This window comes from Paraburkholderia sp. RAU6.4a (assembly GCF_050435625.1).
Taxonomy (GTDB): domain Bacteria; phylum Pseudomonadota; class Gammaproteobacteria; order Burkholderiales; family Burkholderiaceae; genus Paraburkholderia; species Paraburkholderia tuberum.
The window spans coordinates 1,326,040-1,382,527 of record NZ_JBNDKQ010000003.1; the positions used below are offsets into that span (position 1 = coordinate 1,326,040).

General features: G+C 61.6%; 57 protein-coding genes and 6 pseudogenes (2 of these 63 running past the window's edge). 39 read left to right on the top strand and 24 right to left on the bottom strand.

The window, feature by feature from the left end:
* The 3 genes in view from OKW40_RS30700 to OKW40_RS30710 are tightly spaced (each overlapping or abutting the next) and all read right to left on the bottom strand, a layout consistent with a single transcriptional unit that may run on beyond the window.
* A protein-coding gene (locus OKW40_RS30700) for a sensor domain-containing diguanylate cyclase (RefSeq protein ID WP_184057708.1) crosses the window boundary here: on the bottom strand, window positions 1-457 show its start. 494 nt of this gene lie to the left of the window's left edge; the window shows 457 of its 951 coding nt (coding positions 1-457); the start codon lies at window positions 455-457; its stop codon lies off the left edge, out of view.
* Window positions 454-1,077: a chemotaxis protein CheC gene (locus OKW40_RS30705; RefSeq protein ID WP_184031036.1), complete on the bottom strand. Its 624-nt coding sequence runs from the start codon at window positions 1,075-1,077 to the stop codon at window positions 454-456. The genes OKW40_RS30700 and OKW40_RS30705 overlap by 4 nt, the downstream gene beginning before the upstream one ends.
* The gene (locus tag OKW40_RS30710; RefSeq protein ID WP_090808122.1) at window positions 1,070-1,435 is read right to left on the bottom strand and encodes a response regulator; all 366 of its coding nucleotides are present in this window, start codon (window positions 1,433-1,435) and stop codon (window positions 1,070-1,072) included. Before OKW40_RS30710 ends, OKW40_RS30705 begins: the two co-directional genes overlap by 8 nt.
* A 606-nt stretch (window positions 1,436-2,041) precedes the next feature.
* Between OKW40_RS30710 and OKW40_RS30715 the strand changes: the two genes are divergently transcribed.
* Together OKW40_RS30715 and OKW40_RS30720 are read left to right on the top strand one after the other, a co-directional pair.
* Entirely contained in the window at window positions 2,042-4,336 is a 2,295-nt protein-coding gene (locus OKW40_RS30715; protein WP_429493178.1) for a response regulator, read from the top strand.
* A 235-nt stretch (window positions 4,337-4,571) separates the two neighbouring features.
* A complete protein-coding gene (locus tag OKW40_RS30720) occupies window positions 4,572-5,741 on the top strand; it encodes a hypothetical protein (protein ID WP_429493179.1) in 1,170 nt (389 codons plus the stop codon).
* Between the two features lie 104 nt (window positions 5,742-5,845).
* On the opposite strand, the gene OKW40_RS30725 is transcribed toward OKW40_RS30720, so the two are convergent.
* A complete protein-coding gene (locus OKW40_RS30725) occupies window positions 5,846-6,400 on the bottom strand; it encodes an NADPH-dependent FMN reductase (RefSeq protein WP_090808128.1) in 555 nt (184 codons plus the stop codon).
* Window positions 6,401-6,691: 291 nt separating this feature from the next.
* On the opposite strand from OKW40_RS30725, the gene OKW40_RS30730 reads away from it, so the two are divergent.
* Window positions 6,692-6,907, top strand: a complete 216-nt coding sequence (locus OKW40_RS30730; RefSeq protein ID WP_013092833.1) for a hypothetical protein — start codon at window positions 6,692-6,694, stop codon at window positions 6,905-6,907.
* 153 nt (window positions 6,908-7,060) lie between these two features.
* On the opposite strand, the gene OKW40_RS30735 is transcribed toward OKW40_RS30730, so the two are convergent.
* Entirely contained in the window at window positions 7,061-7,195 is a 135-nt protein-coding gene (locus tag OKW40_RS30735) for a hypothetical protein (RefSeq protein WP_018424013.1), read from the bottom strand.
* A gap of 463 nt (window positions 7,196-7,658) precedes the next feature.
* Between OKW40_RS30735 and OKW40_RS30740 the strand changes: the two genes are divergently transcribed.
* On the top strand, window positions 7,659-8,267 hold the full coding sequence (locus OKW40_RS30740; RefSeq protein WP_184057700.1) for an RNA polymerase factor sigma-70: 609 nt from the start codon (window positions 7,659-7,661) through the stop codon (window positions 8,265-8,267).
* A complete protein-coding gene (locus OKW40_RS30745) occupies window positions 8,248-8,460 on the top strand; it encodes a zf-HC2 domain-containing protein (RefSeq protein WP_429333146.1) in 213 nt (70 codons plus the stop codon). The genes OKW40_RS30740 and OKW40_RS30745 overlap by 20 nt, the downstream gene beginning before the upstream one ends.
* 24 nt (window positions 8,461-8,484) lie before the next feature.
* Here OKW40_RS30745 and OKW40_RS30750 read toward each other — a convergent pair whose 3' ends face one another.
* Window positions 8,485-8,796, bottom strand: coding sequence for a DUF1272 domain-containing protein (locus OKW40_RS30750; RefSeq protein ID WP_429493970.1), 312 nt, complete (start codon window positions 8,794-8,796; stop codon window positions 8,485-8,487).
* Between the two features lie 111 nt (window positions 8,797-8,907).
* Window positions 8,908-10,284, bottom strand: coding sequence for a gluconate:H+ symporter (locus OKW40_RS30755; protein WP_429493180.1), 1,377 nt, complete (start codon window positions 10,282-10,284; stop codon window positions 8,908-8,910).
* Window positions 10,285-10,532: 248 nt separating this feature from the next.
* On the opposite strand from OKW40_RS30755, the gene OKW40_RS30760 reads away from it, so the two are divergent.
* From OKW40_RS30760 to OKW40_RS30780, 5 genes are read left to right on the top strand one after another with little or no spacing between them, the layout of a single operon-like run.
* Window positions 10,533-10,730 (top strand): hypothetical protein, encoded by a 198-nt coding sequence (locus OKW40_RS30760; protein ID WP_429493181.1) that lies wholly within the window; start codon window positions 10,533-10,535, stop codon window positions 10,728-10,730.
* 56 nt (window positions 10,731-10,786) lie between these two features.
* Window positions 10,787-11,356, top strand: a complete 570-nt coding sequence (locus tag OKW40_RS30765) for a transposase (protein WP_429491690.1) — start codon at window positions 10,787-10,789, stop codon at window positions 11,354-11,356.
* On the top strand, window positions 11,332-11,688 hold the full coding sequence (gene tnpB / locus OKW40_RS30770; protein WP_090812353.1) for an IS66 family insertion sequence element accessory protein TnpB: 357 nt from the start codon (window positions 11,332-11,334) through the stop codon (window positions 11,686-11,688). Before OKW40_RS30765 ends, tnpB begins: the two co-directional genes overlap by 25 nt.
* A 30-nt stretch (window positions 11,689-11,718) precedes the next feature.
* Entirely contained in the window at window positions 11,719-13,299 is a 1,581-nt protein-coding gene (gene tnpC, locus OKW40_RS30775) for an IS66 family transposase (RefSeq protein WP_429488555.1), read from the top strand.
* A complete protein-coding gene (locus tag OKW40_RS30780; protein ID WP_429493971.1) occupies window positions 13,212-14,189 on the top strand; it encodes a sulfonate ABC transporter substrate-binding protein in 978 nt (325 codons plus the stop codon). The genes tnpC and OKW40_RS30780 overlap by 88 nt, the downstream gene beginning before the upstream one ends.
* 54 nt (window positions 14,190-14,243) lie before the next feature.
* On the opposite strand, the gene arsC is transcribed toward OKW40_RS30780, so the two are convergent.
* Window positions 14,244-14,603: an arsenate reductase (glutaredoxin) gene (gene arsC, locus OKW40_RS30785; RefSeq protein WP_429291925.1), complete on the bottom strand. Its 360-nt coding sequence runs from the start codon at window positions 14,601-14,603 to the stop codon at window positions 14,244-14,246.
* Between the two features lie 718 nt (window positions 14,604-15,321).
* Between arsC and parA the strand changes: the two genes are divergently transcribed.
* Together parA and OKW40_RS30795 are read left to right on the top strand one after the other, a co-directional pair.
* A complete protein-coding gene (gene parA, locus OKW40_RS30790) occupies window positions 15,322-15,984 on the top strand; it encodes a ParA family partition ATPase (protein WP_013092840.1) in 663 nt (220 codons plus the stop codon).
* Window positions 15,985-16,008: 24 nt separating this feature from the next.
* Window positions 16,009-17,064 carry a ParB/RepB/Spo0J family partition protein gene (locus OKW40_RS30795; protein ID WP_429352759.1) on the top strand — a complete coding sequence of 352 codons (1,056 nt, stop codon included), beginning with the start codon at window positions 16,009-16,011 and terminating at the stop codon, window positions 17,062-17,064.
* Between the two features lie 58 nt (window positions 17,065-17,122).
* Here OKW40_RS30795 and OKW40_RS30800 read toward each other — a convergent pair whose 3' ends face one another.
* Entirely contained in the window at window positions 17,123-18,472 is a 1,350-nt protein-coding gene (locus tag OKW40_RS30800; RefSeq protein WP_184057688.1) for a replication initiation protein, read from the bottom strand.
* Window positions 18,473-18,716: 244 nt separating this feature from the next.
* Window positions 18,717-19,088, bottom strand: a complete 372-nt coding sequence (locus tag OKW40_RS30805) for a hypothetical protein (protein ID WP_429352758.1) — start codon at window positions 19,086-19,088, stop codon at window positions 18,717-18,719.
* Window positions 19,089-20,497: 1,409 nt separating this feature from the next.
* On the opposite strand from OKW40_RS30805, the gene OKW40_RS30810 reads away from it, so the two are divergent.
* Entirely contained in the window at window positions 20,498-21,727 is a 1,230-nt protein-coding gene (locus OKW40_RS30810) for a DNA-binding protein (protein ID WP_429333140.1), read from the top strand.
* Between the two features lie 70 nt (window positions 21,728-21,797).
* Here OKW40_RS30810 and OKW40_RS30815 read toward each other — a convergent pair whose 3' ends face one another.
* The 3 genes from OKW40_RS30815 to OKW40_RS30825 form a co-directional block, all read right to left on the bottom strand.
* Window positions 21,798-22,880, bottom strand: a complete 1,083-nt coding sequence (locus OKW40_RS30815; protein ID WP_184031072.1) for a tyrosine-type recombinase/integrase — start codon at window positions 22,878-22,880, stop codon at window positions 21,798-21,800.
* A gap of 115 nt (window positions 22,881-22,995) precedes the next feature.
* Window positions 22,996-23,394, bottom strand: coding sequence for a DUF2471 family protein (locus tag OKW40_RS30820; protein ID WP_184073414.1), 399 nt, complete (start codon window positions 23,392-23,394; stop codon window positions 22,996-22,998).
* A 67-nt stretch (window positions 23,395-23,461) separates the two neighbouring features.
* Window positions 23,462-24,109 (bottom strand): helix-turn-helix domain-containing protein, encoded by a 648-nt coding sequence (locus tag OKW40_RS30825; protein ID WP_184057682.1) that lies wholly within the window; start codon window positions 24,107-24,109, stop codon window positions 23,462-23,464.
* Between the two features lie 137 nt (window positions 24,110-24,246).
* On the opposite strand from OKW40_RS30825, the gene OKW40_RS30830 reads away from it, so the two are divergent.
* The gene (locus tag OKW40_RS30830) at window positions 24,247-25,452 is read left to right on the top strand and encodes a glycine C-acetyltransferase (RefSeq protein ID WP_429493182.1); all 1,206 of its coding nucleotides are present in this window, start codon (window positions 24,247-24,249) and stop codon (window positions 25,450-25,452) included.
* 28 nt (window positions 25,453-25,480) lie between these two features.
* Window positions 25,481-26,512 carry an L-threonine 3-dehydrogenase gene (gene tdh, locus OKW40_RS30835; RefSeq protein WP_429333135.1) on the top strand — a complete coding sequence of 344 codons (1,032 nt, stop codon included), beginning with the start codon at window positions 25,481-25,483 and terminating at the stop codon, window positions 26,510-26,512.
* Between the two features lie 41 nt (window positions 26,513-26,553).
* Here tdh and OKW40_RS30840 read toward each other — a convergent pair whose 3' ends face one another.
* Entirely contained in the window at window positions 26,554-27,204 is a 651-nt protein-coding gene (locus OKW40_RS30840; RefSeq protein ID WP_429493183.1) for a YceI family protein, read from the bottom strand.
* Between the two features lie 123 nt (window positions 27,205-27,327).
* Between OKW40_RS30840 and OKW40_RS30845 the strand changes: the two genes are divergently transcribed.
* The 3 genes from OKW40_RS30845 (at window position 27,328) to OKW40_RS30855 (ending at window position 29,254) form a co-directional block, all read left to right on the top strand.
* The gene (locus tag OKW40_RS30845; protein ID WP_429352752.1) at window positions 27,328-27,993 is read left to right on the top strand and encodes a TetR/AcrR family transcriptional regulator; all 666 of its coding nucleotides are present in this window, start codon (window positions 27,328-27,330) and stop codon (window positions 27,991-27,993) included.
* 13 nt (window positions 27,994-28,006) lie between these two features.
* On the top strand, window positions 28,007-28,486 hold the full coding sequence (locus OKW40_RS30850; RefSeq protein ID WP_184057675.1) for a DUF1348 family protein: 480 nt from the start codon (window positions 28,007-28,009) through the stop codon (window positions 28,484-28,486).
* 249 nt (window positions 28,487-28,735) lie between these two features.
* The gene (locus tag OKW40_RS30855) at window positions 28,736-29,254 is read left to right on the top strand and encodes a hypothetical protein (RefSeq protein WP_090808157.1); all 519 of its coding nucleotides are present in this window, start codon (window positions 28,736-28,738) and stop codon (window positions 29,252-29,254) included.
* A gap of 517 nt (window positions 29,255-29,771) precedes the next feature.
* Here the strand turns inward: OKW40_RS30855 and OKW40_RS30860 are convergent.
* Both OKW40_RS30860 and OKW40_RS30865 read right to left on the bottom strand, forming a co-directional pair.
* Window positions 29,772-29,915: a hypothetical protein gene (locus OKW40_RS30860; RefSeq protein ID WP_429352751.1), complete on the bottom strand. Its 144-nt coding sequence runs from the start codon at window positions 29,913-29,915 to the stop codon at window positions 29,772-29,774.
* 171 nt (window positions 29,916-30,086) lie between these two features.
* On the bottom strand, window positions 30,087-30,830 hold the full coding sequence (locus OKW40_RS30865; RefSeq protein ID WP_429493184.1) for a type IV toxin-antitoxin system AbiEi family antitoxin domain-containing protein: 744 nt from the start codon (window positions 30,828-30,830) through the stop codon (window positions 30,087-30,089).
* Window positions 30,831-31,024: 194 nt separating this feature from the next.
* Here OKW40_RS30865 and OKW40_RS30870 point away from each other — a divergent pair, with 194 nt between their 5' ends.
* A complete protein-coding gene (locus OKW40_RS30870) occupies window positions 31,025-32,275 on the top strand; it encodes an IS256 family transposase (protein ID WP_429491694.1) in 1,251 nt (416 codons plus the stop codon).
* A 296-nt stretch (window positions 32,276-32,571) separates the two neighbouring features.
* A pseudogene (locus tag OKW40_RS30875) lies at window positions 32,572-32,787 on the top strand (GFA family protein); the annotation flags it as partial.
* A gap of 186 nt (window positions 32,788-32,973) precedes the next feature.
* On the opposite strand, the gene OKW40_RS30880 reads toward OKW40_RS30875, so the two are convergent.
* Entirely contained in the window at window positions 32,974-33,369 is a 396-nt protein-coding gene (locus OKW40_RS30880) for a winged helix-turn-helix transcriptional regulator (RefSeq protein WP_429354171.1), read from the bottom strand.
* 85 nt (window positions 33,370-33,454) lie between these two features.
* Here OKW40_RS30880 and OKW40_RS30885 point away from each other — a divergent pair, with 85 nt between their 5' ends.
* Window positions 33,455-34,189, top strand: coding sequence for an SDR family NAD(P)-dependent oxidoreductase (locus tag OKW40_RS30885; protein WP_429493185.1), 735 nt, complete (start codon window positions 33,455-33,457; stop codon window positions 34,187-34,189).
* A gap of 72 nt (window positions 34,190-34,261) precedes the next feature.
* Window positions 34,262-34,860, top strand: a pseudogene (locus OKW40_RS30890) (NADPH-dependent F420 reductase).
* A gap of 13 nt (window positions 34,861-34,873) precedes the next feature.
* Here OKW40_RS30890 and OKW40_RS30895 read toward each other — a convergent pair.
* Window positions 34,874-35,326: a winged helix-turn-helix transcriptional regulator gene (locus OKW40_RS30895; protein ID WP_429352748.1), complete on the bottom strand. Its 453-nt coding sequence runs from the start codon at window positions 35,324-35,326 to the stop codon at window positions 34,874-34,876.
* 196 nt (window positions 35,327-35,522) lie between these two features.
* Here OKW40_RS30895 and OKW40_RS30900 point away from each other — a divergent pair, with 196 nt between their 5' ends.
* Complete coding sequence (locus tag OKW40_RS30900) at window positions 35,523-36,143, top strand: NADPH-dependent F420 reductase (protein ID WP_429352747.1); 621 nt, start codon at window positions 35,523-35,525, stop codon at window positions 36,141-36,143.
* 359 nt (window positions 36,144-36,502) lie between these two features.
* On the opposite strand, the gene OKW40_RS30905 is transcribed toward OKW40_RS30900, so the two are convergent.
* From OKW40_RS30905 to OKW40_RS30925, 5 genes and pseudogenes are all read right to left on the bottom strand, one after another.
* On the bottom strand, window positions 36,503-37,477 hold the full coding sequence (locus OKW40_RS30905) for an IS5 family transposase (protein WP_429493186.1): 975 nt from the start codon (window positions 37,475-37,477) through the stop codon (window positions 36,503-36,505).
* 112 nt (window positions 37,478-37,589) lie between these two features.
* Window positions 37,590-37,754 (bottom strand): annotated as a pseudogene (locus OKW40_RS30910) (IS256 family transposase); the annotation flags it as partial.
* Window positions 37,724-38,101: a non-heme iron oxygenase ferredoxin subunit gene (locus OKW40_RS30915; protein ID WP_429493187.1), complete on the bottom strand. Its 378-nt coding sequence runs from the start codon at window positions 38,099-38,101 to the stop codon at window positions 37,724-37,726. The pseudogene OKW40_RS30910 and the gene OKW40_RS30915, both read right to left, overlap by 31 nt.
* 37 nt (window positions 38,102-38,138) lie before the next feature.
* The gene (locus OKW40_RS30920) at window positions 38,139-39,125 is read right to left on the bottom strand and encodes a 2Fe-2S iron-sulfur cluster-binding protein (protein WP_429493188.1); all 987 of its coding nucleotides are present in this window, start codon (window positions 39,123-39,125) and stop codon (window positions 38,139-38,141) included.
* Between the two features lie 187 nt (window positions 39,126-39,312).
* Window positions 39,313-40,215: a LysR family transcriptional regulator gene (locus tag OKW40_RS30925; protein ID WP_429352743.1), complete on the bottom strand. Its 903-nt coding sequence runs from the start codon at window positions 40,213-40,215 to the stop codon at window positions 39,313-39,315.
* 108 nt (window positions 40,216-40,323) lie between these two features.
* Here OKW40_RS30925 and gtdA point away from each other — a divergent pair, with 108 nt between their 5' ends.
* The 13 genes and pseudogenes from gtdA to OKW40_RS30990 all read left to right on the top strand — a co-directional run bounded on the left by gtdA (window position 40,324) and on the right by OKW40_RS30990 (window position 53,497).
* Window positions 40,324-41,370, top strand: coding sequence for a gentisate 1,2-dioxygenase (gene gtdA / locus OKW40_RS30930; RefSeq protein ID WP_429352742.1), 1,047 nt, complete (start codon window positions 40,324-40,326; stop codon window positions 41,368-41,370).
* Window positions 41,371-41,393: 23 nt separating this feature from the next.
* Window positions 41,394-42,656, top strand: coding sequence for an aromatic ring-hydroxylating dioxygenase subunit alpha (locus tag OKW40_RS30935; RefSeq protein ID WP_429493189.1), 1,263 nt, complete (start codon window positions 41,394-41,396; stop codon window positions 42,654-42,656).
* Window positions 42,653-43,129: an aromatic-ring-hydroxylating dioxygenase subunit beta gene (locus OKW40_RS30940; RefSeq protein ID WP_429493190.1), complete on the top strand. Its 477-nt coding sequence runs from the start codon at window positions 42,653-42,655 to the stop codon at window positions 43,127-43,129. Before OKW40_RS30935 ends, OKW40_RS30940 begins: the two co-directional genes overlap by 4 nt.
* A 53-nt stretch (window positions 43,130-43,182) precedes the next feature.
* Window positions 43,183-44,244: a maleylacetate reductase gene (locus OKW40_RS30945; RefSeq protein ID WP_187616537.1), complete on the top strand. Its 1,062-nt coding sequence runs from the start codon at window positions 43,183-43,185 to the stop codon at window positions 44,242-44,244.
* 165 nt (window positions 44,245-44,409) lie between these two features.
* Window positions 44,410-45,266, top strand: a pseudogene (locus tag OKW40_RS30950) (IS5 family transposase).
* Window positions 45,267-45,429: 163 nt separating this feature from the next.
* Entirely contained in the window at window positions 45,430-46,791 is a 1,362-nt protein-coding gene (locus OKW40_RS30955) for an MFS transporter (RefSeq protein ID WP_429493191.1), read from the top strand.
* A gap of 776 nt (window positions 46,792-47,567) precedes the next feature.
* A pseudogene (locus tag OKW40_RS30960) lies at window positions 47,568-47,837 on the top strand (carboxylesterase family protein); the annotation flags it as partial.
* 23 nt (window positions 47,838-47,860) lie between these two features.
* Entirely contained in the window at window positions 47,861-47,989 is a 129-nt protein-coding gene (locus OKW40_RS30965; RefSeq protein WP_262413824.1) for a hypothetical protein, read from the top strand.
* A gap of 240 nt (window positions 47,990-48,229) precedes the next feature.
* Window positions 48,230-48,928, top strand: a complete 699-nt coding sequence (locus tag OKW40_RS30970; RefSeq protein WP_187616539.1) for a fumarylacetoacetate hydrolase family protein — start codon at window positions 48,230-48,232, stop codon at window positions 48,926-48,928.
* Window positions 48,929-49,130: 202 nt separating this feature from the next.
* The gene (locus OKW40_RS30975; protein WP_187616540.1) at window positions 49,131-49,442 is read left to right on the top strand and encodes a non-heme iron oxygenase ferredoxin subunit; all 312 of its coding nucleotides are present in this window, start codon (window positions 49,131-49,133) and stop codon (window positions 49,440-49,442) included.
* Window positions 49,443-49,504: 62 nt separating this feature from the next.
* Window positions 49,505-50,143 carry a maleylacetoacetate isomerase gene (maiA, locus tag OKW40_RS30980; RefSeq protein ID WP_429493192.1) on the top strand — a complete coding sequence of 213 codons (639 nt, stop codon included), beginning with the start codon at window positions 49,505-49,507 and terminating at the stop codon, window positions 50,141-50,143.
* A 224-nt stretch (window positions 50,144-50,367) separates the two neighbouring features.
* Window positions 50,368-51,507, top strand: a complete 1,140-nt coding sequence (locus OKW40_RS30985) for a porin (RefSeq protein WP_429352738.1) — start codon at window positions 50,368-50,370, stop codon at window positions 51,505-51,507.
* A gap of 805 nt (window positions 51,508-52,312) precedes the next feature.
* On the top strand, window positions 52,313-53,497 hold the full coding sequence (locus OKW40_RS30990) for a methyl-accepting chemotaxis protein (protein WP_316251676.1): 1,185 nt from the start codon (window positions 52,313-52,315) through the stop codon (window positions 53,495-53,497).
* Between the two features lie 438 nt (window positions 53,498-53,935).
* Here the strand turns inward: OKW40_RS30990 and OKW40_RS30995 are convergent, their stop codons facing one another.
* Entirely contained in the window at window positions 53,936-54,913 is a 978-nt protein-coding gene (locus OKW40_RS30995; RefSeq protein ID WP_429493193.1) for a LysR family transcriptional regulator, read from the bottom strand.
* Between the two features lie 158 nt (window positions 54,914-55,071).
* On the opposite strand from OKW40_RS30995, the gene OKW40_RS31000 reads away from it, so the two are divergent.
* The 3 genes and pseudogenes from OKW40_RS31000 to OKW40_RS31010 form a co-directional block, all read left to right on the top strand.
* The gene (locus tag OKW40_RS31000) at window positions 55,072-55,713 is read left to right on the top strand and encodes a dienelactone hydrolase family protein (RefSeq protein WP_429352734.1); all 642 of its coding nucleotides are present in this window, start codon (window positions 55,072-55,074) and stop codon (window positions 55,711-55,713) included.
* A 34-nt stretch (window positions 55,714-55,747) separates the two neighbouring features.
* Window positions 55,748-56,326 (top strand): cupin domain-containing protein, encoded by a 579-nt coding sequence (locus OKW40_RS31005; protein ID WP_187616546.1) that lies wholly within the window; start codon window positions 55,748-55,750, stop codon window positions 56,324-56,326.
* A 92-nt stretch (window positions 56,327-56,418) separates the two neighbouring features.
* A pseudogene (locus OKW40_RS31010) lies at window positions 56,419-56,488 on the top strand (transposase); its annotated part runs 571 nt beyond the window's last position; the annotation flags it as partial.

The following is a 56,488-nucleotide window of genomic DNA, read 5'->3' on the forward strand; positions in this document are numbered from 1 at the left end:
CGCGATTCGCGTACTCCTGCAGCTTCGCAACTGCCTCCTCGCGTTCGCGCTGCACGATGCTCACGTGCGTCACGTCGGAGATCGTCACGCACACGGCCACCACCTCACGACCGCGCATCAGCGGCATGAACGTGCAGTCCTGCTGCATGAAGTCGACCCCACCGGTGATCGGCCGGTCGTGATCGAACTTGAACAGATACGGGCGCTGCTCCCACGAGCTGAACGCAAAGCTGCCGAGCTGAAACACGCTCTCGATCTTGCGCGACAGCCACACGCGCGGCAGCTCCGGAAAGTTCTGGTAGATCGAGTGGCCGACCACCTGCTCCGCCGACAGGCCGCTATGGTCCTGCATGAAGCGATTCCACATCAGCACCTTCAGTTCACGGTCGAGCACGAAGATGCCAAAACCGACCCGCTCGACCACGAGGTCGCTCAACGATTCCACGGAGACGTTCATATACTGGACAGCAGCGCATCGAGCGCTTCGTTCATGTGACGGATTGATTCTTCGGCCATCAGCATCACCAGATGCGCGCGAAAACTCTGATGTTCGAGCGCGAAATTCACTTCGACGAGCAGCGCCACCTGCCATTGCAGCACGCCGGGCTGGAACACTTCGTCGAGCGTCAGCGTGTCGCCGAGCATGCCCGGCGCAGAAAACACCGGCGTGCGGCCGAGCTGGTCGAGTATCGACGACACGCACGCGCCGGACAGCAGGTTCGCGACGTCGAGCATCAGTTCGCGCTCGCCGACCTCCTCGTAGCTCGAACGCGCGTACGGGTCGCGGACGAGCGAACACAGCTGCGCGATGCTGTCGCTGCGACAGATCACCAGCACCTCGCCCTTGATGTCCGAGCGAAAGCCCTGACGCACCGCGCTGACTGTGTCGTCGATATGGGTCATCTCGCGCAGCGTGCGCGCCGCGTCGCTCACCGCGACCATCCGCACGCGCGGCACCGACAGTTCGATGAACGAATCGAGCAGGCCCGCGAGCCGCGTCGCGGCCCGGCCCATCGCGAGATTGGCGATTTCCTGTAGCGCGTCGCGCTGGTCTTCGGTGAAGGCGGGCTCAGACATACAAGCCGTACTCCTTGAGGATGGGCAGGACCGCCTCCGGCGTCACCGGCTTGGCGATGAACGCGATCGCGCCGAGCTCGCGCACGCGCTGCTGGGCGAGCGGCTGCACGTCGGCGGAAACGACGATCACGAAGGTGTTGAGGTCCTCGTGCTGCAACGCTTCGAGGACCTGGTAGCCGGTCATGTCCGGCATCGTCAGGTCGAGGAACATCACCGATGCCTTGCCCTCGCGATATAGCGTGAGCGCCTCGTGCCCGTTCGTCGCGTAGGACACGTCGACTGCCCAGTCGGGCGGCAGTGCCTTCGTGAGCAACTTGCGGGCGAGCAGCGAATCGTCGGCGATCACAATGGGGAGCATGGCAACGGCGGGTCGGGCGGTTTGGGCGGGTCGGATAAAGGAATCGGCTGGTTCGTCTGCGCGCTTTCCGCGCCTGGTTGTGTGCGTATTTCGTTCGTCGCGACAGCGGAGGGTGGCACACCTTCGCGTGATGCCGACCGATGCGCGACCAGGTACAGTGGCGCCTGTCGAATTGCAATTGCCTTTGGCGAGAGGGGGTGCGAATGCAGCAGGACGCGTTTGGCGAACCTTGACGATCCGGCGCACGGAGGTGGCAACGGCCCTTTTTATCGTGACGAGGATTGTCGAAGTAAAGTCGCGCAAAAGCAACTCGCCAGCATCGCTGACGGTAACGATCTGTTTCTCTGCTAGGCGAATTTCAGAAATAGATCTATCGTCGGGGCGGACATTCTTTTATCTTTATCCTTTTGTGTACGTTTGCGCTTCCCGATTCGTCGCTGTTTTAAAGCCGCTCTTAAAGAACGGCCGGCACGGCGGACGCCCATCTCCAACGCGTTGCGGCAAATTATTCCGTGCTGCGTCTATGCTTGTTCTGAAGGCGGCATGGTGCCGGCAACGGCCCGATACGGGGCTGCCACATCCGAACGACTTTTCGCGTCAACGACAATGACATCAGACCGGGTCGACTCCGCCCGCGCGGGCCGTCTTTCGCGTCGTCCTGCCCGCGAGCAGGACGACGCGTCGTTTCCCACCGTGCCGGAACAGAATTTCCAGGTGCGTCGCATCACGCTGATCGCGCTGCTGGTCGCGGCGATCGTGCTGCCGTTCGTCTACGTCGCGGCGATGGCATTCGCCGATCTGCGCTCGCGCGAGGCCGACGCCACCGATCTGGCGCTGCGCACGGTGCGGGTCGCCGAAGAACACGCGTTGAAGGTGTTCGACATGAACGAGACGCTGAACTCGCGCATCGTCGAACTGACCGACGGCCTCGACGACGACGGCATTCGCGCGCGCGAACACACGATTCACGACAAGTTGCGCACGATGGGCGGCGGCTATCCGCAGGTAGCCTCGGTGTCGATCTTCGGCCAGCAGGGCGCGCTGCTCGTGAGCAGCCGCCTGTATCCGTCGCCGGAAAATTCGGTCGGCCAGCGCGACGATTTCGTCGGCATCCGCGACGGCAACGTGCTGGAACGCGTGTCGAAAGTGATGACGGGACATGTGAGCGGCGAGCAGGTGTTCAACATGGGCGTCGAGCGCCAGGCGCCCAATGGCTCGTTCGCGGGCGTCGTGTCGATCGCGCTGCGGCCCAGCTATTTCGACGCGTTCTATCGCGAGTTGCTCGGCAGCAGCGACGCTACGCCGATCATCATGAGCCTCGTGCGCACCGACGGCGCGGTGCTCGCGCATTACCCGCGCGGCCCACGCGAGCCGACCGCGCTCGCGTCCGATTCGCCGTTCGCCGAAGCGGTCAGGCAGGGGCAGCGCTCCGGCGTCGTGCGGATGCGCTCGAGCTTCGCCGGCGGCAACCTGATCGTCGCCTTCCGGCACGTCGGCTCGTATCCGGTCTACGTGCTGTGCGGCTATCGCACGTCGGCGATCTGGGCCGCCTGGTACAAGCACCTGAGCGTGCTGGTCCTGTCGATGTTCACGCCGTCGATCGCGCTGTGGTGCGTGATCTGGCTGTCGCTGCGCCGCCTCGGCGCCGAAGAGGAAGCGTGGCAGCGTTGGCAGGCCGAGGCATCGATGCGCCGCTCGATCGAATCCGCGTACCGCCAGTCGCGCAAGATGGAAGCGCTCGGCAGGCTGGTCGGCAGCGTCGCGCACGACTTCAACAACCTGCTGATGATCCTGTCGGCCAACGTGCAGATCGTGCGACGGCGCGGCGTCGGCGGACTGGAGCGCGAACTGTCGGCGATGGAGCGCGCGCTGAAGAGCGGCCAGTCGCTGACGCGGCAGCTGCTCGGCGTCGCGCGCAAGCAGCCGCTGCGCACCGAGACGCTGTCGCTCGAACGCTGGCTGCCGTCGTGCCGCGAACTGCTGCGCGCGTCGCTCGGCGCGAAGGTGTCGCTCGTGATCAATAGTGGCGTCGATACCTGGCCGGTGCGCGTCGACGTCGCCGAGCTCGAGCTCGCGCTGATCAACGTCGCCGTCAATGCGCGCGATGCGATGGCCAACGGCGGACGCTTCACGGTGCGCGCGAGCAATGTCGTGTTCCGTCACGAGGACGGCTTTCCGCTGACCGGCGAGTTCGTGCAACTGTCGCTCGAAGACACCGGCGGCGGCATGGCGCCCGACGTGCTCGCGCGCGCGTTCGAGCCGCTTTTCACGACCAAGCCCAAAGGCATGGGCACGGGACTCGGGTTGCCGCAGGTCTTCGCGTTCTGCGAGGGCTCGGGCGGGCTCGCGGCAATCGACAGCGCGATCGGCGCGGGCACCTCGGTGCGGCTCTATCTGCCGCGCGCGTCGACCGAGCCGCACACGGCCGGGCCTGCAGAAGCGCTAGCGACCGAAAGCGGCGTGCCGCAGGGTCTGCGTGTGCTGCTCGTCGAGGACAACGAAGAAGTCGCCGCCGGCACCGAGGCGCTGCTGCAGATGATGGGTCATCAGGTCACCTGCGTGTTCAACGCCGACACGGGGCTGCGTGTACTCGACGACGCCCGCGCGAAGCGCGCGAGCACCGGCGAGCCGCTGCCGTTCGATCTGGTGCTGTCGGACATCCACATGCCCGGCAAGATGAACGGCATCGATCTGGCCGAAGCGGTGCTCAGCTTCGACCCGCAGCTGCCGGTCATCCTCGTCACCGGCTACGCGGAAGAGCTCGACCGCGCGCGGCACGCGAACGTGCGCGTGCTGTCCAAGCCGTTCGATATCGGACTGCTGGAGCAACTGCTCGAAACGATCCAGCACGACGCCGTGCAAACGAGCAACGATGCCGCCACGCATCCGGCCGATACCTGATGTCGACGTCATGCCGGCGTCATTTACCGGGCCTTGTAAAAAGCGCGGCGCTTACATGCCGCGCTTTTTTCATCGTGAGCCCGCGTCATGCGTAGCACGCCGGGCAGCGCGGCTGGGCATGGGACGCGGCGGCGCCGCGCGGCGGTGCGGGGCATGAAGGTTGCTTGCCTGCACACGGCAAGGGGACGACGCCGCGAGCGTCGCCCTTTCCAGCAGAACATGTCGGGAGACAACCATGCAACATACCGTGATTGGTTTATTCGACACTTACATGCAGGCCGAAACCGCCCGCGACACGCTCGTGCAAACCGGCTTTGCGCGCGAGAAGATCGAGTTGCAGGCGAACGCCGAACCTTCGGTTGGCTCGGCCACCAGCGACGTCGCCAACGCGGGCGTGCTCGCGAATATCGAGCGCTTTCTCGCCAGCCTGTTCTCGACCGGGCCGCGCCCATCGGACACCGCGCGTTATGCCGAGGCGATGCGGCGCGGCGCGGTGCTCGTGTGCGTCCACGCGGCAAGCGAGTCGCATGCGGAGTTGGCGCGCAATACGCTCGTGCGGCTCGGCGCGACGGATATCGGCGACCGCCCGCCCGAGGCGGACACGCCGGCCGCCACCGACCGCGACCACTCGATACTCGATGAGCTGGGCATCGGCGCGGTGATGCCGGGAACGCCGCGCACGTCGAGCGTAACGACCGAGGCAGGTGCGACGCCCGGGATGCGCGACACCACTGCGACACCGGGAGCGGCGGGCGTGAGTTCGAGCAGCGGCGCAGCGGGTGCGGCGGCCATGACCGAATCGACCGGAATCGCCGGCGCGACGGGCGCCACTTCGGCGACCGGTACGACCGCACCCGACACCATGCCCCCTCCCGCCACCCCGCGCCCTGATCCGCTGACCGCCATGCCGCCGGCGGACATCGGCGCCGCCGCCAAGCCGTTCGCGCCGCCGCCGATCAGCGAACGGCCGATGAGCGATCCGGTCAATGAACCCATCGTCGATCCGCTCGCCGGCGATGCGGGACGCCGCGCGATCGCCGCCGGCTCGGTACCGGGTTCGGGCGCGGTGATGCAGCCGTCCGACATCGTCCCCGAAGGCGGGCAGCCGGGCACCGGTCCCGGCGCGCAGATGCCGAACGAATATCTGGAGTACGAAGAAGATTTCCGCGCGCACTACGACGAGCAGTACGCCGCCGCGAACGCGCGCTATGAAGACTATGTGCCGGCCTATCGCTACGGCGCGGAGATCGCTCGCGACGCGCGATTCCGCAATCGTCCGTGGGATGAGATCGAGCCCGAAGCACGCCGCCATTGGGAAACCACGTCGCCGGACAACACGTGGGAGCGCTTCAAGCTCGCGGTGCGTCACGGCTGGGAGCGGGTGACCGGCCATCACCACGTGTAGGTGATGCGCCGAGCGACACGAGCGCGGCCGCCTTACGCGGCGCGCGCTGTGTTCGCGTTGCTTCGGCGGATGGTCGGGACGCGGTCAGCGGCGCTGAGGCTCGGCTACACCGCCCCGTGCCGCTTGATCCACGTAACGTAGCGGTCCATGAACGTCTGCAGGAACTTGCGCGTGCCGTCGTTGACGATCTCGCCCTTTTCGTTGATCACCGCTGGATCGTGCTTGATGAACACCTCGGGCTGCCCCATCGCCGCGACGTCGAGATAGGCGAGCACGTTGCGCAGATGCTGCTGAGCGAGCGCGCTACCGGTCGCACCGACCGAGGTGCCGATCACCGCGGCGGGCTTGTTGGCCCACGAGTTGGTGCCCCACGGCCGCGAGCCCCAGTCGAGCGCGTTTTTCAGCACGCCCGGTATCGAGCGGTTGTATTCGGGCGTCACGAACAGCAGACCGTCCGCGGCTTGCACGCGCTCCTTGAGCTTCTTGCCGGCTTCGGGATAGTCGGCGTCGTAGTCCTGGGAGTACAGCGGCAAGGAGCCGATATCGATGTATTCGAAGGTGAAATCGGCTGGAGCGAGGGAAATCACCGCCTGAGCCAGCTGACGATTGAACGAATCCCGCCGCAGGCTGCCGACGACCACTGCAATGTGATAGGCCATGTTCGCTTCCTCAGGTAAGGCGCTCGACGCGCAGAGAGTACGAACTGTCCATCATAGGCAAAAGCCGCGCGAAACGCCCAGGCCCTGGCGGATGTGGCCAGCTCATAGCGGATCGGGAAGGATTCTTGCGGCACCTGACGGTGGATAACCTCGCGGCTCGAAAAGTTATCCACAGATTCGCTGAATAACCTTGTGGATAAGTGGAACTTTTGCCTTGCCAATCAAGCATGCCTTCGGGCCAGGGCGATCTGAGGCAAATGGGACATCATCGACATTCTGGAGGACCGGATCATGAGTCTCGACTACGCAGGAAAATCCCACGACGAAGCGGTCGCCGCGCGCAAGAAAGCGCGGCAGCGCGCGCAGGAGCCGGCGGGCGGCGAGATGGCCGTCGACGGCGTCGAAGCCGATGCCACGCATAGCTGCGGCGAGTTGTCGGAACAAGGCAAACAGGTGTGGCGCACGGGCGCCGGACTCGATGGCGGAGGGAAGGCGCCGAGCCGCTAGGACTCGCGGGTTGTCCGTCGGCCGTGGCTAGAAGGGGCCGCTTGACGCCGCCGTCTCCCCATGCAGGCCGAACGCTGAATACTGGAATATGAAAGGGCGCCGTTGCCGGCGCCCTTTTCTCATGCTTCCTTGCTGCGTATTTCGACGTGCCGATCAGTTGCCAAAAAATACGTTGCAGTACGACGCCGGGCCGTTGCAGGTCGAAGCCGGGGCGTCGGCGTGAGCGACACCCGAAGCCGCTGCGAACAGCGCGGCCGAAGCGATCAGGGCGGAGAAAATGCGTTTCATGGTGTGCGTCCTCGTTTGTGTGTGGGTTGCGCGATCTGATGCGATCGATGGCGTGAAGAATAGCGAGCGGGCCCGCGTCCACAAACAGCGAAGATGAGAAGACATTATTTTATAAATTGAAATAATCGCTATTGTGCGATTGCGTTGAATTGGTGGTCGGCCGCGACGCGTCGATCGGCCAGTATGGCGATCCAACAGTCTTCGCGCGCAGACTCGAAATATCATTTCTTGCAACAATTAATTTCCGGTGTCATAAGCGGCCGCGCCGCGCGACGAATCTCCTCGGGCATCGATGGCCAAGGGGCATATGTTCAATACCGATTCGCTAGGGCAGGAACGTGAGGGAGAATGGCGCACGCATCCGCAAACCGTGCGAGGACGACCATCCACTCATGAATCACGACGTTTCAGGACGACACGCGCAGCGCAGCGCGCGGCCGACAGCGCAGCGACGGAGCATGCCGTGACGCAGCCAGGCGCTCCCTCGCTGGACGATCCCATCTATCTCGCGCAATTGCGGCGTGACCTCGTGCGCTTCGCCCGTCTGCAATTGCGCGACGCCGCGGCCGCCGAGGACGCCGTGCAGGAAGCGCTGACCGCCGCGTGGACTCAGGCCACGCGTTTTGCCGCGCAGTCGGAGCACAAGACCTGGGTGTTCGGCATCCTGCGCCATAAGCTCGTCGACACGCTGCGCGCGCGCCAGCGCACGGTCAATCTGTCGGCGCTCGAAGCCGAACTCGACGGCGAGGCGCTGCTTGATCGCGAGCTCTTCAAGGACAACGGCCACTGGTCCCGCGAGACCAAACCGCGTCCGTGGCCGACACCCGAAACTGCATTGCGCCAGCAGCAATTCTGGACGCTGTTCGAGATGTGCCTCGAGCATTTGCCCGAGCACATCGGACGCGTGTTCATGATGCGGGAGTTTCTCGACCTCGACATCGCGGCGATCTGCGCGGAACTGCAGATCACCGCGAATCATTGCAGCGTGCTGATCTATCGCGCGCGGCTGCGGCTGCGCACGTGCCTGAGCGAAAAAGGCCTATCCAGCGAGGATGCGAATGGGGAAATGTAAGGACATCACGCGGCTGCTATCCGATGCGCTCGACCGCTCCCTGTCGACTGGCGAATGGCTCGCGATCCGCCTGCATCTGCCGACCTGCAGCGGGTGCCGGAACTATCGCAAACAGATCCGCCTGCTGCGGGTCGCCGCGCATGTGGCGAGCGGAGCGGCGAACGTGGACGGAGCGGTGAGCGGCGACGAGTGATTTGCCGCTTTGCCACACCGCAGTTCAGCGCTCGCCGATCGGCACGTCGCGATAGCGTTCGAAAAAGCGGGCATGCGATGCTTCATCGATGCCGACAGGACGCGCATCGGCACTCGCCGGATGTTTGGCGAGTTGCGCGCGGGTGCGAATCGGCCGATGCGCGAAATTGCCGCCGCAATTCGGACGCACGTTGCGCAGCCTCGTCAGCGCGCAGACCTCGCAGAACGTGCATTCGTAGGTGCAGATCATTGCGTCGGGCGCGTTCGGCGGAAGTGACTTGCCGCAGTCTTCGCAGGTTGGTCGCAATTGGAGCGTGACGGCGGCCCTGTTGTTGATGACGCGAGGCGCGGCTCGCTGCCTGGCGTCGCGTGAGGTTCTGCGCGCGTGTTCCGCTGTGCGCGCGTCAATACGCTGCCCAAATGGGTGAGGCTGTCGCGCGCGCCGTGCTCACGTCAACGCGCTCCACAGCACGAGCGTCAACGCAAGACCGACGACCGATACGATCGTCTGCAAAACCGACCACACCAGTACAGTCTGTTTAAGCTGGAGTCCGAAATATTCGCGGACCATCCAGAAGCCGGCGTCGTTCACATGGCAGAAGAACACCGAGCCGGCGCCGATCGCGAGCGCCATCAGCGAATTGTGCGTCGCGCCGAGGCCCGCGACGACCGGCGCGACGATGCCGGCCGTCGTCGTCGTGGCGACCGTCGCCGAGCCGGTGGCCTGACGCAGCGCGACGGCGATCAACCAGGCGAGCAAGATCAGCGGCATATGCGCCCCGACCGCGATCTTGCCGATCGTCGCGCTGATGCCCGCTGCGACGAGCGCCTGCTTCAGGCCGCCGCCCGCGCCGATCGTCAGCAACAGCGCGGCGATCGGCGGCAGGCTTTTGCGCAGAATGCCCCCGACGCGCTCGCGCGCCATGCCGCGCGACCAGCCGAGCGCGACCACCGCGAACAGCACGGTGAGGCCCAGCGCGATCAGCGGCTCGCCAAGAAAATTCAGTGTCTCGAAGAGCAACGTTTCGGGCTCGAGCAGCAGCTTCGCGACCGTGCGGCCGAGCATCAGAATGACGGGCAGCAGGATCGTGATCAGAGAGATTGCGAAGCCCGGCGGCTCGAAGCCGTTCTGCTCGGCGGTGAACAGCTTGCCCATTTCTTCAGGCTCGACGACGTGCATGCGTTTCGACAGCCAGATGCCATACAGCGGACCGGCGAGGACCACCGCGGGAAGCGCCACGATCAGGCCGAGGCCCAACGTCAAACCGAGATCGGCGTGCAACGCGCTCACCGCGATCAGCGGACCCGGATGCGGCGGCAGCAGCGCATGCAGCGTCGTCATACCGGCGAGCGCGGGAATCGCGATGCGCAGAATCGGCTGCTGCGCGCGACGCGCCATGACGAAGATGATCGGCACCATCATCACGAGGCCGACTTCGAAGAACAGCGGCAGGCCGATGAGCAGCGCGACGACGGCCATCATCCACGGCAGCGTGCGCGGGGTCGAGTGCGCGAGGATCGTGGACACGAGCCGGTCGGCGGCGCCCGATTCGGCCATCAACGCACCGAGCATCGCGCCCAGCGCAATGATGATGCCGACGTCGCCGAGCAATGCGCCGGCGCCTTTACTGAACGCGCTCGCGACTGCTTCGAGTGGCAGGCCGGCCGTGAAGCCCGCCGCGAAGGTGCCGACCAGGATCGACAGGAACGGCGCGAGCTTGAGCACGCTGATGAAGATGATGATCAGTGCTAGTCCAAGCGCGCACGACAGGATCAGTTGGGTGTCGTGGGCGGCCCACGGTATCAGTGTTGTCGTTACAGGCACGGCGGCTTTTTTTCCTCTCTTCGTTTGCAGTCGATCGATGCAGCCGCGAGCTGATGGTCGCGGGCGCTTGTTTTGCCGGTCGATTGTAGCGGGAGGGGATAGGTTGGGCTTTGGGCAATGCTTCGCGACTGCCGCATGATTTGCTTATGCGAATTTATCGGTTCGTCCCGGCTCGCAGACGAATTATCGTCGGAGCCAATCGGACCATCTTTTGGCGTCCGTTAAATTCTTTTTCGACGAGTATTCTCATGTCCCGTGATCCGCTGCTGACGCGCCGTACGTTTCTGGCCGGCGTAGGCGCGACGCTGGCCGCCGCCGCGTTGCCGGTCTTCTCCACCTCCGCATTTGCCGCCGATGAACATGCAAAAGAACTTCGCATCGGATATCAGAAAGCCGCAAGCACCCTGGTATTGCTGAAGGGTAAGCGATCCATTTTCGGCGTCTAGCCGCTGGGGACAGGAGCGAGGAGCATAGGTGTCCACCTATTCGGAGGTGGACACCTATGGCTGACAAAGATCCAGAGTTAAGAGTAGTTCGACGCAGCAGCGACGGTCGCCGTCGTTACGACGATAAAGGCAAGCGTGCGCTCGTTGAGGAAGCGCTGCGTTCTGGCGTGTCGGTTGCCCGCCTGGCGCAGGAGCACGGGATCAACGCCAACCTGCTACGCAAGTGGATCACGAAGTACCTGCTGGAGCGCGAGAAAGGCATCTCGCCGGCATCGCAGGATGATGCTACCGGCGAACAGGAACGTCCACATGCCCCGGAGGAAATCGTACTGGAGGGCGCGCTCGCGGTGATTGATGGCGCGCCCATTGACATCCCGGGTTCGCGCAAACGCTCCCCACCTGTCGCCTCGCCCACGGCATTCGTGCCTGTCGTTGCAGCACCACCAGCACGGCCAACCGCACCGCCGTCACCGTCACCGTCACCATCGCCATCGCTGACGCTCGCACTGCATGTGCGACTGTCCAACGGCGTCGAGTTTGATCTCGGCGAGGCGAGCATCGACGAACTGACCACCGTGGTCCAGATGCTGGGGAGGATGCCGTGTTCCGGTTCGACGAAGGCCTGAAGGTCTACCTGCATCGGGAACCCGTCGACTTCCGGTATGGCATGAACAGCCTGTCGATTCTCGTGGAGCAGGCCATGCATTTGAACCCGATGGATTCCTCGCTCTATGTGTTTACCAACCGGAGATGCGATCGCATCAAGATCCTGGGCTGGCAAGGCAACGGTTTCTGGCTCATGCTCAAGAGACTCGAGGCAAACGATCGCTTCGTGTGGCCTGACAGCGCGAACCGGGTCGCGACACTGAGCGTCGAGCAGCTGCACTGGCTTATCGAGGGCATCGACATTGCCGCAGTCCAGCGACATCCCAGTCGAGATTACGCACGCGTGAGCTGAACACGTCACCGGCGTGCCGGTCTAAGCGGTATGCCGATCAACGTGATCATCGACGCCGACGAACTCAAGGCACTGCTCGCGATGCGAGAGGCCTATGGTTCGCTTCAGCGCGATCATGAGGAGGTTCGCAGCGCACTGCGCCTCGTGACAGCTGAGCGCGATCTCGCCGAGGAACGACTGCGCGCTTACCGTCGCGAACTGTTTGGCGCGAAAAGCGAAGCGCGCGCCTCGGACCAGTTCGGCCTGTTCAACGAAGCCGAAGCGCTCGGCGCGAACGCCACTCCCGCGCAGGAAGATACCCCCGGAACCGAGGTCGCGGCCCACAAGCGCAAGAAGCGCGGCCACCGCAAGCCTCTCGATCCCAATCTGCCGCGTGATGTCGTGCGACACGAACTCCCTGAGGCAGAGCGCTTCTGCGATCACGACGGACACGCGCTCGTCGAGATCGGCGTCGAGATCAGTGAGCAGCTCAATGTCATTCCCGAGCAGTTGCGAGTCACCCAGCATCAGCGTATCAAGTACGCCTGCCCATGTTGCGATCTCGGCATCAAGGTTACGCCGGCACCGCCCCGTATCATCCCGCGTGGGCTGCTGAGTGAATCGGCGCTCGCGTGGATCGCCACCGGCAAGTACCAGTTCGGCATGCCGCTCTATCGCCTGGCCGGTCTGCTGCGTCGCTTCGGCGGCGACATCTCGTCGAACACGATTGCCGCGAGCATGGTCCGCGTCGGTCTTGCGACGCAACCCGTCATCAACCTGATGCGCGATGCGCTGCTCGATGCCGAACTGATCTACGGCGACGAGACGACGTTCCAGGTCCTGAAGGAGCAAGGGCGAAAGCCGCAAACGAAAAGCTATCTGTGGGCGCAGATGACCGGTTCGGGCATCCCCATCCGTTGCTTCACCTATACGCCTGGTCGTGGCGCCAGGCTGGCTGACAGGCTGTTTGCCGGTGTCCGTAAAGGTGCCGCCCTGATGACCGATGGATACGAACCCTACAACGGCATCGCTGAACAGTACCAGCTCGTGCACCTCGGATGCTGGACGCACGCAAGACGGTACTTTGTGAAGGCGGAAGACAATGTCCCCAAAGCAGCGCGCCCGCCCGATCTGCTCGCGACACGCTTCATCAGCCTGATCGGAAAACTGTTCGCGGCCGAAGCGCGAAGCCAGACGTGGACGGCTGGGCGACGACAGCGATTGCGGCGACGATACAGCGCGTGCGTACTCGATGTTATCGAAAAGCTGATGCTTGAGCACTCGCCTGGCGTCGTCCCCAACAGTCTGCTCGGCAAGGCGCTGACCTATCTGCACGGGCAGTGGCCGAAGCTGATCCGTTACGTTGAAGACGGCAACTGGCCCATATCGAACAACCCTTGCGAAAATTCCATTCGCCCGTTCTGCCTGGGACGCCGCGGCTGGTTGTTTGCTGACACCGTCGATGGCGCAAACGCGAGCGCCAATCTCTACTCACTGGTCGAAACCTGCAAGGCGAACAGCATTGATCCGTATCGCTATCTCACCTGGCTGTTACAGCGTCTCCCGCTGGCACAGACCGTCGACGACTACGACGCGCTCTTGCCCTGGAAGATGCCCATCGATCTCCGCTGACTGAGCCCTGTACCACATCTCATGAGAACCGCGCCCTTACTCTGAGGGGTGTCGTCAATGGATCGCGTACGCTGAAGGCGCACGGCACGCTCGAAAAGCGGCTTGCGCCACTTGGCATCACGGTCAAATGGACCGAGTTTCCGGCTGGGCCGCAATTGCTGGAAGGGCTGAACGTCGGCGCGATCGATTTCGGCTATGTGGGCGAAGCGCCGCCCGTGTTCGCGCAGGCCGCGGGCGCCAATTTCGTCTACACGGCGTATGAAATTCCGACGCCGCACGCCGAAGGCATCCTCGTGCATCCGGACGCGCCAATCAAAACCTTGGCCGATTTGAAGGGAAAGAAGATTGCGCTGAACAAGGGCTCGGATGTGCACTGGTTTCTCGTCGCCGCGTTGCAGAAGAACGGCGTGAAGTTCAGCGAGATCCAACCCGTGTATCTGCCGCCCGCCGATGCACGCGCGGCCTTCGAGCGCGGTGCGGTCGATGCGTGGGCGATCTGGGATCCGTTCCTCGAAGCCGCCAGGCGGCAAACGAACGCGCGGCAGCTCGCCGATGCCGAGGGTATCGTGAGTCACCACCAGTTCTTTCTGAGCGCGCGGCCCTTCGCGCAACAGAACGGCGACGTCCTTGCGATCGTGATCGATGAAGGCGGCAAGGAAGGGGAGTGGGTGCGCGGCCATTACAGCGAGGCCGCCGCCCAACTCGCGCCGATTCAAGGGCTCGACGCGAGCGTGATCGAATCAGGCTTGCGGCATTACGCGCATATCTACAAGCCCGTCGACGCGAACGTGCTTGCGGAACAACAGCGCATCGCGGATACGTTCACCGAACTGCATCTGATTCCGACGAAGATCGTGACCAAGGATGCCGCGTTGTCCGCCAAAGCCTAGCGCAGCAGTTCGAGTCCGCATTGCCCACATCGTTCTACTTCGACGGTCGCGCGATCAGGCGAAAAGCGCGGCGACATTTTCCGGCGGGCGGCCGATGACAGCCCGTCCGTTTCTGACGACGATCGGTCGTTGCAACAGAATCGGATGCTTCGCCAATGCGTCATAGAGCTGGGCGTCCGTCAGCGACGTGTCGGCAAGATTGAGCTCTTTATATTCGGCCTCGGTGTCGCGGATCATTTCGCGGACGGGACAGCCGAGTTGAGCATTGAGCTTCTCAAGCTCTGCGACGGTGAGTGGCTTCTTCAGATATTCGACGATTTCCGTCGCTTCGTTTGCGGAGTTGTAGGTGTTCGCGACGAGTTCGCAGGTGGTGCGAGATTTGGAGCAGCGCGGGTTGTGGTAGATGGTGATCATGGCTGGATTCGGGGCTTACGCCGTTGAAGGCTGTGACGGTTAGAAGGGTTCGGGAATTTTGCGGGTGACTTGATGACGTGGCGCGGGATGACTGCGCGGCATCCGCGTTGTTTGAACCATCGGCGAGTGGGTCGGTTTATGCGCATAAACCGACGCTGCCTTCGAGGCGAGTGGGAACCGTTTAATGCTGGCACCCTGAGTTCTAGTCGCACCTGAGATTTGCTCGCGCGGGCGCGATTCAAACGACAACCTATATCCCCCGCTGATGAGGCGCCGGATGCACGTTACTTGCCGCCATGTCTGGGGAGAATCGGCATCGGACGAATTCATGACGAACGGTCCCTCCGGGCCAATTGGCACGCGAACTTTATGCGCATAAAGTCTGGCACCTCTCACCCCTTTGGTCGCTCAGATGCATGCGCTCCTTTTCTCTGCACATCAGCCCGAGAATCGCGAACAGTCACCGACGACTGTGCACGCAGTGCGCGAGCACTCGTTACTTTCCCTTTGCCGCCGCCGGACAGCGATCAGCAACGCTTAAGCCCCAGTCCACGCTTGCTCTGATATCCCGCAAGACCCCGGGCACACGTCCGATGCCTCTTTATGCGCATAAACCCTTTGCCGAATGGCCAATTTCCGAACTGCGCTTACGCAAATCATTTGAAATAGCACTTCAACCAGGTAAAATCCATTTGCGTCTAAAAAGAGGAGGTGAAATTTGGCGGCAGAAATCATCGCGGTAACACAGCAGAAAGGCGGGGTCGGGAAGAGCACCATCGCGATGCATCTCGGCGCTGCATTTCACGAGAAAGGCAAACGCGTTCTCGTCGTCGACGCGGATGGCCAAAACACTCTGATTCACTGGGCCAGTGCTGCCTCCGACGGCGACATCGGTATTCCATTCGCCGTCGTCAACCTGTCCGAAGCAGGCAGCCAGATCCATCGCGAGATCAAGAAGTTCGTGGCTGACTACGACATCATCGTCGTCGACTGCCCGCCCTCCATCACCGAAAAAGTCTCGGGCGTCGTTCTGCTCGCGGCGAGCGTCGCGGTAATCCCAACTTCCTCGTCCCCTGCCGATTACTGGTCGAGCATCGGTCTCGTCAAGCTGGTCCAGCAAGCGCAGGTCATGAACGAAGACCTGCGAGCCGTGTTCCTGCTCAACAAGACTGAAGAGAAACGGATGCTGACGCGCGAACTGAAGCGCGCGCTCGAAGAACTCGGCTTCCCTCTCCTCAAGACCCAGATTCCCACGCGCGAAGCCTACAAGCAGGCAATGGCGTTAGGGCAAACGGTGCTTCAGATGAACGACCGCGGCGCGAAGCTCGCCGCGCTCGAAGTACGGGCGTGCGCCAACGAGATCGCCGCCTTGCTCCCATGAATTTATGCGCATAAAGGACCCTGAATGAAACCGTCCCAGTTCGCCAAAGGCTTTCAAGCACGTCCTGACACGACCAGCAGCGAAAAGCGCACCGCGCTCGACCGTCTGAATGCGATCGACGGCCTGGTCAGCAACGAGGCGAAAACTCCCACGATCGCCGGGCGTCCGATTCCGGCCGTCTTGCCGTCGCGTCTGCAGGACGCGAAGATTCCTGATCCGGACAACGAATCGGCGGCCTACCGCGCCTGGAGGCTCGAGCACGGCTATCGTCCCGGCCAGATCATCGAACTGGCGCTCAAGACGATCAAGCCGAGCCCGTTCAATCCACGGTACTTCTATGTGAAGTCGTCGATTGCGGAGCTTGCCGTCAATCTGGCGAAGCAGGGGCAGCAGCAGGCGATTCACGTCATTCCCGACTATGACAACCCTGGCACCTACTTCGTCAGTGACGGCGGCAGACGGGTGCGTGCGCTGAAAGAAGCGAACAAGGAGTCGGTGAAAGCGATCGTCATCGATCTGCCGATCGGCATCCAGAGCTACAAGCTCGGTTACGACCTCAACGTGCAGCGCGACTCGCAGACGGTGTTCGACAACGCGGTCGTGTGGCGACGCTTTCTCGACGAGCGGCATTTCCAGAGCCAGAAGGAACTGGCCGAACATCTCGGCCTCGACGAATCGACGGTCGCAGTCGCGCTGTCCATCGCCAAACTCCCGGAAACCGTGATGCAGGAGATGGTCGCGCGCCCTGACCGCTTCGGCTCGAACATGGCGTATCAGGTGGGCCGCTACCACACGGCTCGCGGCGCGGAGGCGACACTGCGACTGATCAACCGGATCCTTTCCGACGATCTGAGCACACGCCAGGTCGCCGACATCGTCAAAGGCCGAGCGACCTCGCAGGAAAGCGCCAAACCGGCGGGCCGGCAGCGCTACGCGCAACGTCTGGAAATCAAGCTTGGTGGTGTGTCGGTCGGCGATCTGAAGTCGTATGGGGACGACCGGCTCGAGTTGCGCCTGAAAGGCCTCACGCGTGAAAAGCGCGACGACATCCTGCGGCAGATCGAGAAGATGCTGAAGTAAGACGTGAGGGCGGTGCGCATGCACCGCCGCCTGGATTTCAAAGCCAGTTATCGACCCATCACGCCGCGCGCGACTGGCTCAGCGTAAAGGCGAGCAGGTCGCCGTCGGTCGGTTCGCCCCAGGTCCTGCGCGCGAGCCAGTCGAAGAACGCCGTTTCGACGATCTTCGAATCGAGCCCGCGACGCCGCCAGTCGTCGCGCATGTGCGTGCCGAGCCCCGGCAATTCATCTTCCTCGAACGACTGTCGCGCGATATCGCGCTCCGACTCGCCCTGTTCGTTGTACAACTCGTAGGCCTGCTTGCGACGGTAAGCCGAGTATTCACCGAGCAGACGCGCCTTCAGATCGTCGGCCGGCGACGCCGCGGCCTTGCTGGTGCCGCCACCCGCGGGCAGCGCCTCGACCGGCGGCGCATAGCCTTTCTTCAACGCATCCTTGAACAGCGCCGGCGCACTGCGCACCGGCGGCAGTGACGTGCTGCGCATACGCTGCTCGGTCATCTGCAGCGCCGCGCGGATCCGGTTCTCCTCGCTGTCCGCATAAAGCGTCTGCGCCTCCTTGAGCGGAATGCCGATCTTCACCATCCGGTCGACCAGCGTGCTGTCGAACACGTTCGGATGTTCGTCGAGCGCGAGCATCGGCTGCTTGCGCTCGGTCACGCGGAACTGGATTTCAGCGACGCGTCGACCCTCGCGATGCTCGATCAGCTCGACAAAAATGTTCGTGACCGCGTTGACCTCGGCGATGGCCGGGCGCAGGTAGTCGCGCTTGAAATACTTGTACTCGCGCTTCGCCTCGTCGCCGGCTTCAGTGTCCGGCGTGCCCGACAGAATCGGCCGCCACCATTCCCAGGTCTCGCGCATCGTCAGGTGGCTGGGGTTGGTCAGGTAGCGCACGCAGATCTCGTAGAGTGCGAGGCCCGCGCTACTGCGCAGCTGGCTCTGGAACTGCAGACTCAGCCGCGCATACTGAACCGGATCGAGCAGTTTCTTCTTGATCTTCGGCGCAAACGAAAACTCGACCCAGACGCGACGCGTGGTCGGATCTTCGAGAATTTCCGCGTCCGCGATCAGCGTCGAAATACCCCATTTGCGGCCAGGCTTCTGACTCGACGTGCCGGTGCTCCACTCGACTTGCACCGACACCATGCGGCGCAGATGCTCCTTGACGAGCGCGGTGTCATTGGAATCGAACGCGGAATTGGCGACGATGTCGGACAGCAGCGCCCGATAGGTGTCGCCCGATTCATCCGCTTGCTGGGCCACCGCGAGTAACACGTTAAATAGCTTGCGCGTGAGCAGCGTGATCTTGCCGCTCTTGGGCTGGATCGCGATCGCCTCGACGGCTTTGCGCAGCTCAGCCGAGCTCGGGCTGACAACATCGGTCTTTTTCGCGCGCTTCGTGGCCATGCGTCGGGGTGAGGAGGGGATTTCGCGAGAGCATACCGGCTGTGGTGATACGCGTCTATAGCGCCCATCTCACCATTGCCGGTGAAGCGAGTTTACGAAGCGCAACTCACCTCGACCAACTCCCGAAAACCCTCACCTCGTGTGCGTGCCGCCAGGATCGGGCTCTCCTTGCCGGTCGCGGCGTTTGCGAATCGGGCCCGTTTCGCCGCGTGCGGCAACGGGGAGCACGTGATCCCGAATCCTCTCACCTCAAAAATTTTCGCGGATTTTTTCGAGAACCTCGTGTAAACGGATGGCGTCCGGGGCGGCTGATGACTTCGTCGTGCGGCCTCGCGATCGTTTCGTCGATCGTCGCGTGCTGCCGGCCGATGCACAGTCCCGGTTCGATAGATGGAATGCCCGCACGGTATTGGGCCCGCAACGCGGCGTGGGCCAGCGACGGGCGCCCCGTCAGCCCTGTTGTCGGTGCATCAAGCTTCCTATGGCCGGGCGCGCCATTCGACTGCTTGGTACCTTCCGCTGACGATTCAGCCCTCACTACCGAGAACCTGCCGGAGTTAACCACCTGTTTCGACTTCGAGCCTCGTCCGAAGCCGCCGAAAAAGGGGAGATCCAACCAAGGCAAATCCTCACCGCTCCGATGCTCCCGAAAAACCTCACCGTAGCACCGCAGAACGGCACAACACGACACGCGCTCATGCCGCGCCAGTACCGCATTTCCCCAATGCAACCTCCTGAAAAGCGTCACCTTTGACCTTTATGGAGGCCCCCGCGCCCCCTTCCAAAGAACTCCTGAAAACTCTCACCTTTGCTGGAGGACAGGAAAAACATCAATGATTTCCGTGACTTGCGATAATCCCATCTAGCGCTCGAACCATCGGTGTTCCCGTAAAATCTCACCATAAGCCAGTTTTTCGCACCGCAGCACTTTTCATTGCGTCCCCGCGGACCTCCCGAAAAGACTCACCTTTGCAATCAGAGACCAGGTATACCGACGCTCGCAAATTGCCATCCGCCGGGCATCTCCGGCCGATAGCCCGCGTTTCAGTCCCGAATCTCCTCACCTTAACGCGCAAAACCCTATCCAGACCTTCCCGAAAAGCCTCACCTTTGACGGAATCGCCGGCCAAATCGGCTCGCGGATCTAGCTGATCAGCCAGTTCCCCGAATCCCCTCACCTTTCCAATCGCCAGCGGTTCCCGCCGACCAGTCTTTCGGGCAATCGATGCGTCGAATTCCATGTTGGCTCCCGTAAAACCTCACCTCAGCAGTATGGATGCTCAAAAAGAAAGCAAAACTGGACCCCGCGCCCCGAAAAATCTCACCTTCGTTTTACGTTTTCTCCCGCCACGGCTCACCAAAGCGGTTAACCACCCCAAAAAACCGGCAAAAAACCACGCTCGCGAGCCTCCCGAAAGCCCTCACCTTGCTGCAGACCAAACCGAACAGACACTGTCGAGGGCTGTCGGGCGCTTCGCGGCTGCGAAGTCCCGCAAAACCTCACCTTTGCCCAAACCCCACGTATACGGCGTTTCCTGAACCCGCTCACGTTCCGTCCCGCAGCCGCTCACCGAGCTTCCCGAACCCCATCACTCGAGTTTCCCGCAGACCCTCACCAAGTCTCCCGCAAAGCTTCACCTTGCTGTCCTGAAAGCCGCGCCAGATAAGGGTTTGCCGAGTCGTTAACGTCTTTAACAAGGGTTCAAAGGTGTTTATTTTTATTACTCTCAAGCCTTACACCCGCGAGCCCCGTGAAACACAGGCCCACCACCCCGCAGCCATTGCCGATCAATCGTGAAACAGTGCGCGATCATGCGGAAATCAAACAAAATTCTTCTAATACAATGGCTTATTAGCTATTCTTCGTTTTGTTTCACGGAGAAAAACGGCAGGCGCGTGTTTACCATCGCAATCTGCACGCAAAAGCCCGTCGGTATTCGCCAATCCGTTCGCCACCGATAAATTGGTAGCAAACACTACGTAAATTGTTATGATCCATCCAATTCGAGCCACATCGAGGTAAACATGAATCTGGATCAGGAGCGGCAAGCCATTCGCGACGAGCTTGAATCGATGCGTGCGCAGGGCGTGCGCCGCCAGGATCTGTCGCTGCATGCATGTAAACGGCTTTTTTTCGATCTCGGCATCCGGCCATCGATGGCGGCCGTGCGCGATCTCACGCAAACCGGCAGCGCGAGCGACATCCCGAAGGACATCGATCATTTCTGGGAGCGCATCCGCAGCGTGTCGCGCGTCAAGGTCGGAGCGGGCGCGATACCAAAGGCACTGGAAGATCGCGCCGGCGAACTGCTGGGCGCGCTATTCGAAGAAGCGGTCGTGCAGGCCAAAGCGTCGCTCGATGGCGAACGTGAAGAGATCCGCGCGCAGATCAGCGCCGCCGATCTACGCGTACGCGAGGCGGAAATTCGTCGGGATGCGGCCGACGACGCCATCAGGCGCAGCGAAGCGCGCGCCGAAACCGCGTGGGAGCGGGTTCGCGCACTTGAAACCCAGTTATCGAGCGCGACTACGCACGGCAGCGTTCACCTCGAAGGCATGCAGGCAACCACGCGCCGGCTCGACCAGGAGAACGAGGCGCTGCGGCAACGGCTCGAAAACGAACAGACTGCCAATGCTGCCTTGCGGGACCGGATCGACGCGTTGCACGTCGAATTGCGGCAAAGCACGGAGCACTATGCACAGCAGATCAAGGATGCGGTGGCCGAGGCCGAGCGGCGCGTCAAGCCGATGCTAGTCGAACTCGACTCGCTGCGTAGCATGGCCGCGACGTATCAGTCCGGCGTGCGTGATGCGAGCCGCAAGGAATTCGAGTTCATTCAGCAGATTGCCGCCGCCAAGGCGCGCGCCGATCGGCTCGATGCGCAGCTGCGCGAGCAGTCGGACGAAGTCGACGCGCTGACGAAAGAAGTCGCCACCCTGCGTGGCCAGCAGGGCATCGATCCGGCCATCGCCGTACTGTTGTGCTCGCTGGTTACTGAGGGGCGGCTCACGAGCAAAGAGTTGAGCATGATCGGCACCGCGGCTGACGGCCACGTGACGCTGCCCGCGAGATGCCCGAAATGCGAGGAAGGTGAGCCGGAGCTGTCGCAGGTCGATCACCGTTTCGAACTGTTCTGCCCGGAATGCGAGCACTCTTCGGGCCTCGGCGAATCGAGGCTCGCGGCGGTGAAGCAGTTCCTGTCGAACGATGGCGCCACCGCGCCGTCGTCCCGCTCCGTCCACGCGATGCGTTAACCAGAGGCGGCCAATCCAACGGGAAAAACGTCAAAGGTGAGGAAATTCGGGACCGCAACGGTGAGGTTCTTCAGGGTTCGCCGGCTCCCGTTTTCCTCGTCAAACGCCCATCACGGCGGGGCTCGGCCAACGGTGCCGCCGCTGGATCCGGCTCCTCTGTCGCGGGCGAATCCTGCTGATCAATCCACGTTTGCCACGCGCGATATAGCCGGTTCGCGGACACCGCCTGCACGAAGCCGAGCCATTGACCGACCTGTTCGGCCTCTACCCCGCTTTCGAAAAGGTCCGCCGCAAACGTGTTGCGCAAGGTCTGCGGACTCGCGCGCGATTGGCGCGACGTGGCAATCCCCGCTGCATCGACGAGCGCATCCACCGCGCGCAGCATCGTGGCCTTATGCATCGGCCTGCCCGACGGCGATGCGGGAAACACAAGCTTGCCGGCCAGCTGCGTCAGCCGGCGTTCGGCTAGCCAGGCGTCGAGAATCGCCGTTGCGAACGGCGCGAGTCGCGTGCGCCGCGTCAGCACTGGATTCGCGGACTCGATCGTGACCCACGGCGAGCCCTCTCTCACGCAACTAACCGTAAGCGCTCCCGCTTCGCCCGTCTTCAGTCCTGCGCCCAGAAACACCGCGATCAACGCGCGATCGCGTCGCTCTCTCCAGCGCTGCGCGGTCGACAACGCCGGCAACGGCGCGAACAGCCGCGCGATCAACGCAGTGCGTTCCGCATGCGTGAGAAACCCGGTCGGCTCATTGTCGCGCGCATTGCGCCACGCGGCTTCCCCGTCCTGCGCGATGAAACGAGCCGGGTTGGTCGACGCCGATTCGATCTCGCGCACGTGATCGAGCACGCGCTCGATAAGCCGCAAATAGCGGATCCGCTGCGTTCTGCGAATCTCGAGGCTGGCGACGAATTCGGCGATCGCGGGCGTGTCGACCGTCGCGAGGCTTTGTTGCCGCGCGCCGAGCCAATCGAGAAACTGCCCCCACTGCGCCTGATAGACCAACGCCGAAGAGCGACGGAAGTGCTGCTTCGCGAGCCACGCATCGAACGCGACCTGCGGGTCGCGACGCCAGTCTTCGCGTTGCTGATCGAACAGATCGGTAGAGGGCGCGGGACGGGGAACGGGGTCGGACAGATGAGGAGGTGACATGGGCAATCCTTCCGTTAGTTGCACCGTTTGGTCCGCGTATTGTAGGCGCTGACCGCCGCAAGGCCGACCGCGGGGAATGGATGAGGATCCGAGCCATCCCGACGTGGTGCCGCCATTAGCCGCCCCACGCCCGGGCGCGCTTTAAGGGCGCATCGGCCGGCCGTGGCAGCGCCGCCCGGCGCGCCGCTTCCTCGTACGCATTGACGGCAAACGCAAAAACGGCGGGCAATGCGTTGGAGGTGCCGAAATCCACGCCGTCATCGGTTTCTGGATAAGGCAGATCGGACGGGCGCTGGAACAGCCCGAGCATCAGCGCGTCGTGCCGGCTGGCAAAACCGAGATCGGCCAGCGCCTCGGCTTCGATGGCGTGGAGCAGACGCCACGTGAGCGGCACCTGCCTGACGATGTAGCGCGCGGCGATGCTGCGCACGATATGTTCGAGATCGCGCGCGGCGGTCTGGAAGCGCAGCGCGGCGAGAGTTTGATCGGTAGGGTCGGTTTTCAGGTTGTTCATTCTCGGCTCCAATCGACACCCGATACTGTACAAACATACAGTACCGGGCGCAACCTGGCCGAACGGCCTAACCGTGAATCACGACCAGCAGCGCTTTCGCCTCGCTCTTGCCGACGTTGCGGATCGCGTGCGGAACATCCGCGACGTAGCGCGCGGTGTCCGCGACCTTGAGCCGCTTCGTCGCGCCGGCCGCCTCGATCTCGATCGAGCCGTGCAGCACGGTCAGATGCTCGCGCGTGCCTGGCTCGTGCGCGTTCGACACGAGAGCCCCGCCTGGCTGCAGCGTCAACTCGTACCACTCGAACTTGCCGGCCAGCTCGATCGGTCCCCACACACGCAACTGGTATTTCGCTTCGTGACCGCTTAGCGTAGGAATATCGCGCGGTCCGGAAACGGCGATTGCCTCAGGCGACTTCGGCGGCGCAAACAGCGAATCGAGACTTACGCCGAGCGCATTGGTCAGCCGCCATGCAACCGCGATCGTCGGATTGGCCTTGTCGCGCTCGATTTCCGAGAGCATCGATTTCGACACGCCGGCCGCGCGCGACAGATCATCGAGCGTCATGCGCCGCTCGGCGCGCAGCCGTTGAATCTGTTCGCCGACGCGCGGCGGCGCCGCAATCGCAGCACTCGGCGGTAATGCCGCGCTGGCGGAGGTGGGCGCCGCATTGGACGCGGTGCGGCGTGTACCCGAACTTGCCATTTCCAGACCCATCGTTTAGAGTTGTTCGATATACCGGATTTTAGTTCGGAAAAACGAAAATATCCGATAAAGCTGACAACCGACTATAACAGGCCGCCCTTCCCGCGCGCATGCGAATGCGGGCGCCATCACTCTCAGGAGTCCCGTTCATGCGTGACCAATATCTTGCCCATTTGCGCGGCACCCTCGACCAGATCCGCGCCGACGGCTTCTACAAGAGCGAGCGCGTGATCGCGAGTCCGCAGTCGGCCGGCGTGCGTCTTGCCGACGGCAGCGACGTGCTGAACTTCTGCGCAAACAACTATCTCGGTCTCGCCGACGACACGCGGCTGATCGAAGCCGCCAAGCAAGGCCTCGACAGCGACGGCTTCGGGATGGCGTCGGTGCGCTTCATCTGCGGCACGCAAACCGTGCACAAGCAACTCGAAGCGGCGCTCGCCGCGTTCCTGCAAACCGACGACTGCATTCTCTACTCGAGCTGCTTCGATGCGAACGGCGGCCTGTTCGAAACGCTGCTCGACGAAAACGACGCGATCATCAGCGACGAGCTGAATCACGCGAGCATCATCGACGGTGTGCGGCTGTCCAAGGCGAAGCGCTTTCGCTACAGGAACAACGACCTCGGCGAACTCGAAGCGCGCCTGCAGGAAGCCGATGCGGCGGGCGCGCGCTTCAAACTGATCGCGACCGACGGCGTGTTCTCGATGGACGGCATCATCGCGAACCTCGCCGGCATCTGCGATCTGGCCGACAGGTACGGCGCATTGGTGATGGTCGACGACTCGCACGCGGTCGGCTTCATCGGTGAACACGGTCGCGGCACGCCCGAGCATTGCGCAGTGATGGCGCGCGTCGACATCATTACCGGCACGCTCGGCAAGGCGCTCGGCGGCGCATCGGGCGGCTACGTCGCGGCGCGCAAGGAAGTCGTCGAGCTGTTGCGGCAGCGCTCCCGCCCGTATCTGTTCTCGAACACGCTCACGCCGAGCATCGCGGCGGCGTCGCTGAAGGTACTCGAATTGCTCGCCAGCGATGAAGGGGCGCTGCTGCGCGCACGCGTGCGCGAAAACGGCGCGCATTTCCGCCGCGCGATGAGCGCGCTCGGCTTCACGCTCGTGCCGGGCGAACATCCGATCATTCCGGTGATGCTCGGCGACGCGCAACTCGCGGGAAAGATGGCCGATGCGCTGCTGAAGCAAGGCGTCTACGTGATCGGTTTTTCGTTCCCGGTGGTGCCGCGTGGCCGCGCGCGCATCCGCACGCAGATGAGCGCCGCGCACACGCCGGAGCAGATCGACCGTGCCGTCGAGGCGTTCGCGCGCGTCGGTCGCGAGCTCGGCGTCATCACCACGTGATCGCCGCGTGATTCGAATGGAGAAGCAGATGAAAGCATTGGCAAAACTCGAACGCGGACCGGGCCTCACGCTGACCGACGTGAAGAAGCCCGAAGTCGGTCATAACGACGTGATGATCCGCATCAAGCGCACCGCGATTTGCGGCACCGACATTCATATCTGGAAGTGGGACGACTGGGCGCAGAAGACGATTCCGGTGCCGATGCACGTCGGCCATGAATACGTCGGCGAAATCGTCGAGATGGGGCAGGAAGTGCGCGGCTTTGCGATCGGCGATCGGGTGTCGGGCGAAGGACACATCACCTGCGGCTTCTGCCGCAACTGTCGCGCGGGCCGCCGGCATCTGTGCCGCAACACGATCGGCGTCGGCGTGAATCGCGAGGGCGCGTTCGCCGAATACCTGGTGATTCCGGCCTTCAACGCGTTCAAGATCCCGCCTGAAATCTCCGACGATCTCGCCGCGATCTTCGATCCGTTCGGCAACGCGACGCATACGGCGCTGTCGTTCAACCTCGTCGGCGAAGACGTGCTGATTACCGGCGCTGGGCCGATCGGCATCATGGCGGTCGCGATCGCCAGGCACGTCGGCGCGCGCAACGTCGTGATCACCGACGTCAACGACTATCGCCTCGAACTCGCGCGCAAGATGGGCGCGACGCGCGCGGTGAACGTGTCGCGCGAATCGTTGCGCGACGTGATGCACGATCTGCACATGACCGAGGGCTTCGACGTCGGACTCGAAATGTCGGGCGTGCCGAGTGCTTTTACGGGCATGCTCGAAGCGATGAACCACGGCGGCAAGATCGCGCTGCTCGGCATTCCACCCGCGCAAACCGCGATCGACTGGACCCAGGTGATCTTCAAAGGCCTTGAAATCAAGGGCATTTATGGGCGCGAGATGTTCGAGACCTGGTACAAGATGGTCGCGATGCTGCAAAGCGGCCTCGATCTGTCGCCGATCCTCACCCACCATTTCAAGGTCGACGACTATCAGGAAGCCTTCGCGACGATGCTCTCCGGCGAAAGCGGCAAGGTGATTCTCGACTGGACCTCTGCCTGAGTCGGTGCTTCACCGTCTGAACGCTGACGCCCGCAGCGCGCTTACGCGCCTGCGGGCGTTTTCACGAACTCGGCCTGGATGCGCACGTGAATATCGTCGCCGACGGCCGGATACCAGGTAGACAGACCGAACTTCGCGCGGCTGAAATGACCGTCCGCGGAAAAGCCGAGCGTGTCCTTTTTCGTCAGCGGATCGGGCGCGAAGCCGTTGAACGTGACGTCGAGCGTGACCGGCTGCGTGACGCCGCGGATCGTGAGATCGCCGCTCAGCGTGCCGCGCGCTTCGCCGGTGCGCTCGAAACGCGTGCTCGCGAAGCGGATCTGCGGATAGCGCGCGACGTCGAGCATGCTGTCGCTTTTCACCATCTTGTCGAGCAGCGGCACGTTCGTGTCGATGCTCGCGGCGTCGATCGCGACCGACGCCGTGCTGCGCTCGAGGCCGCCGTCGTTCCAGTCGAGCTCCCCCTGCTTGCGATCGAAACGCATCGTAAAGCGCGTGTATTTGAAGTGATCGATATCGAACGTGATGCTCGTATGGTCCTGATCAATGTCGTAGCGTCCGGGCGGCACGCGCGCCTCGTTCTGACTGACCGAATGCGTGAGCACCTGGATCGGCGTGCAGGCCACCGCGCCCAGCAGCGTTGCACCGAGCAGCGCGCGCACCCACGCGGTGCGAACGGAGGATGGTTTCATCGAAGCGATTCCGGTTGAGCGGTGATCAAGCGATCTCCATCACGATAGCAGCAAGCGCACCCACAGCGCCGAAGCTCGAAGAAAAACTTGACGATGGAGAATGATCGTTCTACCTTTTCGTCCATGACACACGAAACGATTCCGACCGATCCAAACGACGCGGCCCAGTCCGGCACGGCGCGCGAGCGGCTGCTCGATGCCGCCGAGGCGCTCATCTACGCCGGCGGCATCCATGCAACCGGCGTCGATGCGATCGTGCGGCAGTCCGGCACCGCGCGCAAAAGCTTTTACACGCATTTCGAGTCGAAAGATGCGCTAATCGCGGCCGCGCTCGAACGGCGCGACGAGCGCTGGATGAACTGGTTTATCGCCGGCACGCAACGGCGCGGCAAGGGCGCGCGCAGACGCCTGCTCGGCATGTTCGACGTGCTGCGCGAGTGGTTCGCATCGGCGGATTTTCATGGCTGCGCGTTTCTGAACGCGGCCGGCGAAATCGAATCCGCCGACGATCCGATCCGCGTCGTCGCGCGCAAACACAAGGCACGGCTGCTCGGTTTCGTGCGTGCCGAATGCGTCGCGTTCGTCGTGGAAGCCGAAATCGATGCGCGTCGCGCGGCGCCGCTCGCGCGGCAATGGCTCGTGCTGCTCGACGGCGCGATCGCGGTGGCGCTCGTGAGCGGCGAAGCCGATGCGGCGCTCGACGCGCAGGCGGTTGGCAAGACCTTGCTCGATGCGGCAGCGAAACCCGCCGCAACCAAACGGCCGCCATCGCGGCGCACCACCACCTGACTGAGGAACCATCATGACCGATACGATCGAAGCCCGCCCGCCGCTGCCGCCATTCACTCGCGATACCGCGATCCAGAAAGTGCGCGCCGCGGAAGATGCGTGGAACACCCGCGAACCCGAGCGCGTATCGCTCGCGTACACGACGGATAGCGTGTGGCGCAACCGCGCCGAATTCGTGCATGGCCGCGCGGAGATCGTCGGCTTTCTGCGCCGCAAGTGGGCGAAGGAGCTCGACTATCGGTTGATCAAGGAACTGTGGGCGTTCACCGACAACCGCATCGCGGTGCGCTTCGCGTACGAATGGCACGACGATTCGAACAACTGGTTCCGCTCGTATGGCAACGAGAACTGGGAGTTCAACGAGCATGGTCTGATGGCGCATCGTCACGCAAGCATCAATGACCTGCCGATCCGCGAAGCCGACCGCTTGTATCGCTGGCCGCTCGGCCGGCGGCCCGACGATCACCCCAGCCTGTCCGATCTCGGTCTGTAGACGTTCCCAACACATTCATCGCCGGCGGCGCACCCGATGCGCGCCGCGAACTTCTTCACCGCTTGTTCATCACGGCGCCATCGGTTCTCCGTTATGGTGGCGGTTCCGGCTGCGGGGGCACGTCGCGTGCCCGGCCGGCCGAGCGAGTCCCCAACATCGACCGCACGGCTTCAGGTACAGTGCGCGACGGGCGGCACGCGGATCGCCAGAACACCATGACACTGGCGCTCGACCGGTGACGGAGAAGAAATGCACTTCAGGCAGATGAACAAGAATATCCGGCGCGCCGCGGTGGCGCTTTTCGCCAGCTTCGCGGCGCTCTCCGCGGCGCATGCGGGCAACTGGTGTGACGGCGGTGTATGGGTCGACGCGATGCTCGGCTCGTATCACATCAACCCCGATCCCGATACGCACTTCGAGCAGTTCAATCCCGGGCTTGGCGTCGAATGCTGGCTGAACAACCAGTGGGCGCTGACGGCCGGCGGCTTTCGCAACTCGCTGCGTCGGCCGTCCTACTACGGCGGCGGCGTGTGGGCGCCGGAGTTCGCGCATTGGGGAATCGTGCGGATCGCGGCGATCGGCGGGATCATCTCCGGCTATAACTATGGCAACTGGGGGCTTGGCAGCAATCACACGATCGGCCCGGTGGTCGCTCCGATCGTGATGCTCGAATACAAGCGCGTCGGCGCGAACTTCATCGTCATTCCGCCGATCCCATCGGACAATCTGCCCTTTACGATTGGTTTTCAGCTGAAGGTAAAGTTCTGACGGAGCTATCACCGTACAAAAAAGTTGCGACTTTTAGAACATCGCCGGAAACGGACAATAAAATCGCGACCTCACATCTCACAATATGGAAAACGAGTCGCTCAGCCTTATCGGGCGTGGACGCCAGCAATTGGGTGCGTGCATTCCAAACGCACTTAACTCCGCGAAATTTTCCTTCTGTGGCAGTGTATTTAATTCGTTATTCTAAGTAGAACTTGCGACTTTCCTTATTGCGCGCAGCTCCCGAGGCGAGCCATGCGAGAAGTCTGCACAGGTCAACTGTACTTCGTAGGCTCTGCAGAACCGCAATCCAATGCGGTCTCAAATTCGAAGATTGGCTACGGTGAGCGATCGAATCGGAATTAATTCACCGATTCAAAACTTTTTGAGGATAGGTGAGCGGTTCCAGGATGGTGATGACTTCCAGGAGGCAAGCAAACCTTGCGGCTGCTTGTCGATGCAATAGGTGAGGCCTTTCGGGCGCCAGCGACGCGGGATGAAGCGGTGGCAGTCATATTCATATCTCACCGCTGGTGAGAATTTCCGGCACGCGCCATTTCACCGAAGCCTGCGAATAGGTGTCAACGAAGGTGAAGGAATTCGGGATGGTGAGGATTTCCAGGAGTAAGACGGTGAGCAGGTCAACATCTCCCGAATACACTCACCTCGCCTAGTGCAGGTGCTGTCGAATCAACAGCAAGCTCCAATTGTGGGCGGCGACAATTAGCATGGCCGGCCATGCTGCTTGACGCTCTCTAAATTGGGAGAAGAGGACGATGAGTGCGCCGCGACGTCGTCGCGTCGGTGTGGCCGATCGAACAAGCCGCCGACCCTACGGCTTCAATGTAAGACAGCGGACATTCTTTCCGCTCCTTGACCAACGCTTTCCAGGACTACGTTTTTCGACGTATGCCTGAAGATCGTTGCACCATGAGTGTCCACTGCTTTGTCCCAGATCTCGCACAAGTTTGAGAACCTTTACCCGGACGCAGTACCCGAGAATGGAGGTTAAAACATCAACGCGAAGATTTCGCATTAGGTCAGCGATATGCATTGCCTCTTCCAGCGTCTGTCCTTTCCATCCTTCCTTGCCTATGTCGCTCGCGGGTTCCAGAAGCGCGAGTTCCGGGATTGAAACGAGAATTTCCTTATTCTTGTTTGGCAATGGTCGCAGCCAATCCATTATTGGTGCATCGTCCCGAAACAGTTGAGTGGTTTGAAAGCTGAAGGGCATGTGTTCGCGTACCCAGTCCGGAAACCTATACGACCGGAAAGCCCATAGAGCGATTCTGGGGCGGAACGCTATGTTGTGTCTTATCCCCTGCCAATCAAGCGCGGCTTTTCCCCCGACATGTAGGCCGGGCACGCGTCGGCTCAGATAAGCAATAACGCCGTCCGTCGATAATTGGTCCCCGACGAGTAGATAGGCCCCCTTCGAGAGGCGTTTGAGCCAGCCGGCACGAACCAGGTAACTGGTTTGTGATGCCCCAATCCCGAGCGCCCGTAGCATTTCCGGGTCCAGAGGTTGACCACGGGGTGCCTTCTCCAGAAAACGTTGTATGGTTGTATTAGCCAAGCATCAGCCCTTAGCGTACTTTTTAAGACATATCTGTCGAGGATATCACCGTTCCTGCAAATAAAGTACGCAAAGTATCGGCGGCTTCGCTTGCACCTGCTGGCTGAAGAGAGTAAGGACCAAGTAAGGTGAGGGTGTAAAAAGTTTTGTGTAAACGGTCATTTGGCAGGAGACTGCCAGCAACAGGAGCATAGATGACCGTAGCGAAACGCAATAAAAGAGAGAAACCCGATGCTGAACTCGTCAAGCTGGCAGACAGCCTGCTGGCGAATTACCAGAAGCCGGAAGACCTGATAGGCGAGAACGGCCTGCTCAAGCAGCTTACCAAGATGCTGGTGGAGCGTGCGTTAGAGACGGAGATGTCCGAACACCTGGGCCATGGCAAAAGCGAAACGGTGACCAATGCCACGGGCAACACCCGTAATGGCCATAGCGCCAAGACGCTGCAGGGGGAGTTTGGCGAGTTGCCGCTCAATATCCCGCGCGACCGTCAGGGGGCGTTCGAGCCGAAGCTGGTGGAGCGCCATCAGACGCGCTGGACGGGCTTCGACGACAAGATCATTTCGCTGTATGCGCGTGGCCTGAGCGTGCGCGAGATCCAGGGGCACCTGGAAGAAATGTACGGCACGGAGGTCTCGCCGACGCTGATCTCGGCGGTCACCGACGCCGTCAGTGATGAGGTGAAGGTCTGGCAGGCCCGTGCGCTCGACGCGCTTTATCCGATTGTCTATCTCGACTGCATTCACGTCAAAGTGCGCGACAGCGGCGCGGTGCGGACCAAGGCGGTGTACCTGGCCATCGGCGTGAACATGGCCGGCCACAAGGAAGTCCTGGGACTGTGGATCGCCCAGACCGAGGGGGCCAAGTTCTGGCTGCAGGTGGTCACTGAGCTGAAGACGCGCGGCGTGCAGGACATCTTTATCGCCTGCGTCGACGGGCTTAAAGGCTTTCCTGAAGCCATTGAAGCGGTCTACCCAAAAGCGGCCGTGCAACTGTGCATCGTGCATATGGTGCGCAACAGCCTGAACTTCGTGCCGTGGAAAATGCAGCAGGAAGTCGCCGCCGACCTGAAGACGATTTACACTTCATCGACCGTCGAGATGGCCGAACAGATGCTGGGCACCTTCGAGGCCAGGTGGGACAAGGACTATCCGTCCATCGGACAGAGCTGGCGACGCAACTGGGCACGTGTGATTCCGTTCTTCGATTACCCACCGGAGATCAGGAAGGTGATCTACACCACGAATGCCATAGAATCGATCAACATGAGCCTGCGCAAGGTGATCAAGACCCGCAGCTCGTTCCCGACCGATGAGGCCGTCACCAAGCTGTTTTACCTGGCCCTGAACAACATCAGCAAGAAGTGGACGATGCCGATCCGCGACTGGAAGGCCGCACTGAACCGCTTCACGATCCAGTTCGAAGAGCGGCTGGTGCCGGGTTAAACCTCAACCCGTTTACACAAAATTCCGGACACCCCCAGTAAGGTAAGCGAAAACACGCTGCCGTGCCAGTGAGAACGAGTTAGACGGCAGGCCGAAATAGCGACGTGATTGCCCCATTTACTGGCGGGTGTGCATGCGGATCGATCCGCGATGTATGCTCGGCGCGCCAGTTGCGACACTGAGCTGTCACTACTCGGACTGCCAGCGCTCAAGTGGTGCTCCTTTTGCTTCCGGCTTCATTGTGCGTGTGTCGGACGTGACGGTCATCGGCACGCCGAAGACCGTACTCGGTTCGTGCCAGCAGTGGCAGGCTCGCGACTCGCAGCTTTTGTTCCAATTGCGGCTGTCCTCTGTTCACGCGCGGTGAGACCGCTCCAGAAGTTATGTCCATCCGTTTCCTTACTCTGGACAATCCGTCGGAGTTTCAGCCAATGCTGGATATCTGGATATGTAATGCACAACCATGGGTTTGCCTTAGCCACGCAATTCCTCAATATCCTCGCTCGCCCTAGTTCCCGTTCGCCGATCGTGCGACTGTCCGTTTCGGAGGAATTTATACTGTGCTCCAACGTCCGCAGTGGACCGAGGTGATGTGCGCTGATTTACCTTGGCTTGGAAGTAATCATCTGCATCAAGCTTGCTCTGGGCGTTGATGCTTATTTGTCAACGCCGACCCGAAGAGGACAGTCGTTTTGCAATCACGGCGATGGTTGGTCCGGCTTCGGAACTTCGTGGGGCAAAGCGTCGCGCTCTGCAAAGATGCTTGCCATTTCCGCCGCGTGTTCGGTTCCCCAGGTGCACAGCGGGACGATCGCGTCGGCCAGGCTGCGACCGAGTGAGGTCAGCGCGTAGTCCACACGCGGCGGCACCTCTTTGTAGTCGGTCCGCGTTAGCACGCGATCGGCTTCCAGATCCTTCAATTGCTGGATCAGCACCTTGTCGCTGACGTCCGGGATCAAGCGCTTAAGCTCGCCGTAGCGCTTCGGGCCGTTGCGCAGGAAAAACAGGATCAGCGGTTTCCATTTGCCCGAGATGATGCGGAGCGTGGCGTTGAGCCCGCAGCCGGTATCGCAGATTTCAGAGGGTGTCGTCATATTTTGGTACTTACCAAAAAGTGCATACTTGTCTAAAGGTAAACAAGGTCGGATAGTTGTGCAACTCCCACAAAGGATGCACAACATGACCAGACTGAATGGAAAGACCGCCGTGATTACCGGCGGCGCTACCGGCATCGGCCGTGCCGCCGCAAAGCGCTTCATCGAGGAGGGCGCGTTTGTCTTCATCTTCGGCCGCCGGCAGGATGCGCTCGACGCCGCTGTGGCCGACCTCGGGCCGAATGCCCGCGTGGTGAAGGGTTCGGTTTCCGATCCGGCCGACCTCGACCGGCTTTACGCGGCGGTGAAGGCAGAGCGTGGAACCCTCGACATCGTTTTCGCCAATGCCGGGAGGGGAAGCGCGCTTCCGCTCGGCCAGATTACCTCCGAGCACATCGACGAAACCTTCGACACCAATGTGAAGGGGACGATCTTCACGGTCCAGAAGGCGCTACCGCTGATGGGCCAGGGTGGTTCGATCATTCTGACGGGATCGAGCGCCGGCACCACGGGCGCCCCGGCATTTAGCGCCTACAGCGCGAGCAAGGCGGCAGTGCGCAACCTCGCGCGGACCTGGGCGGAGGATCTGAAGGGCACCGGCATCCGGGTAAATGTGCTGTCGCCCGGGCCGACGGCGACCGAACTCGCGAAGGAAGCGCTGGGCGAGGAAGGCGTGAAGGCCTTCGGCTCGATGACTCCGCTCCAGCGCATGGCCGATCCGGCGGAGATCGGAGCGGTGGCCGCCTTTCTAGCGTCGCCGGACAGCAGCTTCATGACCGCCAGCGAGGTCGCCGTCGACGGCGGTCTTGCGCAACTCTGACGCGCTACGCCCTGCGGTACTCCATTCGATTATTCGGAGCGCCGTAGGGCGTGATAAACCGAAGGAAAATATATGAGCTACGCAATTGTCGGCTTCGGCAAGATCGGCCAGGCGCTTGCCAGAGCGTTTGCCCGCAAAGGCATCGAAGTATAATTGCGACCACGCGCGACCCGGCAAGCTTTGCAGCCGATGCCGCCGCAATCGGGCCCACGATCATGCCCACGACCCTCGTGGAAGCCGTCAAGGCAGACATCATCTTTCTGGCTGTCCGTATCGAGTCGCACCCGGATGTCGCGAAGGCGCTCCCCATCTGGCAGGGGAAGATCATCGTCGATGTGACCAATGCCTACGGCGTGCCCCCAGAGGAACTGGGAGGACAGCCTTCTTCCAGGGTTGTCGCGCAGGCCTTCGCTGGCGGACGACTGGTCAAGGGCTTCAACCATTTGGCCGCTGCGGTCCTGGCCCAAGACCCGGCCGAACATGGTGGCAGGAGAGTCGTATTCCTGGCGAGCGACGATGACGGCGCAGCAGTGGAGATTGGTGCGCTTGCGGAAAATCTCGGTTTCGCGCCGATCAAACTTGGCGGGCTTTCGGACGGCGGACTGCTTGTGCAGGCGCGTGGAAATAGCTGGGGTCGACTGATCTTCAAGGACTTGGTCAAGTTCGACTGATAGGCGGTCTTGCCTATTCCTTGCTCTCAGGAAAGACACACCCGCCGTTGCGGACCAACGCCTTCACCGCACCGCTCACCTCGACGGGGCTTCGATTCAAGTCGGCAACAAATTCCTTGCGTCGCTGTACGTACGACTTTGAATCGTGCTTCGCGCTCCAGACGACGATGTTAAGCAGGATGGGGATGAGGTCCAGCCCCTTCTCTGTCAGCGTGTAGAAGTCCTTGCGCCTGTCGGCAGGGCTAGGCGCCCTCGACAGAATCCCTTGCGCCTCAAGAAAGGCAAGGCGGGAAGCCAGAACATTGGTCGCGATTCCCTCTTCCGACTTCAGGAACTCGCCATACGTCTTTTTGCCGGCAAAAACGATGTCGCGAATGATCAAGAGCGACCACCTGTCGCCGAAGATCTCCACGCCGTAGTTCACTGCGCAATGGGACCGGATGTCTTCTTTGCACGTCGTTTTCATGGCCAGATCTTAGCATCACTTGCATGTTACAAGTGAAATTCAACGGTTAACTTGTCTTTTACAAGCGATGTGGCTAGGATGAGTTCACTTGCTTATTGCAAGCAATGTGTCGGCGTGGTTTGTACGTTGAGCGCGGTTGTGGGATCGCGCCAGCCACCCACGAACAATGAACTCCATGACAGCAAGGAAATGCGAAATGAAAATAGGCTTTATCGGTGCCGGTCCCGTCGCCCAGACGATCGCCAAGCACACCCTGTCAGTGGGTCACCATGTTGTACTGAGCAACTCGCGTGGGCCTGAGTCGCTCGCCGCCCTTGTGGCGGAGTTGGGTGCCGGCGCTGCTGCGGGAACGGCGAAAGAGGCTGCAGAGCAGGACCTAGTCGTGCTTGCGACCAAATGGTGGAACGTGCAGGCGGCGCTGTTTTCGGTCGGCAACTGGAAGGGGAAGATCCTGGTGGATACGACTAACCGCGTGGCCAGCATCGAGCCTCTGGCGCTCGGTGACATAACCGGTCGGACATCGAGCGAGATCGTCGCCGATCTTGCGCCGGGCGCGAGGGTCGTCAAGGTGTTCAACACCGTTCCGATGTCCTGGATCTCGGATTTTTCGCCGTCAAAGCCGAAGACCGCGTTCTTCCTGTCTGGGGATGACGCGGACGCTAAAAAGATCGTGAGCGACCTTATCGAGGAGATTGGTTTCTACAGTCTCGATCTTGGCTCCCTCGCGGTTGGCGGTCGGCTCCAGCAAACCGGCGGACCGCTCGTGGGTGTCGATCTTACGTTCAATAAACGGTTCGTCCTTCCTACGATTGACTGACCGAGTGGAAACGTGGCGCTTCGCGGAGACTACTGCGAGTGCCATGCGTGCATGCTTGAGCATCTGGCGTGGTAACGATCCATTCGGGTGTCTATGATTGTACTCCAGTGAATGTCGTTTATTAGCCGCACAGAGTCCCACGCCGGGTGCGGGCGATCGTCTCGCGCACGTACCGTCATGCAAAAGGCATAGGCCGACCCGAAAGCTACGTTAGGGCAATGCTGATCAAGCCGTGTAAACGCAACTGGTTGTGATGGCATATTCGTAAACTTTCCGAATCACCAATGAAGATGGTCATTCCGGTTCCTTTTGTCGCGCCGCAGGCGCTTTGCGCGGGCTTTTCGCCCGTGTTTCGCCCGTTACGGGCGCACCTGTGCCGTAAATCGGCCTCGCGAAAGGAAAAGGTTTGCCAGCGCGAGCGAAACGAAGGCCCGATTGGCGTTCTTCGCCAAACCTCGATAACGAACCTTCGTGAAACCCCACAGCCGCTTGACCACGGCGAACACATGTTCGACGCGGGCGCGAATCTTCGACTTGTTGCGGTTCTTGCGGCGCGCCACTTCATCGACGCTGTCCTTGCGCCGCGTGCGTTTGTTCGTGAAGTCACGAGCCTTCGGGGCCTTGCCCCGGATCAGCGCTTTCTGGCTCGCATACGCGCTGTCGCCATAGACCCGCTGTTCCTGCCCATGCAGAAGCTGTGGCATTGGATGCTTGTCGTGCACGTTGGCAGCCGTGACGACCGCGCTGTGCGCAAGCCCACTCTGGCTATCCACGCCGACATGAAGCTTCATGCCGAAATACCACTGCTGGCCGTTGCGCGTCTGATGCATTTCAGGGTCCCGTGCTTTCTCCCTGTTCTTCGTCGACGAGGGTGCGCCGATCAGCGTAGCGTCTACAATCGTGCCACTCTTGAGCTTCGCGCCGCGCGCCTGCAACACGCGGCCCACCTCGGCGAAGATTCGCTCACCCAGCTTGTGCTCTTCAAGCAGGTGCCGGAATTTGAGCAGCGTCGTGGCGTCTGGAACGGTTTCGCTGCCCAGGTCAATGCCCACAAAACGGCGCAGGCTGAGGCTGTCGTACAGCGCCTCTTCGCACGCAAGGTCGGCAAGGTTGAACCAGTGCTGCACAAAGTGAATCCGCAACATGCGTTCCAGCGCGATCGGCGGGCGACCGCTGCCGCGTTTCGGGTAATACGGCTCGACAACCGCGCACAGTTCAGCCCACGGCACGAGCCTGTTCATCTCATCGAGAAACGCTTCGCGTCGCGTAGGCTTGCGCTGCGCTCCGAATCCCGCGCATTGATCGACCGCCATCGCCAGTGTCAGTTGCTTCATCGTTTTTGCTTTTACCGTTGCATGTCCACGCTATAACGCATGACAGCCATGAGTGGTGGACTTGATCAGCATTGCCTTAAAGTCAAATCTGGTGTATGGGGTCTCGGCATAATCAGGCGGCCTGCGGTTGCTGAGCTGGTGTGCTGTCGGTCACCGGTTCTCCATCCTTGAACGTCATTCCATCAAGCAGCGAAGTGAGCTTTTCCGGGACGCGGATGCGCCGCCACGATTCTTCGGCCGACTCGATCAGCTTGAATGCAAGGCCGAGGAACGTTGCGCCCGTGCCCCTCGGCCAACCACAGGGTCAACGCTCGACAGCTCGACGAATACGTCGCCATTCTCGACCCTTACTGGATACGCCCGGATGTCAGTCGTCAGTGGCTCGCAGATCGCCTTTCCCGTGCGCACGTCGAACTTGCCCTGGTGCAACGGGCATTCAATTTCATGGCCGTCAAGAAAGCCATCGCACAGGCGCGCATGACCGTGGGTGCAGATGATGTCCGTCGCATAGACCTGTTTGCCGACGCGGTACAGGGCAATTTCACAGTCGCCCGCGTGCACGGCCATTACATCGTCCGTCGGAATTGCGGCAAGCGGGATTACTTTCATCCATCGTTCTGTCATGAGATGCCCCAGATCGGGAAAGGTTGAAGATACGAAATCAGACGGTGCTGGCGTGGAACGCGTCGGCGTAGATGTGGTCAGGCTGGATGCCTTTTTGCAGGAACAGGGCCGATGCGGCTTCAACCATCGGAGGTGCACCTGCAACATACGCGCGCCAGCCCGTCAGGTGCGACCAGTCGTTGGCAATGGCATCGGTCACCATGCCGCTGCGATGACCGTGCGCACCCCCCGCCGACGCCACGACCACGTGAACCTTCAGCGCGGCATGACGGGTCTGCAGATCATGCAGCCATTCGATGCCGTAAACGTCACGCGACGAGCGCACGCCGAAGTAAACGTGAACCAGATTTGACATCCCTTCTTTCATCATCCCGCGCAGGATCGAGAGAATCGGTGCGAGGCCCGTTCCGCCCGCGACGCACACCACCGGACCATCGAATGTGCGCCGGAGGTAGGCGGTCCCCAAAGGTCCGCTGATGCGCACAGCATCGCCGACCTTCAGATCCGACGCGACATAGGACGTAACCCGACCATCGGGAACCAGGCGAATATGGAACTCAGCTTCATTACCGTCCTGCGTGCCCGCCATCGAGTAGGGGCGAATATGGTGAGGCGTGAATTGCAGCGTCGCGTATTGACCGGGCGAGTATTCAAGCGGCTTCGACAACCCGAGCCGCAGGCGCTTGATATCGTGTGTCAGGTCGTCCAGGCCTGTGACCGTTGCCTTGATGATCTTCGCGGGATGGACCACGACTTCATCCATTTCGGGAAGTTCGATCACACAGCTTTCGACAAGGGTCGTCTGGCACGCGAGAATGGGCTGACCGGCGGCGATCTGCGAAACGGATTCGTCCTGCCCCGTCACACGTGCGCGGCCCGCCACAACCTTGCATCGACAGGTGCCGCAGCGGCCGGACATGCAGCTGTACGAGATGGGAATCTGATGTGACCGCAATACGTCCAGCAGGTTGTCGCCAGCACGGACGTCGAGTTTCCGCCCGAGCGGGAGGATGGATACTTCCACTGTCGTGTCTCCGGATTTTCCTTGACTGATGCAGACATCGTGAAGCAGATGGCGGTATTGGTAAATGGACGAATCCTGATACGTGTTATCACAGCCTGTGATGAACGCCCGGACGGATGTGGCGGTGAAGACAGTGGATCAGCTGATGCACATTGATATCAGCCTTCTAACGAGGCCGCCTGTAGCCTTAACAGGAAAACAGTTCAAAGAGCAGCGACCGTAGCCACTGGTTCGCGGCTTCCCGGTGGAACTTGGCGTGCCAGAACAGGTTGATCGCAATTTCGGGCAGCAGTGCCGGATGGGCCACATGCGACAGCCCGAAGGGGCCTGCGAACCGTTGCGCGAAGCGTTCCGGCACTGTAGCGATCATTTCTGTACTACTGAGGATTGGACCAACGGCAATGTAGTGCTGCACCGTCAGTCGGATTTTCCGCTGGATGCCGCTGCGCTCCAGTACCCTGTCCACTTCGCCGTGGCCCGTTCCGGCGGCCACCACAACCACGTGCTCCGCCCCGGTGAACTCCTCCAGGTTGATCCTGCGCTTGTCTAGCCGGTGGCCCTTGCGGAACATGCAGGCGTAGCGTTGACGGAACAACCGGCGCTGGAAAAAGCCTGCCTTCAGCTGCGGCAGCAGACCGATCGCCAGATCGACATGTCCCATCTCCATTTCGTCCTTGAGGTTCGCCGCCGTGTTGATCACTGTAGTGACGGTCACGCCCGGGGCTGCCTTCGCGAGTTCGTCCATCAAACGCGGGAGAAAGTACATTTCGCCGATGTCGGTCATCCCGATCGTGAAGGCTCGGGTGCTGGTCATCGGATCGAACGAGATCTGCTGGTTCAGCGCGCTGTGAATCATCCCCATCGCATATGGGAGTGACTCCCCCAGTTTTTCCGCGAACGGGGTCGGTTCCATGCCACGCGGGGTGCGCAGGAACAGATCGTCGTCAAACAGTCTGCGCAGCTTCGCCAGTGAATTGCTGATCGAGGGCTGGGTCAGGCCAAGACTTTCTGCAGTCCTTGAGACACTTCGTTCGGCCAGCAGGCGGTTGAACACCACCAGCAGATTCATATCCATCTCGTGTAATTCCACGTCTCCTCCATTCACGATGGTGATGCATCGTATTTTCGGCAATGCATTTACTGATACAGCCCAGTTAGTGATCATACCGACAACGACACGTAACCGGAGACAACCAGCATGCAGGACCACAACTTCGAGCCGCCGCAGGCGCGGGAACGGCGCGAATACTACGATCGCATCAGCCGGCAGAACATGACGCCGCTCTGGGAGGTGCTTGACCGGCTCGTCCCGCCGTTTCCCCAATCGCCGGTTGAACCGGCACTTTGGCGCTACGCGGAAGTTCGTGAGCGGGTGATGGAAGCCGGGCGACTGATCAGTGCCGCCGAGGCGGAGCGTCGCGTACTGGTCCTCGAAAACCCCGCGTCGCGAGGACGGTCGTGCATCACGCAGTCGCTCTATGCCGGACTTCAGCTGATCCTGCCAGGCGAGGTGGCGCCCGCCCATCGCCATACGCAGTCGGCCTTGAGACTGTTGCTGGAGGGCGATGGAGCGTATACGGCCGTCAATGGCGAGCGCGCCACGATGCGGCGTGGGGACTTCATCCTGACACCAGCCTGGACATGGCACGACCACGGCAATCCCGGCAATCAGCCGGTCATATGGCTTGACGGCCTGGATGTACCGCTGGTGCGCTTTCTGGATGCCGGGTTTTCGGAGAAGTCCGGGGTGACGACGCAATCGACGGTCTACCCCGAAGGCGACAGCCTGAAGCGCTACGGTGCGAACATGCTGCCGGTCGACTATCACTCCGCTGCTCCCGACCCAAGTCCCGTGTTCGTCTATCCCTACGAACGTGCAACGGAATCCTTGCTAGCGATCGCTAGCGGTGAGCCTGACAGCCATCTCGGCTACAAGCTCCGCTACGTGAATCCGGCCACGGGCGGCGCGCCGATGCCTACGATCGGGGCCTTTGCACAGCGGTTGCCCGAGGGCTTCGAGACCCGGCCCTATCGATGCACGGACGGCACGGTCTACGTCTGTCTGGAAGGCCATGGTCACGCCGAGATCAACGGCTCGGTCCATCCGTTTGAACCTAACGACGTGTTCGTCGTTCCGTCATGGGCCGCGTTGCGCCTTCATGCAATCGCGGACACAAACCTGTTCAGCTTCAGCGACCGCCCGGTCCATCAGGCACTTGGCCTCTGGCGAGAGGCGCGCGAGTAGCGCATAGCAACGGAGCAAGTTCAATGACATCTTCTGTATTTCCCGACACCGTCCAGTGGGAGGACAGCGGCACGAGCCGGATCCCCTTCATGGTGTACACCAATGAGGCCACGCATCGAAAGGAGCTGGAAAGATTTTTCTACCGCAAGCACTGGTGCTACGTGGGCCTCGAAGCCGAGATCCCGAATCCCGGTGACTTCATCCGCACCGCGATTGGCGAGCGGTCGGTCATCATGGTCCGTAGCCAGGACGGCAACATCCATGTGCTTGAGAATGTGTGCGCGCATCGGGGCATGGCGTTTTGCCGTGAGCGCCACGGCAACCGCAAGGACGGGTTCACGTGCCCCTACCACCAGTGGAATTATTCGCTCAAGGGCGACCTGCAGGGCGTGCCGTTCCGCCGGGGGGTCAAGCAGGATGGCAAGGTGCTCGGGGGCATGCCGCCTGAATTCAGGCTGGAAGACAACGGACTCACGAAGCTCAAGGTCACGACGCGCGGTGGGGTCGTGTTTGCCTCCTTCGACCACGATGTGGAGTCGTTGGAGGACTATCTGGGCCCGACGATCCTGCAATGTTTCGATCGCACCTTCAACGGCCGCAAGCTGCGGATTCTGGGCTACAACCGGCAGCGGATTCCTGGCAACTGGAAACTGATGCAGGAGAACATCAAGGATCCGTATCACCCCGGGCTGCTGCATACGTGGTTCGTGACGTTTGGACTCTGGCGGGCCGACAACCGGTCCGAGCTGAAGATGGACGATCGCCACCGGCATGCGGCAATGATTTCGACGAAGGGCAACGCGCTCAAGGCGTCCGAGGTGTCGCAGGTCGCGCGTTTCAAGGAGGACATGCACCTGCATGACCCGCGTTTCCTGGACATCGTGCCGGAGCCGTGGTGGGGCGGCCCGACGGCCGTGATGACGACTATTTTTCCGAGTGTCATTCTCCAGCAGTCGGTCAACAGTGTGTCGACCCGGCAGATCCAGCCCAACGGCGCCGGCTCTTTTGACTTTTACTGGACTCACTTCGCGTTCGAGGACGATTCCGACGAGATGGTGCAGCGCAGGCTTCGCCAGGCCAACCTGTTTGGTCCCGCCGGTTTCGTCTCCGCAGACGACGGTGAAGTGATTGAGTTTTCCCAGCAGGGGTTCGAAAGCAAGCCTTTCCACCGGGCGCTGGCCCAACTGGGGGGGAGCGAAATTGGGGATACTGATCACATGGTGAGCGAGACGCTGATCCGGGGCATGTACCAGTACTGGCGCGAAGTGATGGAGGCTCCGGAATGATGGATAGCTTCAAGGACTGGGTCGCGCTGACGAAACTGTATGCGGACTATGCCCGTGCCGTGGATTCCGGCGACTGGAGCCTGTGGCCGGAGTTTTTCACCGACGAGTGTATCTACCGCCTGCAGCCGCGGGAGAATTTTGAGCGTGGCCTGCCGCTCGCGACGCTGTCGTTCGAGAGCAAGGGGATGCTGAAGGACCGCATCTACGGCATCCAGGAAACACTTTTTCACGACCCGTACTACCAGCGGCATATCGTCGGCGTCCCGCTGGTGCATAAGGTCGAAGGCGATCGCACCTTCAGTGAAGCGAATTATGCAGTGATCCGCACGAAACTGAATCAACTGTCGTGGGTGTTTAACGTCGGGCGTTATATCGATGAAGTCGTCGAGACGGCCGCGGGTCTCAGGTTCGCCTCGCGCCAGGTTATCTACGACAGCGAAATGATCCCCAACTCCATCATCTATCCGATCTGATCACCTGTCGTGAACGGACTGCGCAGTGATGCGAGTTCCTATGAGAGCTTTTCATGAAACCTGCTTTTGATTTTTTCTGCCAGTCACCCCTGGTCATGTTTGGCCCCGGTCGCGCGAAGGAAGCCGGTGCGCGACTAGACGCACTGGACAGGTCACAGGTGCTCGTTGTCACGACGGTATCCGGACGGAGCCGCTACGCACCGGTGATCGAATCGATGGGCGACCGGGTGAAAGCCGTCTTTGCCGATGCGCGACCCCATTGTCCGATCGAGGTCGCCAACGTCGCGTTACGTCGCTACCGGGAGGCCGGGTGTGACTGCGTCGTCTCCATCGGCGGTGGCTCGACCATTGGACTGGGTAAGTTCATCTCGGTGGAAACTGGTGCGACGCATATCACCATACCGACGACCTTGTCGGGCTCTGAGATGACGCCGCTCTTTGGTGTTCTCGTGGAGGGAGAAAAGCGCAGCCGGCGGGAACCGAAGGCGCTCGCCAATACCGTCATCGTCGATCCCGCACTGGCGCAGTCGCTGCCTATGCGGGAAACGGCCTCAACGGGCATGAATGCAATGGCGCATTGCGTCGAGGCGCTGTATGTGCCGAAAAGCAATCCACTGACCAGCGAACTTGCGCTGACGGGGATTGATTCGCTGTATCGCGCCCTGCAACTGCTGGCGGACGAACCGGCCAACCTTGAGGCGCGGACTCTCGCTGCCTATGGCGCCGCGATTGGCGGTCTGATGGTCACTTCCGTGGGTATTGGCATCCATCATCGGATCTGCCATGTGCTGGGCGGGCGCTTCGGTGTCGCACATGGGGAAACCAACGGCATCATCCTGCCCCATGTCCTCGCTTTCAACAAGCCGGCGATTACAGCCCAGATGGACGCCATGCGCCCGATCATGCAGGCGTCCCCGGCGCAGGCATTGTACGACGTGGCACACAGGCTGGGCGCGCCGGTGTCGTTGAAGGAACTGGGCGTTGAACGTGACAGGCTCAGCGCGATCGCGAGCGAGTGCATGCATCACATCGACTCCAATCCACGAGCAATCGACGAAGCGGCCGTCTTGGGCATTCTCAACGCAGCCTGGGAAGGGAGGCGCCCCGGCTGTTGAATCATCTCTCATGGGGTGAGTGAGTCGTTGCTCGTGCGGCATCCGCGGTCGTTGCACGCGACGCATGCGGCTTCTTACCCCGTGTCCGACCGAACGGACCCGCATAACTATTAAGGCTACGCTGAAAAAGGTCAACGCCGTTGGGCGGTAAGACGTTAAATGCGGATGAAACAACAGACCCTTGCGATGGCGGCCGATCAAGGCGCCGGATTCGAACAGTACCGTCGGCCAACCAAACGTGATGTGTTCCTTGAGACGATGGAGCAGATCGTACCGTGGACGCAGTTGTGCGAGGTTGTCGAGCCGCACTATCCGAAGGGGCAAGGCGGGCGCCCGCCAGTTGGCCTGGAGCGCATGCTGCGCATGCACTTTGTGCAGCACTGGTTCAACCTGGCGGATGAAGCCTGCGAGGAAGCGCTGCTGGACAGCACCGCATTGCGGCGATTCGTTGGGATTGACCTGGGGCGCGAGCGCGTTCCTGATGGCACGACGCTGTTGAAGTTTCGCCGGCTGCTGGAGCGCAACAAGCTCGGCGAGCAGTTGTTCAAATGCATCAGACGAGGAAGGGCCAGCAGTGGTACTTCGGCATGAAGCTGCACATCGGCGTGGATAGTCAGACGGGGCTGGCACACAGCGCGGTAGTGACGGCTGCGAACGTGCATGACAAGCATCCGCTGCCGGCTCTGCTGCATGGCGCCGAGCGGCGTGTGTACGGTGACAGCGCGTATGCGAGCCAGAAGGAACTCATCGCCAGCAAGGCACCGCAAGCGAAGGACTTTACCAACCAGCGTGTGCGCAGGCGAAGTGGTGAGGTCGATGACACCAGACGCTCGAAGAACCGCAACAAGTCGAAGATACGTGCGCGGGTCGAGCACGTCTTTGCGGTGGTCAAGCGGCTGTGGGGCTTCGTCAAGGTGCGCTATCGCGGCCTGGCGAAGAACGCCACGCGCGCCTTCACCGCACTGGCGTTGAGCAACATCTACATGAGCCGCGAGCGGCTCATGGCACAGGTGCGTCCATGATGGGCCAAAGTGGGTCGAGAGACCCGCTTGCAAGGCCCTTCAGGACAAGAAAATCGAACCAATCGCGTCGCTGATCTCGCATTCCGACATTCAGCAGCAAACCGTCGCCGAAAACGGCGGCTTCTTCAGCGTAGCCTTAAGCGACGCATTTCAGGAGACAGACGTGACGACGAGAATCGATGTGACGGGCGTGATCGACAACGGCCGGCTTTGCCCATATCACTGGTTGATCATTGCACTGTGCGCCATGTGCCTCATCATGGACGGGTTTGACGTGCAGGCGATGGGGTACGTGGCGGCGGTGGTGATTCGTGAGTGGGGCATCGCGAAGGAACTGCTGGCGCCCGTCTTCGGGGCCGGCCTGTTCGGTATGCTGGTCGGGTCGCTGACCTTGAGCACGCTCGCGGACAGGATCGGCCGTCGGCCCGTCGTGATCGGCGCCACGCTGTTCTTCTCGGCCTGCATGCTGGGCACCGGGTTTGCCCATTCCATTCCCGAACTGATCGGCTGGCGCTTTGCGGCGGGTCTTGGACTGGCGTGCATCATGCCCAACGCGATGGCCTTGACGGGCGAATACAGTCCTCGCCGGATTCCAGTGATGCTGATGATGCTCGTGTCGTGTGGCTATGTCCTGGGCGCCGCCGTCGGTGGACTGATTACCGCCGCGATGATTCCGGCCTTGGGTTGGCGCTCGGTGTTCCTTGCCGGCGGGGCTATTCCCCTGGGGCTGGGCATGCTGATGTGGCTGGCGCTGCCTGAATCGATCCAGTTCCTGATCTTCAGGCAGCGCGGCGACAGCCGGGTTCGCCGCAGTCTTGCACGCGTGTCTCCGGCAACGCCGTTCCCGGAGGACGCGCAGTTTGTGATGGATGAGCAGGAACCGGTTGGTGTGCCGTTCATCGAGCTGTTCAAGGACGGCCGGGCTCGCGCCACGCTGCTGCTATGGCTGATCAACTTCGCCAACCTCCTCGCGATGTATTTCCTGTCGAACTGGCTGCCGACGGTGATGCGCGATGCGGGGCATTCCGCGTCCCTTGCCGTGCTGGCCGGCACCACCCTGTGGGGTGGCGGGCTGATCGGCACGCTGGCGTTGGGCCGCATTATCGACCGGATCGGTTTCACACGCGTGCTGGTCACTGCTTTTCTGGTCGCTGGCGTGACGACGGCCGCCATCGGCAATCCCATGGTGACAGCGTCCCCCGTCGCTGTTCTGGTCAGCATCGGCCTGACCGGCTTCGCCATCATCGGCGGGCAGCCGGCACTGAACGTCTTGGCTGCGATGTATTACCCCACGTCCCTGCGCGCCACCGGAATCGGATGGAGCCTCGGAATCGGACGCGTCGGTTCGGTGATTGGCCCGGTAGTGGGCGGGGCGCTCCTGCATCTGCAATGGTCGTCGTCGGTCCTGTTCCTCGCGGCGGCCGTGCCGGCACTGGTCTCGGTGGCCGGTGTGGTGGGCATCCACTTTTCGGGAGGGGTATACGCCGTCGAACGTCCGGCAGGAACGGCGTCCCTTGACTGTTGATATCAGTGATGAACCCCTCATGGCGAAGACGGCGGGTTGTCGGCCACCGGCAGGGCTGATGCTGGCTGCCGGCGATGTGTCGCAGTCTGCACCCGAAGAGTGTTTATCCAGAAGGCCAATAGCAAGCTGAGGCCGCTGGTCATCTCAACCCTGCGAGATCGGTTGTGTATGACAGCAGCGATGCCAGTGCTCGAACCAGTCTTCGGCAGGGCCGATGGCCTGTCCGGTCCGGACGGTCTGATGAGATGCGGTCGAGTCATGGAAGGTTTATTCGTGATTTGAATAGTAAAGACTAAAACATCACGCTTGAGTTCCAGGCCTGCCGGAAACATACTCGGTCGCGGCGGCCACCACTGCCTCTTGGACATGGTGGATACCGGAACCGGGATTTAACTGCCGTGAAGTCGTGACCTACCAAAATACACATGGAGGAGTCCTGATGAGTTCAATGGAGACCATGAAGCCGACAAGTCTCATCCGTCGCCGTCTGCTGCTCGCCAGCGCTGCCGTGGCGACGGCCCCCTTGTGGGGCTGCCGAGGGGGCGGAAGTGCCAAGGCCGCCACTGTCGTGAGTATGACGTCGGGCAAGTTCATCGGTCAGCCTGACGGCACGACGCTCAGATATCACAGTATTCCCTATGCGGAGCCGCCGGTTGGTCCGCTGCGCACCCGATCGCCGCAGCCTTACGTACCCGCAACGGCGGACGCGGTGAGGGCCAGTTCATTCGGCCCTGCAAGCATCCAGACGTTCAACAGTTCAGTGGTCTCGTGGATCTATCCCACGATTACGCAGCAAAAGCGAGGACAGTCTGACGCTCAACGTATGGACGCCGCAACTCGGCGGGAAGGCGCCTGTGCTCGTCTGGGTGCACGGCGGCGGCCTGCGAAATGGCGCCACCCGCATGCCGCTTTTCAACGGCGCGGCCCTAGCGGCGCAGGGCGTGGTTGTCGTCACCGTGAGTTACCGTCTGAATGCACTGGGCTGGCTCTCCCATCCAAACCTTGCCGATGCGGCCACGGGTACGTCCTGCAACCGGGGGCTGCAGGACATGCTCGCATCGGGCGTCGTGTGGCCCAGTATCAGCACGGCATGGCGACCTGCGTGCGCTGGGGCGAGGCTGGCGCGCCGGTCGAAGCAATCGGGCCCGTACCGAAATCCTCGCAACTGGTGGTATGGGACGACATCCTCGGGTACTGACGTTTGCCTGTCGCCCGCTGCGCACCAGCCGTGTTCAGCGGACTGGACAGGGTCGTGCTCAGGGAAGCGTCCGAAGGTCTGGACTCCGGGCAATAGGCGAGCGGCAGGCCCTAACTGGAATGCATGAATTCAGGTTTCTTGCCGAAACATGATTCATTTTTTATTTTCTCTGACCGTCCCGTGCTGCCAAGGTAACGGTCGGCCAGGAGGCAATGGTTTGAAGTGCTACCGGAGAAGTAAATGGAATATGCAGTGAGCCCCGCCACCGTCTACACGCTGGCTGTTGCTGGCCGACCCGAAACGTTCCCGGTCAACCGGGTCTTCTGCGTCGGCCGCAACTACGCCGCGCATGCGCGTGAGATGGGAAAGGATCCGGAACGCGATGCACCGTTCTTTTTCATGAAGCCTGCAAACGCAGTGGTCCAGGCTGGTGAGGCGGAGACCCGGATTCCTTACCCCCCAAAAACGAGCAACTTTCACCATGAAATCGAGCTGGTTGTCGCCATCGGCAAGGGTGGCTCCGATATCCCGGTCGGTCAGGCGCTTGAACACGTCTATGGGTATGCGGTCGGCCTGGACATGACTCGCCGCGATCTCCAACTCGAGGCGCGCGACAAGGGGCGTCCCTGGGAATTCGGCAAGTCGTTCGCCAGGTCGGCACCCATCGGCCCCATTCAGCCAGCCGCGGATCTGAGTGAATTGTCGTCAGCGGCCATCACGCTGACGGTCAACGGTCAGTCGCGACAGTCCTCAGACATCTCGAAACTCATCTGGTCAGTGGCGGAGTGCATCGCGTATCTCTCGCAGTATGACGCGCTCGAGCCGGGCGACATCATCATGACCGGCACGCCGGAGGGTGTGAATGCCGTGCAAGAGGGCGACGTGATGCATGGCTTCATCGACCGTCTGGGCGCGATTGTGGTGCGTGTTGGGCAGTAAGGGCGACGGCGCCGTACATGAGGGGCATGAGAAGGAGATGGGTGCCTTGCCCTGGCTGGCCTGAATCCATCTTCTGCCGGGGATTACTGGTGCTGGTGCGTGTCCCAGGATCACGGGAATCCCGACCTGGCGATTCAAGGCGCACCGTTATTGCCGCGATTCGTCATTGTCTCCGGCAGTTTGGCGATCTGAGGTGCTTATCGTGCAGAAGTGGATAAGGCTGGTCGCAGTAACAGACGTTCCGAAGCACGGCGCCATTGTGGCGGAAGTGGGCAACCGCGGATTCACGGTCTTCAACGTCGATAACGGCCTGTTCGTGACTGACAACATCTGTAGTCGTGGGCTTGTACAGATCTGCGACGGCTATCTGGATATCCACGAACTCGAACGTCCGTTTTATCAGGAAGAGGTCAAAGCGCGCCACATGAAGGCGCTGTGCGAGCCGCTTAAGGAAGATCTGCGAATCCGGCCGACTCGGGTGGATGGTGACGACCTCTTCGTCGCGCTCGGATGAGACTGCCTCGGCAACAGGCTCCCAAACTTCCGGCTATCCCACAATTCGAGTAACCAATCGTTATGAAACTGTATAGCTATTTCCGTAGTTCGTCTGCGTATCGCGTGCGCATAGCATGCAACCTCAAGAGCCAGCCGTATGAATATGTTGCGATTCATCTGAACCGTAACGGTGGTGAGCAGTATTCGGACAGCTTTGTCAAGGTCAATCCGCAGCAAACGGTGCCGGTGGTGCAGGACGGCACACTCGTGCTTTCACAATCGCTCGCCATTATCGAGTACCTGGACGAGCGCTATCCCAACCGGCCGCTACTACCGGAATCCATTGAAGGGCGCGCGCGGGTCAGGACGCTCTCGCAGTACATCGCCTGCGAGATTCATCCGCTCAACAACCTTCGTATCCTGAAGTTCCTCACGGGACAGATGGCACTATCGGAAGAACAGAAGCTGGGCTGGATCCGGCACTGGCTGGAGACCGGGCTCTCCGTGCTTGAACGGGAGCTCGCCGGCGAGGGCGATGGCTTCTGTTACGGCGATACACCAACGATGGCCGACTGCTGTCTGGTGCCCCAGCTCTACAATGCGCGGCGTTTTGGCGTGGATGTGGCCCGATTCCCGGCGATTCAGGCCATCGATGAGCGCTGCCAGTGGATCGAAGCATTCCAGGCAGCACATCCCGACAGGCAGCCTGATTCCGAATAGTGCCGTAAAGATATCCATGAGGAGAAGCGTGACATCGTGCCGGATGCTGGTTGTTCCGGTCGGAAACAATTCACGATTCTTTAAAGAAATATCTATAAGGGCTCCTGTTGATAAAGTCACGATTGCGATCATTCCCGTGACTGCTACAGCAGGAGGCCGCCCTGACAATGTTGGCTGTAGGGCATTACAAGAAACATATTCGACCCGAAACAAAGGTGGAGACGATGAGGAAGTACGCAATAGGGGCGACGGCCGTGCTGCTGTGCGGAGTAACGGGTACGGCACAGGCCCAGAGTGGTGTGACGCTGTATGGTCTGCTCGATACGGGCGTGGAGTACCTGACGCATGCGAACGTAAAGGGCGACCGGCTGGTACGCATGCCGGCAATTACGGGGGTCTATCCGTCGCGCTGGGGGTTCAAGGGTGCCGAGGACCTGGGCGGCGGCCTGAAGGCCACCTTCGTGCTGGAAAGTGGTTTTGGTGTAGGCAATGGCAATTCGCTGCAGGGCGGGCGTCTGTTCGGCCGTCAGGCCTGGGTCGGGCTCAGCGGTCGCTACGGGACCCTGTCGTTCGGACGTCAGTACACGATGACCACCTGGGCGCTGGCCGACAATGACATCATAGGTCCGGACATCTACGGGATGGGGTCGCTTGACTCGTACATCCCGAACGCGAGAGCCGACAACAGCGTTGTCTACAAGGTCACGATGGGTCAGTTCACGGCGGGGGCAGCCTGGTCGTTCGGCCGCGACGCGGCCGGGACCGGCAATTCCCCCGGGCAGGGGACCTGTGCCGGGTCTGTGGCGGGCGACTTCCGGCAGTGTACGGACTGGTCTGCACTCCTGAGGTATGACGGGGGTTCGTTCGGGGTCGCGGCGTCGTATGAAGAACAGCGCGGCGGGGCGAACGCCGCGTTCAACTTCTTCGATGGCGTTGCGCCGGCCCCATTCACGGGCAGTGGCGGCAAGGACGCGCGCGCGCAGGCCAACGTGTATGTGCAGTTGTTTGGCGTCAAGTTCGACGCGGGCTGGCTGGGCCGCCATGTATCGTCCGGGTCCGCGGCCGTCGCCAGTGTGCGCTCTGACATGTTCTTTGCCGGGGCACAATATTTCATCACGCCATTCGTCGAGCTGGACGGCGAGGCGTTTCGCATCATCAACACCCAGCACGACACCCGTGCGACGATGGCGACCGTGCGAGCGATCTATCTGCTGTCAAAGCGAAGCGGGGTGTATGCGCAGGGTACCTATCTTGCCAACAGCGCGCACGCCCGATATAGCGCCAGCTCGGGTGGTCCCGGCGCCACACCCGGACCCGGGATGAACCAGACGGGTGTCATGCTGGGCATGTTCCATCAGTTCTGACGATCCTCGCGGCAAGGCCCCCGGTATACGCGTTCGTTCTTTCATCCCGCCGGGAGCCGGCAAAGCGTCGTTCCCACCCGCGTCGACCGGGGCACGATTCGGCTCACGCCTGACTGGTTTCGTGTATGCGCAGCGGATCGTGACCATCCGTACGACCGAAAGGGTTGCGTCACAGCTATGGCTATGCAACTGTCGCATCAAGCGATACGAGGAGAAGTTGATGGGATGTGCGGAAAAGTCGCCGCGGTTGATGGTTGCGTACTGGCTCGCTTAGGACCCCGCCATGCGGGTCCGGGTCAGCGCGTTCAAAAACAGACGGTCACGCCGCGAGTGCTACGTCTGCGTCGAGACATTGAGGACCGCAGGTCCGGTTGCCATGTTTCTTTCGTCACCAGGACGGCATTTGGCGCATGTTCCCACCTGGCCCGGAACGGCCAGCGATGCGTGCCGCGTAGATTGCCATGTTTTGCGGTCGAATCTCGCAAGCCCGGCCCGCTGATAGGCCGGGACAGGATGATCGTTGGAGGATTGTCCGATGCGGCCTGCGCGCATTTTCTCGCGCGGGCCGAACCGGCTTGCGACGCGCAGGGAAACGCGAATGCAGAAATTTGCATCAGGGCCATAAATGAAGCGTCGGTGCGCGTTGGGGGACAGTCCTCTGGAGTCGGTCCCGACCTGTCGTGTCCCCGATACCAACCTAGCAGACTGGTTGCCTGCGACGCTCGCATCGGCACGCGCAATGGCACGTCAGCAAAAGATACAACCCTCTCATCGTCCTCGCATCATCTGTCACGAAGGAAGCGAAGTGCAGAAATCTGCTCTCACAATCAGGCTCAAGTTAATGATCGCGTTCGGCACCTGCGCAACACTGATGTGCGCCGTCGGGCTGGTGGGAATTCTCGGGTTATGGCATCTGGATGGGCACGCGCCTGCGTCATACCGCCTGCTGCTCACACCGCTCATCGCGGTGGCATTGACAGGGTGCGTCATCACAGTCAGTGGTGGCATTCACCTGCATCGAGTGGTATGCGGCGGGCTGAACCGCATGAGCACCAGATTTGAGGAGATTGCGACGACGCTCGACCTGTCCATGCGCGCCAGGAGTCCACGCATGGACGAGTTCGGCCGCGCGGCGGTTGCGTTCGACAGGCTGATGCGTCGGGTAGAAGAAGCCATGTCCGCCGTGCATCTGTCGACCGATTCAGTTGCGACGGCAACGCGCGAAATCGCGGCCGGCAATCTTGACCTGTCCGTCCGTACCGAGGAACAGGCTTCGTCCCTGGATGAGACCGCGTCCAACGTGACGCAACTGGCCGGGACGGTCAGGCAGAACGCCGAGAACGCGTATCAGGCGCAGGCACTGGCCTCGGACGCCACGGATATCGCCGCTACAGGCGATGACGTGGTCCAGGCCATGGTGGGTACCATAGAGAAAATCAGTGGCAGCTCGAACCGGATCTCCGAAATCACAGGCGTGATTGAAGGGATCGCATTCCAGACCAATATTCTCGCCCTCAATGCCGCGGTGGAGGCTGCGCGCGCCGGCGAACAGGGCCGGGGCTTTGCGGTGGTGGCGAGCGAGGTTCGAAGCCTCGCGCAGCGATCGGCCGGCGCCGCCAGAGAAATCAAGGACCTGATTGCTTCGTCTGTCGCCACGATCCGCGAGGGCTCGCATCAAGCCATTGAAGTCAGCACGGCCATGAGCGAGATCAAACGTGCCACGAAGCGGGTTTCCGACATTGTCAGTGAGATCGCTGGAGCGTCGGAGGAGCAGGGTCGCGGCATCGAACAGGTGAATCAGGCCGTCATCGAGATGGACCTGTTCACGCAGCAGAACGCGGCGCTCGTCGAGCAGGCGGCCGCAGCGGCCCAGTCGCTGGAGGATCAGGCAGCACAACTGAGGATCGCCGTCTCGTCATTCAGGCTCACCGACGCTTTCGGTAACGGTCTGCGTGCCACAGATGGTGTCGACACCATCGCGATGCGATGACGTCGCGCCCGGGTTCGCCCATGGCGTTCCCGCGGCCCGAGAATTATTCAGGACCGGGGCAAGGCAATGCGCAGTCCAGCCTTCCGGGCGGGCGGGGCGGGCGAATTTGAGCGCCCCGGGGGGCTGTATCGGCATGTTGCGGCTTGTCGGGCATGTCGGCGTATGAGCCAGTTCCCCTGTGCATGCGACTCCCTATGGCGACGCGCACGAATCGGACACCTCGTTTCCAGGGCCGCCTTCAGGCTGAGGAAACAGCGGAGTGTGGCTGGGATGAGCCTGCCGCTGGTGCACGCCTTTGCACCCGCCCGCACTGCAGTGCGCGGCCGCCGGCGTGCAAAGAACCAGCCCGCATACTTGCTGACCCTGATAGCCGGGTCCCCCGCTGTCCCGAAGCGTTCCAATCCCCGTGTGCGGGCTGCCGGTGTTGAAACACCGACGTCACTCCAGAGCATGACCGAATCCGCTGAACCCGGAGGCAAAGATGGGCTGCATCGCGCGGGGCAGCAGGTCGCGCAGCCAGCGTGTGGCCATGTCATCGTGCAGCCGCTCGTGCCACAGCAATTCGATGGTCGGCTTCGGCAGACGCACGGGTGACGCAAAGATCTTCACCGGCGCGACCCCGAGCATCACTTCGGCCAGCGGTCGTGGAATGGTGGCGATCATCTCGCTCGAGGCGATGATGAATGGCAGTGCCAGGAAATGCGGTATCCGCGCACCGATCTGATGGACTAGGCCGAGACGTTGCAGCGTCGACTCGACCACGTAGTGACCCGTCCCCTGTGCCTGCGCGACTGCGTGTCGCTCCCTCATGAAGTCAGTCCGCGAAAGCTTGCGTCCAATGCGCGGATGGTCCGCGCTGACGATGCAGACGTACTCGCTCCTGAATAGCGGCTTGTGAAGCAGGCTAGTGTGAAGCGCGGGATTGAATTCGACCGCAAGATCGGCCGTGCCGTCACGTAGCGCCGACAGCACCGTTTCGGTCGGTAGCTCGATCGTCCTGAAGCTGACGAAGGGCGCCTCCTTCCGGCAGATATCGATGATGCGGGGCAGGATAATGGCCGCGGCGATGTCGGTCATGACGATCGTGAATTCCTTGCGGCTCGTGTGCGCATCGAACCGGTCGCGCATCTCGAGTCCCTGTTCGAGCGCGGTCAGTGCCTGCGCGATCCGGTCGGCCAGGGTCTGCGCGAGGGGCGTCGGCATGACCCCGCCGGCACACCGGACGAACAGCCGGTCATTGAAGTGCTCGCGCAACGCCCGTAACGCGTGACTGACGGATGGCTGCGAGACACCGAGCTGCTCCGCGGCGCGGGAGACGTTCCGATGCTCCCAGATCGCACGGAAGACGAGGAGCAGGTTCAGGTCCAGGGAGGGGTGATTATTCATTCGGAGAATAGTGAAAACTAAATCATCCACATTGTGCCATGAAGCTTTTGCGATGACACTCCTATTCAACAAGGACAGGTACCCCCATGAACAGCACTGATATCCAGCAGGTTTCGTTTCCCGGTGGCGCCTCATGCCGCCTTCTGCCGCCGGCTCCAGGTACGCAGGCAGGACCGGCGCTCGTCGTGATGCTTGCGGCGATCGCGGGCGTCAACGACTACATCGTTGGCCGCGCGAAGGATCTGGCCGCGGACGGCTATACGGTCGCCGTGCTCGACTATTTTGGCCGGGAAGGCGCGGCTCCGGACATTTCCACGCCGCAGCTGATCGGTGAGGCCGTCGCGTCGCTGGACGATGCACGCGTGCTCGCGGATCTGGGCGAAATCCTGGCGTGGGCGCACACCGAGGGCTTCCCGCTGTCAAAAACTGGCCTGCTTGGTTTCTGTATCGGCGGCACCTATGCCGCGCTGGCGGCGGCACAGTACGCGGTGGGATGTGCGGTCGACTATTACGGTCAGCTTAGCTATGCATCGCGCACTGAGCGCAAGCCGGTTGCACCGGTCGATGTGGTGGATTCGTTGAAGGCGCCCCTGCTGTGTCATTACGGCGACTGGGATCGCCTTGTCAGCCGGGAGGAGATCAACGGATTTATCGGCCAGCTGCGCGCGGCCCAGAAGCCGTATGAGCTTTTCATCTATCGGGGCGCGCCGCATGCGTTCGACGAGTGGTTCCGGTCCGCCGTGTTCCGGCCGGCCGCCTCGAAGGCGGCCTGGGAGCGCACCCGGACCTTCCTGAACTGGTATCTGTGCGGACACGTTGATCCGCACTAGCCCGACCTTTCCCCTTTCTTTTACGGAGACAAACATGAGCCAGGACAACGCAGTCAAACACGAGACGTCACCCGTGACGGAAGTCGTCGACCGGACCGAGTGGGCGCAGATGATGACGGACGACGAATACTATCCGTTCCTCGTCAAGAAGAACCTGCGCCCGGCAATCTGGCGCTGGCAGGATGTGACGGAGCGGCTAGACGTCGTGATGAAAGATCCGCTGCGCAACGCCGATCGCCGCTTCATCTCGCTGGTTCACGGCGATACAGGCGAAGCGGGTGGCGTGTTCCCGTCGATCTTCCTCGGCATCCAGGGTATCAATCCGGGCGAGCACATCATCGCCCACCGTCATAACTCCTACGCGCTCTACCACATCGTGCAGGGCGAGGGCTATTCGATCCTGGACGGCAAGCGCTTCGACTGGAAGCGCGGCGACACATTCGCCTGCCCGCCGATGGCCAGCCATGAGCACATCAATACGGGCACCGAGCCCGCCATCCAGTACGTGATCCAGGACATGCCGGCGCGCGCGATGGAACGCAACCTGATCTGGGAAGAGCCCATGGGCCACGTCTTCCACATGGTGGAGGGAAATCGCCCGCATCAACCGTGACGTAGTGGCCGTAACGGCACCTCGCAGTAGGTGCCGTTTTCATATCAAGAGGAGGAGACCCGGCATGTCAGAACTGAAGGTGGGCATCGGCGCGAGGAACAGGAATTGTCGGCTATAACGTCCAGACGGCAGTTGATACGAAGCACCATCTGATCGCCGCGC

Coding starts and splice junctions, on each gene's coding strand:
- OKW40_RS30915 (WP_429493187.1), bottom strand. CDS start 38,101: ATGACAGAACGATGGATGAAAGTAATCCCGCTTGCCGCAATTCCGACG.
- gtdA (WP_429352742.1), top strand. CDS start 40,324: ATGCAGGACCACAACTTCGAGCCGCCGCAGGCGCGGGAACGGCGCGAA.
- OKW40_RS30945 (WP_187616537.1), top strand. CDS start 43,183: ATGAAACCTGCTTTTGATTTTTTCTGCCAGTCACCCCTGGTCATGTTT.
- OKW40_RS31005 (WP_187616546.1), top strand. CDS start 55,748: ATGAGCCAGGACAACGCAGTCAAACACGAGACGTCACCCGTGACGGAA.
- maiA (WP_429493192.1), top strand. CDS start 49,505: ATGAAACTGTATAGCTATTTCCGTAGTTCGTCTGCGTATCGCGTGCGC.
- OKW40_RS30940 (WP_429493190.1), top strand. CDS start 42,653: ATGATGGATAGCTTCAAGGACTGGGTCGCGCTGACGAAACTGTATGCG.
- OKW40_RS30900 (WP_429352747.1), top strand. CDS start 35,523: ATGAAAATAGGCTTTATCGGTGCCGGTCCCGTCGCCCAGACGATCGCC.
- OKW40_RS31000 (WP_429352734.1), top strand. CDS start 55,072: ATGCTTGCGGCGATCGCGGGCGTCAACGACTACATCGTTGGCCGCGCG.
- OKW40_RS30720 (WP_429493179.1), top strand. CDS start 4,572: ATGCAACATACCGTGATTGGTTTATTCGACACTTACATGCAGGCCGAA.
- OKW40_RS30970 (WP_187616539.1), top strand. CDS start 48,230: ATGGAATATGCAGTGAGCCCCGCCACCGTCTACACGCTGGCTGTTGCT.
- OKW40_RS30985 (WP_429352738.1), top strand. CDS start 50,368: ATGAGGAAGTACGCAATAGGGGCGACGGCCGTGCTGCTGTGCGGAGTA.
- OKW40_RS30715 (WP_429493178.1), top strand. CDS start 2,042: ATGACATCAGACCGGGTCGACTCCGCCCGCGCGGGCCGTCTTTCGCGT.
- OKW40_RS30870 (WP_429491694.1), top strand. CDS start 31,025: ATGACCGTAGCGAAACGCAATAAAAGAGAGAAACCCGATGCTGAACTC.
- OKW40_RS30820 (WP_184073414.1), bottom strand. CDS start 23,394: ATGAACAACCTGAAAACCGACCCTACCGATCAAACTCTCGCCGCGCTG.
- tdh (WP_429333135.1), top strand. CDS start 25,481: ATGAAAGCATTGGCAAAACTCGAACGCGGACCGGGCCTCACGCTGACC.
- OKW40_RS30730 (WP_013092833.1), top strand. CDS start 6,692: ATGAGTCTCGACTACGCAGGAAAATCCCACGACGAAGCGGTCGCCGCG.
- arsC (WP_429291925.1), bottom strand. CDS start 14,603: ATGATCACCATCTACCACAACCCGCGCTGCTCCAAATCTCGCACCACC.
- OKW40_RS30745 (WP_429333146.1), top strand. CDS start 8,248: ATGCGAATGGGGAAATGTAAGGACATCACGCGGCTGCTATCCGATGCG.
- OKW40_RS30935 (WP_429493189.1), top strand. CDS start 41,394: ATGACATCTTCTGTATTTCCCGACACCGTCCAGTGGGAGGACAGCGGC.
- OKW40_RS30705 (WP_184031036.1), bottom strand. CDS start 1,077: ATGTCTGAGCCCGCCTTCACCGAAGACCAGCGCGACGCGCTACAGGAA.
- OKW40_RS30895 (WP_429352748.1), bottom strand. CDS start 35,326: ATGAAAACGACGTGCAAAGAAGACATCCGGTCCCATTGCGCAGTGAAC.
- OKW40_RS30815 (WP_184031072.1), bottom strand. CDS start 22,880: ATGTCACCTCCTCATCTGTCCGACCCCGTTCCCCGTCCCGCGCCCTCT.
- OKW40_RS30845 (WP_429352752.1), top strand. CDS start 27,328: ATGACACACGAAACGATTCCGACCGATCCAAACGACGCGGCCCAGTCC.
- OKW40_RS30840 (WP_429493183.1), bottom strand. CDS start 27,204: ATGAAACCATCCTCCGTTCGCACCGCGTGGGTGCGCGCGCTGCTCGGT.
- tnpC (WP_429488555.1), top strand. CDS start 11,719: ATGCCGATCAACGTGATCATCGACGCCGACGAACTCAAGGCACTGCTC.
- OKW40_RS30735 (WP_018424013.1), bottom strand. CDS start 7,195: ATGAAACGCATTTTCTCCGCCCTGATCGCTTCGGCCGCGCTGTTCGCA.
- OKW40_RS30800 (WP_184057688.1), bottom strand. CDS start 18,472: ATGGCCACGAAGCGCGCGAAAAAGACCGATGTTGTCAGCCCGAGCTCG.
- OKW40_RS30810 (WP_429333140.1), top strand. CDS start 20,498: ATGAATCTGGATCAGGAGCGGCAAGCCATTCGCGACGAGCTTGAATCG.
- OKW40_RS30825 (WP_184057682.1), bottom strand. CDS start 24,109: ATGGGTCTGGAAATGGCAAGTTCGGGTACACGCCGCACCGCGTCCAAT.
- OKW40_RS30830 (WP_429493182.1), top strand. CDS start 24,247: ATGCGTGACCAATATCTTGCCCATTTGCGCGGCACCCTCGACCAGATC.
- OKW40_RS30885 (WP_429493185.1), top strand. CDS start 33,455: ATGACCAGACTGAATGGAAAGACCGCCGTGATTACCGGCGGCGCTACC.
- OKW40_RS30855 (WP_090808157.1), top strand. CDS start 28,736: ATGCACTTCAGGCAGATGAACAAGAATATCCGGCGCGCCGCGGTGGCG.
- OKW40_RS30725 (WP_090808128.1), bottom strand. CDS start 6,400: ATGGCCTATCACATTGCAGTGGTCGTCGGCAGCCTGCGGCGGGATTCG.
- OKW40_RS30760 (WP_429493181.1), top strand. CDS start 10,533: ATGTCCCGTGATCCGCTGCTGACGCGCCGTACGTTTCTGGCCGGCGTA.
- OKW40_RS30710 (WP_090808122.1), bottom strand. CDS start 1,435: ATGCTCCCCATTGTGATCGCCGACGATTCGCTGCTCGCCCGCAAGTTG.
- OKW40_RS30880 (WP_429354171.1), bottom strand. CDS start 33,369: ATGACGACACCCTCTGAAATCTGCGATACCGGCTGCGGGCTCAACGCC.
- OKW40_RS30765 (WP_429491690.1), top strand. CDS start 10,787: ATGGCTGACAAAGATCCAGAGTTAAGAGTAGTTCGACGCAGCAGCGAC.
- OKW40_RS30795 (WP_429352759.1), top strand. CDS start 16,009: ATGAAACCGTCCCAGTTCGCCAAAGGCTTTCAAGCACGTCCTGACACG.
- OKW40_RS30905 (WP_429493186.1), bottom strand. CDS start 37,477: ATGAAGCAACTGACACTGGCGATGGCGGTCGATCAATGCGCGGGATTC.
- OKW40_RS30850 (WP_184057675.1), top strand. CDS start 28,007: ATGACCGATACGATCGAAGCCCGCCCGCCGCTGCCGCCATTCACTCGC.